A 57,671-nucleotide genomic window follows, 5' to 3' on the forward strand; every position below is an offset into this window, starting at 1 on the left:
AAGCGGTGGCAAAGTAGACAGAGCATTTTGGCTTGAGCAAAGCGAAAGCCAGCGCCTTGAGACGCCGGCTTTTATTATCGGCTTATAGCCGATGTGCAAACCACCCGTTTGACGGGTGGTTATGATTAGTAAACGTGATGACGCAGTCGCTCGCAAAATTCTATTTAAATTCAGAATATTGCAGTTGTTAGTCACTCTCATCCTAATCATATTAATGACTTTTATCAGAAAAGAAAAAGGCAATCCTCTCAGCCTGGAACTAAGATAATTGCCATTGCAGCGATACATCGCCTTCTCAGAACGATTTATCATCTTGTAAAATACAATCAAGCTTATAATTATCAACTAGCTAAAGCATAATTTAGGATTGATTCTTATCATCATTTTACAACCCATGAAAAATAAGTCTAGTTCATGAGCTTATTTGTTGTACTTTAAATTCCTTCATTAAGCTACTTTAACTATCTAAATAGTTTTTTCTTAAATTAAGTTCAAAGAAAAAGCTTAATATAATTGACTATTCGTAGAAAACAATGAAACTGGAAAGATTCTTCCGGTTTCTTTTTATTTTGGAAACATTTCTTTTCGTAGAGAAGCATAGATTGGCTGACCGCCAAGTAAATTGCTAGTGATGTAGGCAATAAACGTTAAAATTGTCATTGGCAAAATTTGGTCGACCGAGCCAACCATCTCTGTTAATAACGTGATTGCAGTAAAAGGTGCTTCTTCGATTGCTCCGAAGTAAGCTGCCATTGAGATAACTACAAAATTTAGGTAACACTGTGCAGGAATAATATTTTGATGAATCATAACTACGCCTGCAATAGCACCGATTAATGCTCCTAAAACGAGAATTGGCATAAAAATACCGCCGGGAACAGAAGCACCGTAACTAATCATTGAAAAACAAAAACGAATAATGAAGAAGGTTACGAAAAGCCCTAATAGACTGGTGAGATTACTATTTTGATCAAGACCAGCGACATAAGCGATGAAATCATGACTTCCACCTAAGATTCGGGCATTCCACAATCCGATTGGAATTACGAGTAGTAATGGAACCGCGCTATGGTAAATCTGTGGTAATTTAATTTTGCTGTACCACCATCGTAGGTTTAAGAGTGTGTATTGGTAGCCAAAAGAAAGAAATCCAATTAAAATACCAAGGAGAAGTAGCCAGCTATAACTATCTTTAGGCATGTTCGCGTGAACCGGAATATAGAGACAGGGCCGGACACCAAAGAATAGAATAGTTACAAAATCTGATGTAATTGCTGCGGCAAGAGCGGTGATGCAACCTTGGGGATGAAAATCAAAGGTGATCTCTTCTAGAAGAAAGATAACCCCAGCTAACGGAGCACTAAATGCGGCCGAAAGCCCTGCGGCAACACCGCATTCGAGAAGGAACCGTTTTTCTTTTTCACTTATATTAAGTTTTTCCCCAAACAATTGACCGATACAAGCACCCATCTGGATACAGGGACCTTCACGGCCGAGGAAAAGGCCTGGGCAAATTGCTAATAGACCCCCGACAAATTTACGCCATAAAACGCTCCAAGCATTCATTTTGTGTTCATTTAACAATATTGCTTCGATTTGCGGTACCCCAGAGCCAACTAAGTCTAGTAAAGATGATTTAAGAATTTTACTGAGAATAAAAATAATTAAGATTGTAGCTGCAATATAAGGAATGAGTAATTGGGGGTGGTGCGCCATTGTGGGATAAATGACCATCAACCCTTTTAGTGTATGATCAATAATCCAACGGAAGATACTTACGAGGAAGCCGGTCACAGCGCCGACAACGATTGCTTTTCCAATTAATGAAATGAAAGCCATGGACATCGGTGTTGATAATACATCGCGGGCACGCTTAATGTTAGACTGACTGGTTGGCATGGCAATTCCTCCTTTTAAAAATTTAAGAATTGTTTATCTTGTATTATACACGCCTCTCAATAATATTTCGTGTTGATATGGTAAAATCAAAACTATATATGCATTGCACAGTAAGTAAAAAATGGAGGAAAAGAAATGGAATTTATTGCAGTGTTGGCGGGGTTATTGCTTGCAACACAGATCGTAGCACACTTATGTCGTCGAATTGAGATTCCAGAAGTGATTGGACAAATCCTGGTTGGAATTATTGCGGGGCCCGCTATTTTAGATTGGGTTCATTTAAATTCAATGATGAATGAATTTCAGGAAATCGGGGTTATTATCTTGATGTTCATCGCTGGGCTGGAAAGTGATCTTTCTTTATTGAAAAAATATTTAAAACCAGCGGTTGTTGTAGCACTTTTGGGGGTAATTACTCCTATTGTAATTATGGGGCCAGTAAGTTATATGTTTGGCTTTACTAAACTTGAATCACTGTTTATCGGTGTTATTTTTGCAACAACATCTGTTAGTATTTCAGTTGCGGTATTACGTGAATTTAATCGCCTAAATAGCCGAGAAGGTGCAACAGTGCTTGGAGCAGCAGTTGCTGATGATATTATTGGTGTTATCTTATTAAGTGTGATGATTAGTGTAATTAATGGAAGCAACAATAGTGGCCACGGTAATGGGCAGTCTTTAGGAATTATTCTCTTGATGCAATTAGTATTCTTTGGTGGGACTTACCTTTTAATTCGTTGGTTAGCACCTTACTTGATTCATATGAGTGATCGTCTCTTAACAGTTGCTTCAACATCGGTAATGGCGATGATTATCTGTTTGGGTATGGCCGCAATTGCTGATTATGTTGGGTTAAGTGGGGCGGTAGGCTCATTCTTTGCCGGAATTGCAGTGGCTAATACAAAGCATAAAGAAGTTGTTGACCGGAGTTTTATTCCGATTGGGTACGCAATGTTTATTCCGCTATTCTTTGTCAGCGTAGGGTTGAACATGCGCTTTGACAATATTGGTGAATCGTTTGTCTTTGTTATTGTGATGACAATTCTTGCATGCTTAACAAAACTACTTGGATGTGGAGCGGGTGCTAAGTTATCTGGCTTTAGTATGCCAAGTTCTTATGTTGTTGGTAGCGGAATGATTGCCCGTGGTGAAATGGGATTGATTACAGCTCAAATTGGTTACGAAGCTCATCTTCTTTCACCAATGTATTATTCAGATGTAATCACCGTGATTATTATCGCAACTGTATTAGCGCCATTTATCTTAAAAAACGCATTAAAACGGTCAGCCAATAAAATTGAGTAAAGGGGACTTTTGATGGAAAATCATGAACGAGAAACGGAGCAAGCACGGGTCAATAATGTTGAGAAACAAATTGACCAACAAGTAGCTGCAACCACTAAAGCTGTTGAAGATGCCCATCGTGAAACACGAGCAGTTGAACGTAATTATAGTGAAAATGCGTCTATTAACCGTTATGAAGTTGATGATATTGCCGAATCTCGGTCAATGATTGAACAACAGCGACAACTAGTTTCACGAGCAGCAGAAAGCGAATCAATCTTAAAGCACCAGTTAAGAACTTTGAAAAACTTAAAAGGGTCACCGTACTTTGGACGGATTGATATTCAAGATCCTGGTGCAGATAAGAGCGAAACGCTATACATCGGTACTTCATCTTTAATGAATGAAGATAAAACAGACTTTTTAATTTACGACTGGCGAGCACCGATTTCTGGAGTTTACTATAATGGTACCCTTGGGAAAGTAAATTATGAAACGCCAGCTGGAATGCAAACTACAGAATTAAAAAAGAAACGGCAATTTACGATTAAGGATGGTAAGATCACTAACATGTTTGATACTAATGAAACTGTTGGTGATGAAGTCTTACAAGCGGCTCTTGGAAAACAAAATGACCAGTATATGCATAATATTGTGGCAACAATTCAAAAAGAGCAAAATGATATTATCCGGGATACGCATAGTGATCTTTTGTTAGTCCAAGGAGTAGCTGGCTCAGGAAAGACTTCAGCGATTCTTCAACGAATTGCATACTTGCTTTATCATAGTCGAACAGAATTGAATGCTGACCAGATTGTCCTTTTTAGTCCCAATAATTTATTCAGCCACTATATTTCTGAAGTTTTGCCAAGTCTTGGTGAAAGAAATATGCGGCAAGTAACATTAGAGGGATTTATCCGACGGCGTTTTGAAGGCCTGCAAGTAGAAACATTGTTTGACCGCTATGAAGAACGACAAAAACCTGAAAATGATTCGCATGTTGTTGCCGACTTTATTGAAAGTGAATCTTTTATGACATCGATTGCACGTTACGTTGAAAAAATGACAATTGATGATTTGCAATTTGCTGATATTCGCTTTAATGGTCAAGTTTTCTTTTCAGCTGACCACGTCAAAGATCTTTACAAAGAATTACCATTGACGATGGCTCCTGCTGATAAGTTAGTCCAATTAAAAAATAAGTTAATTCGTGAATTGCAGCGGCGGGTTAAAGATGAAGCTAAAAAGGACTGGGTAGCTAAAGAACTGGATTCACTTAATTTACAACAATTGCACAACCTTTATGGTAAGAAAACAATTGATGACTTTAAGGATGAAGATGAGCAATATGCTTACCTTTCGCAGCGCTTAGCTAAACGACGCTTACGTGTGATTGCAGATGCGATCTATAATAATTACTTTCTCGATTTTTATAATCAATATAATAAGTTTTTGCATCAAGTTGAGGTACCTAAGACAATTAGTCAGCGGGAATGGGCAACAATGATTCTTGCTTTTCAAGATGAGATTGAATATCATCGGCTGGAATTAATGCATGCTGCCCCTTTGATGTATCTGCGTGATTTGATTTCCGGGACAGGGCAAAATCGTTCTTTTCAATATGTATTTATTGATGAGATGCAAGATTATTCAATAGCGATGTTAATCTACTTAAAACACGCCTTCCCCCAAGCTAAGTTTACGGTCCTCGGTGATAGTGAACAGGCTCTTTTTAAGCCATTGCAGTTACCGGAGGAGTTATTGAACAAACTTAGTGAGGTATTAAAGGCTAAGCGACCTAATTTAATTGCTTTACGGCGGAGTTATCGTTCCACGACGGAGATTACTAATTTTGCGAAGGCCTTGTTGCCGGATGGAGATAGGATAATTTCTTTCACTCGCCATGGAAAGAAACCACGCTTGTTAGTCCGTTATTCTGATAAAGAGAGTCAGCAAAGCTTGTTAGATGAGACGCTTAAATTAGCTGACGAATATGAAACTGTAGCGATCTTAACCAAGAATCAAGAGCAAGCCGCTGTTATTTATCAATTACTTCGCCGGCAAAAGGTTGAAAATATTCATCTCTTAGATAAGGATGCAAGTGAATTGCCAAAGGGGATCTTAATTCTCCCAATTTACTTAGCAAAGGGGCTTGAATTCGATGCTGTCCTTGCTGCGGATGTCTCTGCTAAAAACCTAGCTAATACTGATGAAGTCGGTATGATCTATACAATGGCATCACGGGCAATGCATGAACTGGTCCTTTTAAGCAACGGTTCAGTTAGCGACGCAATTAACGAGAAAGCTGAGCGTCTTTTAACGATTGAATATCAATTGCCAAATAAAAATTAAATTTTCTTATTGGCTAAAAACGCTTTCAAGAAGTGTCGACTTATGATAATCTAATGGAGTAGATATAGAAAAAGGAGATGCTTCGCCATGGTTAAAGACGAATACACACTTGTACTAGTAAAGCCTGATGGGGTAAAGACTCGTCATATTGGAGATATTATTACCCGTATTGAACGGAAAGGATATAATATTGAAGCTCTTAAGATGATTGACCCATCAGAAGAAAAGCTTCGTCAGCATTATTTTGATAAAGTTGACAAACCATTCTTCCCTGAATTGTTAGAATACATGACAGAAGGACCAATTGTAGGAATTGTCGTCTCTGGTACTAATGTAATTCAAGCAATTCATAATATGGCAGGAGCTACTAACCCTGGTGAAGCTGAATGGGGAACAATTCGTGGTGACTACGGTCGTGAATGGCCTGATGGTAACTTGCGAAATATCATTCATACATCTGATAATGTTGATAGTGCTACTCGCGAGATTGGTATTTGGTTCCCAGAATTTGATATTAAAGATAAGCAGTAGAGTTAAAGAAGCTGAAAGAAAAAACAAAAATTTTCTTTCAGCTTCTTTAATTTATTCATCACTTGCCCTTTGTTGGCGTTTAATTTTTCGTTGTACTGCCAAGGTATTGCGTTCCCAAAAGACCCCGTCAGTGTAGCCTTGGATGCTAGGATCATCTTTTATTTGATTAAGTCGGTACTGTCCCCATGCACAATATAGAAGACTTTGCTCGATTCCAAGATAACGGCGGTTAAGTTTAGCGGCAGTCACTAAACTCGAACCGGAACCAGCAAAAGGATCAAAAATGAAGTCATTAGGATTAGAACTGGCAAGGATAATTTTTGCCAGCAATTTCTCGGGCTTTTGCGTAGGGTGACCAGTATTTTCTGGCATTGACCAATACGGAATTGAAATGTCATCCCAAAAATTAGAAGGCATCGTATCCCGAAAGTTACCATTTTTAGTAGCTTGCCAGTCTTTAGCTACCCCATCTTGACGATAAGGAGCTACCACCTGTCGTCGTTGCTTAACTTGGTCGACGTTAAAGGTATAGTCACTCGGGTTAGCAGTCAAGAACCAAATATCCTCCATCCCGTTTTTCCAATTTTTCTGTGAGCCGCGTCCTTTTTCCCGTTGCCAAGTAATCCGATTTTGAATTGTAAAATTTTTTTCGAGGATCGGCGCAAGTGCCATGCTAGTTGCCCAATCAGAAAAGACATAGATACTAGCATTTTCTTTTAGTAATGGCTTTAAGAGATCAATCCACTTTTGCGTGTAAGTCTGATATTGGCTCGTAGACATCTTTTTGAAGTTTAAACCATCATATTGTTTGTTAAGATTATAGGGAGGGTCAATAAGGGCAAGATCAACCTGGTGTGGTGCTAGTTGAGTCATTACTTTGAAGGAATCACCGTTGATAATCTTGTTGGATATTGTCTGGAGATTATCAGTTGGGTGAATAATCTGGCTGAGGAGCTCAGGTGAAGCCTCCTCAAGCGTGAAATCAATTGTTTTATTTCTTTTTGAGCGCATATTGACCACTCCTGTTCGACGTTTAGTATTATTATACTTGTCATATTCAGGATTGTCTTGCCTTTTTAGTAGGAGTTGGATTAAAATTAACTATATTAAGTAGCGCGAGTCTTAGCGAGGAACAGTTGGTGAAAAGGTTCCCAAAGTGCGAAATGGTCACAACAAAATACATAATGAGCGGCAATGATGATTGCAATTTAGGTGGTACCGCGCGAAAAGCGTCCTATTTAGTTTATATGGCTAAGTAGGGCGTTTTATAGTTTAGGAGGAATTTAAAATGGCAGAAGAAAAACACGTTATTTTAACTGGTGATCGACCAACAGGTAAGTTGCATATTGGACACTATGTAGGTTCATTAAAAAATAGGGTTGAATTACAAAATACGGGTAAATATGATACCTTTATCATGATTGCTGACCAACAAGCATTGACTGATAATGCTCGTGATCCTGAAAAAATCCGTCGTAGTCTCCATGAAGTTGCCCTTGATTATTTGGCGGTTGGAATTGATCCAAAGAAATCAACAATTTTGGTTCAATCACAAATTCCAGCATTGAGTGAATTAACAATGCACTATCTTAACTTAGTAACTGTTGCGCGTTTACGCCGAAACCCAACTGTTAAGACTGAGATTAAGCAAAAGAAGTTTGGTGAAAGTGTGCCAGCTGGATTCTTTACTTACCCAGTAAGCCAAGCAGCAGATATTACAGCATTTAAGGCTGATACAGTGCCAGTTGGTGATGACCAAGAACCAATGCTTGAACAAACTCGTGAAATTGTGCGGACATTCAACCGTATTTATCAACAAGATATTTTAGTTGAGCCTAAAGGGGTATTCCCACCAAAGGGTCAGGGACGGATTCCAGGACTCGATGGTAACGCAAAGATGAGTAAGTCCCTTGGCAATGCAATTTATCTTTCTGATGATGCTGATACAGTGCAAAAGAAAGTAATGTCGATGTATACTGATCCAACACATATCAAGGTTAGTGATCCTGGTCATGTTGAAGGCAATACTGTCTTTACTTACCTTGACATCTTTGATCCAGACAAAGAACAAGTTGCTAAACTGAAGGAGCAATACCAAGCTGGTGGTCTTGGGGATGTTAAGATCAAGCGCTACTTAAATGAAGTTCTTGAAGCTGAACTTGCACCAATTCGCAAGCGACGCGAAGAGTATGCTGCTAATCTTGATTATGTTGATCAAGTTCTTAAAGAAGGCTCAGCACAGGCAAATGAAGTTGCAAACCAGACACTTAAAGAAGTTCGTGATGCAATCGGAATTAACTACTTTGGCTAAAAATATAAATTGAGAAAGCGAGGCTGCTAGGAAAATAAGTTTTTCTGCAAGCCCCGTTTTTTTTCGTGTCTCCCATAGCAGAACATGGTAACATAAAAGAGATGTATTTATACGAAAAATAATTAATTAAAGCGGAGGTGAAAATGGTGGAAAACCTCGCGATTGTAGACCTCGGCTCAAACTCGGCCCGAATGGCAATAACAGAAATTGCTCCAGACGGACGATTTCGTGAAATTCGACGTGTAAAAGAAAATACACGTTTATCTGAGGGAATGGGACGAGAAAAAATGTTACAAGAGAGTGCAATTGAACGCACAATTGCGGCTCTAAAACGATTTAAAAAAATCTACCAAGAGATTCCCAATATTAAGGTTCGTGCGATCACGACTGCTGCAGTTCGGCAGGCACGAAATCGCCAAGAGTTTTTGAAGCGTGTCCAGCAAGAAGTTGGTATTCATCTACAAGTTTTATCTGGAAAAAAAGAAGCCTATTATGATTACTTAGGTGTCGTTCGAACATTGCGGCTTAACCACTGTTTAATTTTAGATGTTGGTGGAGCAAGCTGTGAATTGATATTGGTACAGCAGCGAAAAGCACGTAACTTGATTTCTATTCCGGTGGGTGCTGTTAATTTATCAGAGCAATACCATTTAAATGGCTATGTTCGTTCGGCTGACCTTTTTCGTGCGCAGGTAGCGATGAACGAACGATTGACCAAAATTCCGTGGTTACGTTATGCGACACGTGTTCCGATTGTTTTATTAGGTGGTGCTAACCGGACTTTGGCGCGTATGACCCAGTCTTACCATCACCATCACCGTCGAAATGGTTCAATTCATGGGTATCAGCTTTCCTCGCGAGTAGTATTTGCTACTTATCGTGAATTGCTAAATCGTAACTTGGCCCAGCGTAAACGAATGACTGGTCTAGAACCAGAACGAGCAGACATTATCATCGGCGGAATGCTGCCTCTTGTAACCCTCTTGCAACGCAATAGTGATGGTCGGGTTATTTTTTCAGAGAGTGGTGTTCGTGAAGGAATTATCACTGAATATGTAAATCAAAGGAAGCGACACCATGACTGATTGGCAACACGGTTTTTATAAATTATCTGCCCATGATCGACGTCAACAATTGACAAAAGCTCGTCAACTATCCCCGCTAGAAGAGCAAGTATTAGCAAATACAAGTTCAGATTTAGGGGATGAGTTAGTCGAAAATTATATTACAGATTATTCTTTGCCTGAAGGAGTAGCCTTAAATATAACTGTAAATAATCGTCAGTATGTTGTACCAATGGTGGTTGAAGAGCCATCAGTCATTGCCGCTGCTAGCAATGGCGCGCATCGGGTAAGTAGGTCAGGAGGATTTACTGCCCCTCAGCAAGACCGGCAATTAGTGGGCCAAGTTGTTTTAGACGACGTGACCGATAAAACAGCAGTTAAATCATGGCTCTTAGAACACCAAGATGAGATTTTAACAATCGCTAACCAGGCTCATCCCTCAATGCAGGCACGAGGCGGGGGTGCAAAGTCGATGAAAGTTCGCACTCCTGGGGACTTCATTAGCGTTGATTTAGGAATTGACGTTTGCCAGGCGATGGGCGCTAATAGCGTCAATACGATGGCAGAAGCGGTTGGAAAATGGTTAACGGACAAGGGTTTCCATGTTATTACCGCAATTTTAAGCAATCTTGCCACACAGAGTCTGCAAACGGCTACTTGCAAAGTTGCTTTTCGGTACTTAGCAACTACGGAGATGGATGGTAAAGAGGTTGCTCAACGAATTGCCCGCCTTAGTGACCTTGCGCAAGTTGATCCTTATCGGGCAGCTACCCATAATAAAGGAATAATGAACGGGATTGATGCGGTTATGATCGCCAGTGGAAATGATTGGCGGGCGATTGAAAGTGGAGCCCATGCCTACGCTGCTCGTGATGGACAATATCGTGGCTTAAGTACTTGGAAAATCCAGGACGGCTACTTGGTAGGAAAAATTGTTCTTCCTTTACCAGTCGGTGTAATTGGTGGTTCAATTGGATTAAATAAAATGACTAAGATAAACTATCATATTAGTCAAATTAAGAGTGCTGAAGAGTTGGCAGCCGTAACAGCAAGTGTCGGATTAGCACAAAATTTGGCTGCTTTACGCGCATTGACAACCACTGGGATTCAAGCTGGTCATATGAAACTCCAATACCGGTCATTAGCAGCAAGTGTCGGAGCAACGCCAGCAGAAGTACCATTAGTAGTAGCACAATTAAAGCAGCGATCACATGTTGACCAAGCACTTGCTAAAGAAATATTATCAACGATCAGAAAGGACCAAGTTAATGACTGAAGAGAGAATTACACTAAATAAAGAAAATCAGGCACTTCTTGATCAGGTTAATAGTCTATATCCTGAAGGTAGTGTCTTTGTTCAGTTTCATGGTGACAAGTCAGGATATGTTCGCCATGACCAAGCAACTCAACAAACTATTCCTGGTGCCTTGGTTATTATTGTGACTGACTTGACTGCGCCAAATTACACTGCTTCACACGAATTATTGCACCTTTTGATGTTACTAAAAGGTTTTCCACAAATCTTTTTCCAACTGTCTCTTGGGGATAAGGAACTCGATGAACAGATGATGATTATGTCAACGGACTTGTATAACATTGCCATGCATCGAGTAGTGGTTGCAGAACAACGTAAGCATGGTTTTATTACTGATGAGATTGAAGAGCAATATCTAAAGGGAATTGAGCATACATTAACTCCGGAAAAAGAGGAAGATGATGAACGGACGTTACGGTTATTAACCCTTTTGGATGCCTTGGTCTTTTATGGTGATCACCTCTCAAAGTATGAAAAAACTTTAGCAGAAAAGTACCCGCTTGCACTGGCCGCGGCAAAAAAGATGTATGCTGAGATTACAAAGAAGCCCATTAAGTCACCGTTCGATATGCGCCGGTCAATTGTTAAGGTTTATTCTTTATTTGATCAACAGATGCAGGAATGGGGTTTGCCAGCCTTACACAATAACGAATACACAACTCTTTCACCGGTATTAAGTGCTCGGCAATTGCGTTTAGAGATGCGCCAAGTTTTTGAAATCTATCACTCTGATATGAAAGAACGAGGGACGGATAAGCGCGCCTACGTTGGTCTTCGGCGGAGTGATGGTCAAAATTCATTTACTCTTCCGGCACCGACTCAAAATGCACCAGAAGCATTTAAAAAGATATATGATCAATCAGTGCAGGAATTTCTTGAACAGAATAGCATTCCATACATTGTAAGGAAGTGAGCTAGATGGATGCGACGATTCAAAAAACATTTGACGACGCAAAAAATATTGTCTTTCTAACGGGCGCTGGTGTCTCAACCGCTTCTGGTATTCCTGATTTTAGGTCAGCAAACGGTTTATATACGCAGAATCGGAATGCTGAATATTACTTAAGTCACCGTTATTTTGTTAGTGATCCAGAAGGCTTTTATGAATTTTGCAAGCAAAATTTGTATTTTCTAGATGCAGAGCCCAACGTAATTCATCAAAAACAGGCAGCTTTGACACAACAGGATCGTGCGACTGTGATAACGCAAAATATTGATAACTTATATGAAGAAGCTGGCACGAAACACTTGATTGATTTTCATGGGAATCTTTTCCACGTTTATTGCGAAAAGTGTCATGAAACAGTTCCGGTGAGTGAATATTTGAAGAGTCGCTTGCATCAAAAGGATAATGGTCCCTTGCGTCCAGATATTGTGTTATACGATGAAGGGATTAAGCAAGAAGATATTGTCAATTCTGTCAAGGCAATGCAACAAGCTGACTTAGTTGTGATTGTGGGAACTTCAATGAAAGTATACCCATTTGCGGGCTTGTTAGATTATCGCAATCCCAATACAAAGGTGATTGCGGTTAATCAGCAGTTATTGCAATTTCCTTTTGACTTTCAAATGGTTCAAGACGATGCAACAAAATTCTTTGACGAATTAAAAGTATAAAAAAGAAGCTGCAGTTGTCTAAGGACAATTTCCAGCTTCTTTTTGCTCCAGTGTCTATTCAAAGAAAACGACCTTCCCATCAACTTTGAATGGGAGTGCTACTAAACGAGAACCCTTCTTTTTAGTAGCATCCTTTTCTTGATAAAAAATGTGACGAATACCTTTGTTCTTTAGTAGCATTTCTGATCGCTCCTTTCATATTGTTCACTTGTAAAATAACATGTTTTGAACGCTTTTCCTAGAGAAATAATGAAGTATGAGAAACGCTTTCATTTTAAAATGTGAGAATAATGCATAATCCGTTCGTCTTTTACTATCAAAATGAATAAAAGTGATAAAAACGGGGATTGAGGTCCTTAGAAAATGAATATAGATTTATTTTGCAGTGTATAAGAATTTGCTAAGTAATTTGAGGTGGATTTTTAGGCATGAAAGGGAGGATTAAAGATGAAAATAACGATGGGGATGACAACTTGGACAGAGCATCCAGTACTTATTCATGATGAACAACGCCCAGTAAAGCTTGATGAGTATGCTCAACATTTTCCAGTGGTTGAGGTTGATACTTTTTTCTACGCTTTACCTCAGATATCAACAATTCAAAACTGGCTTGCTACTGTTCCACCAACTTTTCAGTTTATTGTTAAGGCTAATCAGAAAATGACATTACATCAGCGAAACCAAGAACGTGGCGAATTAGAACAGGTCTTTCAACAATATCGCCGAACAATCTCCCCCTTGGTAGCTGCTGGTCAATTAAAGACGATATTATTTCAGTTTCCTCCATATTTTGATGCAACTGTGCGTGACTTTTCCTACTTACGATTAATTCGAGAATGGTTAGGAAATCTGCCAATTGCAGTCGAATTTCGTAACCAAACTTGGTATAAGAAAGAAATTTTACCGTCAGTCTTAGATTTTTGTCGTGAACTCAATTTTACATTAGTGGCCGCTGATGAACCCCATAATACGCCGACGTCAGTACCATTTGTGCTTGCAACAACTAATCCCGACTTAGCCATGCTGCGCCTTCATGGCCGTAATCGCAAAGGTTGGGAAAATCAGGGAAAAGAATGGCGGAAAACGCGGACTTTATATCGATATTCGCCGGAAGAACTTCAATTCTTTAAAAAACAAATTGAGTCCTTACAGCCGCAACCTAAAGAACTCTGTGTTATCTTCAACAATAACTCAGCCAAGGATGCGGCACCAAACGCATTAAGTCTTCAAAAAATGATGAACATTGAATTCGAGGGGCTGGCACCTAAATCACCAGAACAGCTTGATCTGTTTTAGGATGGAGCAAGCCCTAATAAAATGCTATACTAAATGTTAAATCTTAATTAGTAATATCTTAGAAAGAGGGGCCTCATATGGCTGAACAAAAACCAACTTATTACATTACAACACCAATTTACTATCCATCTGGTAAACTCCATATTGGTAATTCATACACAACAATTGCATGTGATGCAGAAGCACGTTTTAAGCGTTTGATGGGCTATGACGTATTCTACTTAACAGGAACCGATGAACATGGCCTTAAGATTGAACAAAAGGCTGAAAAGCTCGGCATGAAGCCACAAAAATACGTTGATCAAATGGCTGCCCAAATTAAAGAGCTATGGAATAAACTTGAAATTACAAATGACAAGTTTATTCGGACAACCGATGACTACCATGAAAAAGCTGTCCAAAAGATTTTCCAACAATTGCTTGACCAAGGGGATATTTACAAGGGTAAGTATACTGGTTGGTACTCGGTTGATGATGAAGAATACTTCACAGAAAGTCAGTTAGCGGAAGTTTACCGTGATGAAGACGGTAATGTGATCGGTGGAAAAGCGCCATCAGGTCATGAAGTTCAATTAGTTGAGGAAGAATCATACTTCTTTAAGATGAGCAAGTATGCTGACTGGTTAATGAACTACTATAAGGAACATCCTGATTTTATCGAACCACAATCACGGATGAATGAAATGATTAATAACTTCTTAAAGCCAGGACTAGAAGATCTTGCAGTTACGCGAACATCATTTAGCTGGGGCGTTAAGGTACCTAGTGATCCTAAGCACGTGGTATACGTATGGATTGATGCATTATCAAACTATATTACTGCGCTGGGATATGGTAGTGATGATGATAGTCTTTTCAAAAAGTACTGGCCTGCTGATGTTCACATGGTAGGAAAAGAAATTGTTCGTTTCCATACGATTTACTGGCCAATCATGCTTCATGCGCTTGGCTTGCCATTGCCAAAACACATCATCGGTCATGGCTGGTTAACAATGCGTGACGGTAAGATGTCGAAATCAAAGGGAAACGTTATTTATCCTGAAACTCTTGTTGATCGTTACGGTCTTGATGCCACACGTTACTACTTATTGCGGGCAATGCCATTTGGTAATGATGGCGTCTTTAGTCCAGAAGACTTTGTTGATAAGGTAAACTATGACCTTGCTAACGATCTAGGAAACTTGCTCAATCGGACTGTTGCGATGATTAATAAGTATCAAAACGGCAAATTGCTTGGTACTAATGATGCAACTACTGATTTTGATGCTGATTTAGAACAAACTGCTAGTGATGTAATTGCTGAGTATAAAGAACTGATGGACAAAACACGATTTGCTGAAGCGTTGGCAGCTGTTTGGAAGTTGGTTAGTCGTGCTAACAAGTACATTGATGAAACCGAACCATGGGTATTAGCAAAAGATGATAGTAAGAAGGATGTATTATCAGATGTGATGACCCATCTAGCAAAGAGTTTGCGGATTATTGCGGCCTTAATTCAACCAATTATGCCGAATGCACCAAAACAAATTGTTGAACAACTTGGAATTGAAGGGACTGACTTATCATTAACCAATCTACAATTTAATGATTTCCCAGCAGAAGCTCAGGTTGTCGCCAAAGGAACTCCAATCTTCCCACGATTGGATGTAAAGGCCGAGGTTGAATTTATTAAGAGCAAGATGACAGCAAACGAAAAGAAGAAAGGAAGAAAGGCAATGGCTGAAGCAAAAGAAAAAGCCCAAGAAGCAGCACAAGAAGAGAAAACAGATGGCAAAAAGCCAATTCGGATTGATGTCTTTGACAAAGTTGAATTGAAAGTGGCTCAAATCACGGCTGCCGATCATGTAGAAGGTGCTGATAAGCTTCTAAAATTCCACATGGATGATGGAACAGAAGAAGGTCGTCAAATCCTTTCTGGAATTGCTAAATGGTATCCAGATCCTTCTGTTTTAGTAGGTAAGAAAGTTTTGATTGTTGCTAACTTGAAACCACGGAAAATGCGGGGCGAATTAAGCCAAGGAATGCTTTTGTCTGCTGAAAAAGGCGGTAATGTTCAAGTAGTAACTGTTCCTGACAATTTAGTACCTGGAATGGGCGTTGAATAAAGTGAGTAATCATCAACACCAGCAATTGGTTTATGATTCCCATACCCACTTAAATGACGATGCGTTTTATGATGATGTGCCTGCCTTTATTAACCGTGCTGCTCATTATGGCGTGACGGAGATGAATATTGTTGGCTCAAACCAACTATTGAATACCCGTGCTTTAAAGTTGGGACACCAGTTTGATAACCTTCATCCAATTATTGGTTGGCATCCAGAAGATATTGCTAATTGGAATAGCGAAACCAAAAAAGAGTTACGTCAACAATTAGCGGATCCCTTAGTCGTGGGGATTGGAGAGATTGGCTTAGATTATTATAATGATGAGCATTCTCCTCACAAGCGGCAACAAGAAATTTTTGCTGAACAGCTTGAGTGGGCGCGAGAACTTAAATTACCTGTCTCAATTCACTGCCGGGATGCATTAGCTGATACGTATGATATTTTGCATAATGCTCACATCGATGAATTTGGTGGCGTTATGCATAGTTTTAACGGGACACCAGAATGGGCAGAGAAATTTATGGATCTTGGGATGATGATTTCTTTTAGTGGTGTCGTAAGCTTCAAAAATGCGACAGAAGTTCATGAAGCCGCATTAGTTGTACCCTTGGAAAAGATGATGGTTGAAACAGACGCTCCTTACCTAACGCCACTCCCATATCGAGGAAAGCAAAATGAACCCGGTTTTACTAAATTTACGGTGGATGCAATTGCAGATTTAAAGCAAGTTGATGCTGGTAAAGTGGCATATAAAACATTTACGAACGCCCACCGCTTATTTTTGGAAAATGAAGAAAGAGGCCTATGATTAGAATAAAAGAAGTTATAGTTGTTGAAGGTAAAGATGATACTAAGCAAATTTTAAAAGCAGTTGATGCAGATACATACGAAACAAATGGATCCGCAATTTCAACAGCTGACTTGGCAAAGTTGAAAAAGTTACAAGCAAGCCGGGGCCTAATTGTTTTTACTGATCCGGACTTTAACGGCGAGCGGATTAGAAAAATAATCAGTGAAGCCATCCCTGGAGTTAAGCATGCTTTTATTAAACGTAAAGATGGTGTGCCAACTGAAGCTCACGGTAGCTTAGGGGTTGAGCATGCAATGCCCGCAGTTATAAAGTCAGCTTTAGAGCACCTTTATACCCAAACAGCGACACCCCAGCAAGTCTTTACGCGCGAAGATTTGCAAAAATGGGGATTAACAGGTCAAGCAGATTCACGAAAACGGCGTGAAAAGTTAGGGCAATTACTTGGAATCGGCTATGGAAATGGAAAGCAATTGATTCACCGTCTAAATATGTTTCAAGTTGACCGCGCAACATTTGAACAAGCAATTAAGCAAATAAATCAGGAGGAAGATCATGAGTAATTCACCAGAAATTGGTAGTCGAACACGTACCCGCGCGATAATGGAAAAGTACGGGATCCACACAAAGAAAAGTTTCGGTCAGAATTTCCTTACTGATTTGAATGTCTTAAAAAATATCGTTGAGGCGGCGGATATTACAGATAATGACAATGTAATTGAAATTGGTCCCGGTATTGGTGCTTTAACGGAGCAATTAGCACAAGCCGCAGGAGAAGTTTTAGCCTTAGAAATAGATCAGGATTTAATTCCGGTTCTAAAAGAAGTATTATCACCATATGATAATGTAAAGGTGATTAATCAAGATGTCCTTCAAGCTAATTTGCCAGAATTAATCAAAAAGGAATTTAAAGATCCTAGTCGACCGATTAAGGTGGTTGCTAATCTTCCTTATTACATTACGAGTCCCATTTTAATGAATTTACTGGCTAGTCCTGTTGAGTGGGCAACAATCTGTGTAATGATGCAAAAGGAAGTTGCTCAGCGACTCACAGCTAAACCAGGAACTAAACAATATGGTGCCTTGACATTAGCGATTGAATACCAAATGCAAGCTAAAATTGCTTTTGATGTTTCACGGAAGGTATTCGTGCCGTCACCTAATGTTGATTCAGCAATTGTTGTATTAACGCCACGGACAAATCCACTTCCAGTTCAGCCTTTTGATAAGCAAAAATTATTTGGCTTTATTCGGGGATGCTTTGCTCATCGTCGCAAGAGTCTTTGGAATAACTTGCAAAGTGTAATTGGTAAAGATCCAGCAGTAAAAGAGAAAATGACTGCTGTCTTGGCCCAGTTGGATATTTCACCGCAAATTCGTCCAGAAAAGCTAACCCTTGAACAATTTATTGAACTCGCGAATGCTCTTCATCAACAAAATCTCTTGTAAAAGATGGTTGACCGTTATAAAACATTATGGTACAATTTTGCTTTTTGTGTAAAAAAAGAGTATGCTAGTCTACAGTGAGGTGAAGGAGTCGTGCCTAATAGCATTGTAGAAATTAAGAAGAAGCTAGATGAACGGATTGGCGAGCATGTTTTAGTAAAAGCGCAAGCTGGACGTAAACGTATTACCACCCATCACGGTATTCTAAGTAAGACTTATCCTGCAGTATTTGTTATTCATTTGAATGATGAACAAGGAACATTGGATCGAGTTTCCTATAGTTATACTGATTTGTTAACACGAAATATTTCAATTGCCTTCGATGAAGCAGAATAAGCTGATAAAAATTAAAATTCATATTTATAAAATAATAGGAGTGAGTAAAAAATACCTTTCAACTGGAAGGCAGTTTTTACCCACTCCTTTTGCTTTAAGAATAGTTAGGAAACAGTAGTTGCATGGATTATAGTTCCGTTAGTATAATTTAACTAACTAAATTATTACAGATAAGGAGGGTTGCCGGATGATAGTTACAGAAAAAGCACCAGCAAAATTGAATTTGAGTTTAGATACGCCGATGCGATATTTTGATGGTTCTCCTCAATGGAATATGGTAATGGTTTCGGCAGACCTGGCTGATTATGTAACTGTTGAGACCCACCGACACCCGACAACAATTAGAGTTTATACAAATAGTGGCTTTTTGCCTAATGACCAACGTAATCTAGCATACCAAGCAGCTCATATTTTACGCAGTCGTTTTCATTGTAAAGATGGCGTTACAATTCGGATTAAGAAGCAAATTCCGGTTGCGGCCGGATTAGGTGGTGGCTCTTCGGATGCAGCGGCAGTTTTACGAGCATTAAATAGTATTTGGCGGTTGGACTTGAGTTTATCAGAGCTAGCAAAAATCGCATTAACAATTGATTCTGATGTACCATATTGTATATATAACAAATTAGCTCACGTTACTGGGCATGGTGAAAAGATTGAATTATTACCACCACAGCCTCACTATTGGGCCGTGATTGCAAAACAAAAGATCAGTGTTTCCACACCGCAAATTTTACGGCAAATTAATTATGAAAAGCTTCATCATCTTAACAATGAAGCTTTACTTGCAAATCTAAAGGAAGAGGATTGGCAAGAAGCGACAAAATATATGGGAAATGTTTTAGAGCCTTTAACGATGAAGTTTTATCCAGAAATCGGTCGTTTGAAGAATAAGATGAAAGAATTGGGGGCCGATGTTGCACAGATGAGTGGAACGGGACCAACTGTCTTCGCAATCTGTCATACAGAATCGCGAGCAAAGCGGATTCAAAATAGTATTCGCGGATTTTGTCGCGACGTTCATGTTGTAACTTTGCTTTGATTATATTTAAGGACAAGAGATAGGAAGTGGGAAATAATCTCCTCGACAAGGCGGTGGACTAAGCTAGAACGATGGGCACGGGCTGATTAGCGTTCGTACTTAGCCTCGAGCCTTGTGATTATTTTCCACGTTATCTTGCTATTGTTCGTGAAAACAGTTGAGGCTGAGAGAAAACTTTGTTTTCTCTCAGCCTCTTGTCCTTTTTATTTTTATAGTTGCAATCTAGCATAAAGTTCGATATTATATTCATTGCTCTAAATAGTAATGATTACGATTAAAAAAGAGGGAAAGAATGAAAAAATATATTATCGGTATTAGTAGTATTATTGCCTTGTTAGTTATAATTCTTGGTTTATCCTTTGTTCCGTGGAAATCGATGGGGAAAAGTCAAAAGCCAATTAGAGTGGTAACTGGGTTGAATTTCTATGGTGAAGTAGCACAAAAAGTAGCGGGTGATCATGGCCAAGTAATTTCGTTTATTGATAATGCGTCGGTTGATCCTCATGATTACCAACCCAATACTAAGCAAGCCCAGCAAGTTGCTAAAGCCAATGTAGTAATTGAGAATGGTCTCGGCTATGATAGCTGGGTAAACAAACTTGTTAAATCAAGTAGTAATCGTAACAAAATTAAGATAATTGATGTGGCATCTTTAACCGGCAAGAAAGATGGCGACAATGAGCATATTTGGTACGCACCTGAGACGGTCGAAAAGTTAGCAAATGATCTTGCAACTCAATATGGTAAAATTGATCCGCAACATGCTAAGGATTACCAAAGAAATGCACGCAAATATTTAGCTTCTCTTCAACCGCTTAATGAAGAAATTGCGAAAGTAAAGCGCCAGGTAAATCCTAATAATAATCGCGTTGCAGTCAGTGAACCAGTTTTTGATTATGCCTTAAAAAATGCTGGTTATCAAATTATGGACAAGCATTTTGAAAAAGCAGTTGAAGATGGGAATGATCCATCGCCAAAAGATATTGAAGAAATTCAACAAGCAATCATTAATCACCAAATTGCCTTCTTTGTTGATAATTCACAGACAAGTGATAAAGTTGTTGATAATTTAGTTAAACTTGCCCATGAACATGATGTGCCAGTATTAAAGGTAACGGAAACAAAGCCGAATGGGGATGACTATATGCAGTGGATGCTCAAGCAATACCAAGCATTGTCTCGCATTCAACAAAAGGAGAATTAAGAAGATAATGGCAGTTGTATCAGTTGATGATTTAACGATCGCTTACGGAAACCATACTGTAATCGATCATTTAAGCTTCTCCATTAATGAAGGGGATTTTCTCGTCGTAGTTGGTGAAAATGGGGTCGGAAAAACGACTCTTGTTCGCTCGATGCTTGGTTTTTTAAAACCGAAAAGCGGGACAATAACTATTCCGCAAAGTACACGCCTTGGCTACGTTCCTCAGTTTCGTAATATTGATGAGGAATACCCACTATCTATTCGCGATTTTGTTGCTTTAAATACTAAACCACGCCTTTTACCATGGCTAACTAAAAGCGAACGAAACCGCGTTGAACAGATGATTCGGGAAAATAACCTAACAAAGATTGCTGAGCGGCCCCTTGGTTTAGCATCAGGTGGTGAGAAACAACGAGCATATCTTGCTCAGGCATTATTACCTAATCCTAACCTCCTTATTCTGGATGAATCGACTGCGAGTCTGGATAATGAAATGAAGTATGAATTGCTAGATCTTGTAACCCGTTTTCAACAAAATGGTTTAAGCGTAATGTTTATTACTCATGATTGGGATTTAGCAGAACAATATGGGACCCGTTTCTTGTACCTTTCTCCCGGTTCTTATTCCACTGGGCCAATTAATGAGTTACCCAGTCCGATAAAGGGGGATAAAAAATAATGTTAACTTTAAGTTTTATGCGTCATGCATTTATCGCTAGTACGTTTATTGCGATTATTTGTGGGATTATTGGAGTCTTTGTCGTTGCACGAAATTTATCATTTTTAACACATACCTTGTCTGAAATTGGGTTTGCTGGTGGTGCTTTTGCCGTTTTTGCTGGATGGCCAGCACTAAATGGAATGATTTTGTTTACCATGTTAAGTTCAGTTATTGTTGGACAAATGAGTATAAAAGAATCACGACGAGAAGCCGTTATTAGTGCTGTTTCGGCACTATTCATTGGCTTAGGGATCCTTTTCTTATCTTTGAGCAGTCAGTCAGCTAGCTCAGCAACGAGTATTTTATTTGGTAGTGTAGTTGGAATTAGTTTGAATGAGGTCTGGCAGCTTGTCTACCTTTCCATTCTTGTTTTGATCATCTTGTTGTTGATGTATCGCCGCCTTAAATTTGACTCCTTTGATGCGATTGGTGCGCAAGTCAGTGGGATAAATCAAACAGTGATTTCTGTTGTTTTTCTTTTACTGCTTGCTCTAAGTGTTAGTGTCGCTGCTCAGATTGTCGGTTCTTTGCTAATTTTTATTCTCCTAACGTTACCTGCTGCTAGCGCTAAATACTTTACGCATGGCGTCGCGCGGATGATTATTTTAGCAATTTTATTTTCATTGTTAGGAACATGGCTCGGTCTCTTTCTTGGTTATTTGACAGACTGGCCAGTCAGCTTCTTTATCGCAGTAATTGAAGTTGTTATTTATGCTGTAGCTTTGATTTATAGTAAATTTATTGAATCAAATTGATTTTATTAAAGAGAGCTGTGGCATCTGGTAGGTTAAAACAGTATAGTAGAATAATGACCTTCATCGCCCGGTAAAGCCGAACGTTGGAGGTCTATTTTTATTTGCGGGAGCTCTTAGAGGTTAGTTTTGCGTCGAAAAATGAAGATGCGAGAGATTTCTCCCGTGCGCCATTTTTTTCTCAGTAAATGCTAAATTTTTGCCGAAAAGCCGAACATTTTATGTTAAAATCAATGTTAATTAATCCTTTTTGAAAGGCAGAGAAAGAACATGAAAATTAGACGGAGTAACCGATTGGTGGACATGACACGTTACTTGCTTGAACATCCGCGATCATTAGTATCGTTGAAGTTTTTCGGAGAACGTTACGACTCAGCTAAGTCATCAATCAGTGAAGATTTAGGGATTGTTAAACATACCTTCCAAACTTGGGGACAAGGACGATTAGAGACAATTCCTGGTGCAAGTGGTGGGGCAGTATTAACACCATTTTATTCTAAAGAAAATGCTCAAGCGGCCATTAATAACTTGGTTGACCGAGTTAATGATGATTCACGTTTGTTACCAGGTGGCTATGTTTACTTATCGGATTTAATCGGCCAACCGGAAATCTTACGGCAGATTGGTAAGTTAATCGCTACTCAATATGTTGATGCTGATGTTGATGTTATTATGACAGTTGAGACTAAAGGAATTCCGATTGCGCAAAGCGTTGCGATGTATATGAATAAACCATTCGTTATTGTTCGTAATAGTTCGCACATTACTGAAGGACCCACTGTAAGTGTTAATTATGTTTCTGGCTCCGTTCAACGGATAAAGAAGATGGAATTGTCCCGTCGTACATTATCAGCTGGGGCGAATGTCTTGGTTGTTGACGACTTTATGAAGGGCGGCGGCACAATTAACGGGATGAAATCTTTGATTAAAGAATTTGATGCTAACTTGGTTGGAATCACTGTCTTTGCAGAAGGGCGTCCAGTAAACGGACAACGGTTAGTCGATAACTGTACTTCACTAATCAAAGTGGAAACTAAAGATGGCACGGAGAAGAAAATTGCAGCACAAGCAGGAAGCTTCATGGAAAACGTGTTTGATAAGAAAGTAGAGAATTAGGAAATGACAAAACGTAATGCAATTATTTTAGCTGCTGGTAAAGGTACACGGATGCGCTCAAAGTTATACAAAGTTTTACACCAAGTTTGTGGTAAGACAATGGTTGAGCATGTTTTAACCCAATTGGAAAAGGCCAAGATTGATAATATTATTACGATTGTTGGTTTTGGGGCAGAGACAGTTGAACAACAATTGGGACACCGCACTAAGTATGCTCTTCAGGAACAACAACTTGGAACTGGGCATGCCGTAATGCAAACGAAAGACCTTCTTGCAAATGAAGATGGTGAAACTATTATTGTTAGCGGTGATACTCCATTATTTACCGCTGAGACTTTTGAAAAGCTCTTCGAATATCACGAACAACGGCATGCGGCAGCCACTATTTTAACTTCTATCGCTCCTGACCCAACTGGTTATGGTCGGATAGTTCGAAATGATGTTGGAATCGTTGAACGCATTGTCGAACAAAAAGATGCCACTGTTCAAGAACAGGCAATTAAGGAAATTAATACTGGGGTTTATTGTTTTGATAACAAGAAACTATTTGCAGCCCTTAGCAAGATTACGAATGATAATGCGCAGGGTGAGTATTATTTAACTGATGTTATTGGCATCTTAAAACAAGAAAATGAGATTGTAACAGCCTACAAGATGGATAACTTTGATGAATCAATGGGGGTAAATGACCGAGTTGCTCTTGCACGCGCAAACAAGGTAATGCGTAACCGGATTAATACTCATTGGATGCGTGAAGGGGTTTCAATGATTGATCCTGAAACAACTTATATTGATGCTGATGTTAAGATTGGTCGTGATACCGTTATTGAAGGCGGCGTTGTAATCAAGGGTCATACAGAAATTGGTAACGATTGTTATATCGGTGCTGGTTCACGGATCACTGATTCCAAGATTCATGATGGGGTTAAAATTATTTCTTCTACCCTTCAAGAAGCAGAAATGCACAATGGCAGTGATATTGGTCCTAATAGCCATCTCCGTCCAGAAGCCGAAATTGGCGAAAATGTTCACATTGGTAACTTCTGCGAGGTCAAAAAGGCTTACATTGGTGAAGGAACAAAGGTTGGGCACTTGACTTATATCGGTAACGCTACTTTAGGTAAGAATATTAATGTTGGCTGTGGTGTAGTCTTTGTTAACTACGATGGGACAAATAAGCACCATACCAATGTTGGTGACCATGCCTTTATCGGTAGTAACAGTAACTTAGTGGCTCCAGTTAATATTGCTAAAGATTCATTTGTGGCTGCAGGTTCGACCATCACAGATAGTACGGAACAATATGATATGGCAATTGCGCGGGCACGGCAGGTTAATAAAGAAAATTATGCTAAGAAGCTCCCGTGGTAACTTGCTTTTTGCCTCACTAATTTATATTATGTAAGTGGTAGTAGTATAACTTTTATTAATCAGCGGAGGACCTAATGACACAGCAATATTTTGATCAAAATTTAAAAATCTTTGCGTTAAATTCAAACCGTCCCTTAGCAGAAAAGATTGCTAAGCATGTCGGTGTTGATTTAGGAAAATTATCTGTTAATCGTTTTAGTGATGGTGAGATCCAAATTAATATTGAGGAAAGTGTGCGGGGAGACAATGTTTATGTCATCCAGTCGACTTCTGCCCCAGTTAATGACAACTTAATGGAGTTGTTAATTATGGTGGATGCGCTTCGCCGTGCTAGTGCCAAGACGATTAATGTGGTGATGCCATACTATGGTTATGCCCGTCAAGACCGGAAAGCACGGAGCCGTGAACCAATTACTGCTAAGTTAGTTGCTAATATGTTGCAGAATTCCGGTGTTGATCGGATTATTGCACTTGATCTTCATGCCGCACAAATTCAAGGGTTCTTTGATATCCCTGTCGATCATTTGATGGGTGCTCCTCTTTTAGCAGAGTATTTTATCAACCAGGGTGTTGCTGAAAATGCAGTTGTTATTTCTCCTGATCATGGTGGAGTAACACGGGCACGAGCACTTGCTGAGTTCTTAAAGTCGCCAATTGCGATTATTGATAAACGGCGTCCACGGGCGAACGTTGCTCAAATCATGAATATTATTGGGGACGTTAAGGGTAAGAAGTGTATTATGATTGATGACATGATTGATACTGCGGGAACTATTAGTTTAGGTTCGCAAGCATTGATAGATGCAGGAGCAGAAGAAGTCTACGCATCATGTACTCATGCGGTATTATCTGGCCCAGCAATTGAACGTTTACGTAATGCACCGCTTAAAGAAGTGGTTGTGACGGACTCAATCCAATTACCAAAGGAAAAACAAATCGATAAAATCAAGCAGGTATCAGTTGCGCCACTAATTGGGGATGCAATCAAACGGATTAACGAAAATCGTCCTGTTAGTCCATTATTTAAGCAAGTATTCCAAAGTGCACAATTGGAAAAGTAATAATACTTAAGTAAACTGAATTTAGTAAATAAAGTGAGGTCGGAAGGAAAATAGTTTCGTTTTCTTTCGGCTTTTCTTGTTTCCCATTTCTGTGTTTAAAAGAAGATAAAGATTTAGGAAAGACAAACAGTCATTATCAATTCATGTTATAATACGATGTGAAATAAGGAGGAGAAAAATGACAACAATTAAGTTTTTCAAAAAAGCAATGGTTGGAACAGCGGCAGTCGCTACTGTCTTTGCCCTAGCTGGTTGTGGTAAACAATCTGCGTCAAGTAGTGATACGAGTTCTTCCAGCACATCATCGTCTGTCCGTTCTTCCGAAAGTAAAGCTTCAAAGGCTTATCGTACAGCTAATAAGCTTATCCAAAATCATGATTATGAAGGAGCATATGAACAATTAAGCCAATTAAACGATCATAATGCTCAAACGGAAGCACTTGCTGATGATTTACAAAGCTATATGGATGCCCAAAAAGCATATGAAAATGGCGATTATGATGGTGCTAAGAACAATTTGAAATCACAAAAGTCTACTAGTCCGGCAATGCGCAATGCATACGCTGACTTACAAAGTAAAGTAAGTTCTGCACAAGGTTCTACTAGTTCTCAAACTTCATCATCTACTAATAGCAAGCAAACAATTAAGCAGTCCAGTTCTACAAGTGCAGCAACCCAACAATCATCCTCTGCTGCTAACCAGGCTGCATTCGATGCAACTAGTGATAATGTAGTACAACAATTTGCTAACAAGATGGGCTTTAGTGGCTCCCAAGGTTACCAAATTATGCCAACTGGTAAGACTGGTAATGTTTATAAATTTGAAGTACGTCAAAACAATAGCGATAACACTGTTGCTAACTTAATCGGTATTTACCAATACAATAGCCAAACTGGAGCGGTAACAAAGATCGCTTAATATATAAAAGATGACAAAAAATAAAAGCAGGAGGTGTAACTTTTTCGAAAGTACGCTTCTTGCTTTTTATCTCTGTTTTACTTAAGAACATATTCTTCAATCGCTTTGCCAACTCCATCATGATTATTATCAGCGGTTGTTACGTCAGCGATCTTTAAGGTGCCAGGAATTGAGTTTCCCATTGCTACTCCCAAGCCAGCAAATTCGATCATTGAATCATCGTTTTGCGCGTTACCGAGAGCCATTACTTCTTCTTTTTTAATTCCTAGTTCTTTACTAAGTAATTGAAGGGCATTTCCTTTACTTGCTTGTTTATTCATGAATTCCAAATAAAAGTCTTCGCTGCGGACAATTGAAAAGCGATCACGCATTTCTGCCGGAAGCTCTGTCCATGCTTTGTCAATTTGTTCTTTAGTATCAACCATCATTGCTTTGGCGATAACGTATTGATCTTGCATTTTGGAAAGTTCTTCAAAGGTGCGGTAACGGATTGGCATACTTACAAGATCTGACTCGTAGACGGTATATGGACTTAGATCTCGATTAATTGTGTAGATGTAATTTCGCGTTTCAATTTGGGATTTGACGCCTTCTTTAATACAATAAGTTTGCCAGTCGGCATAGTCATTGAAAGACATAGTGTAGTTTACCAAGACGTTGCCACTAGTTGATTGGGCCAGGGCACCGTTGAAACTAATAACAAATTCGTTATCTGAATCATTTAAGCCCAATTGGTCAAGGTATGCTTTTACGCCAGTCATTGGGCGGCCAGTGCATAAGACGATCTTTACTCCTTGTGCGCTGGCTTTTTTTATTGCGGCAACAGTTTGTGGTGTGATTTTACGCTGGTCATTGATTAATGTTCCGTCGATATCGATTGCGACTAATTTAATTGGCATTATTTTTGCTCCTTTGGGTTAATAATATGATTATTCTTGATATAGCTTTGGAATTCTTCATAGATTGGTTCGAAAATTTCAATATTGTTTCGCGTTTCAAGCATCTCTTTTGGGAAAAAGAACCGTTGATCTCCGGCTTCTCGTCCGGATACGCTAGCGACTAAGGTACTAACTTGGGATAACTCAATAAAATCGCCATTAGGTTGGAGAAGCTCGATTTGCGTTTGGGTATTAGAGTCTTGTGGATGATAAGTATCATATGGGAGTTTAAAGCTATCGTTAACTGCGGTGTAGTACTGGCTATTAAATCCAGCAGTTTGGATGAGTTTGCGCAAAGTTGGTAAAAGTTTTTGTGTATTTTGATCATAAATAACTGATTTAAATGGACGGCGGTTAAGAAAACGACTAGCAAGGTCACTTAAAATATCATCACGAGAATGGGTCCAATGAATAAAATAAGTGGTTAAAACACCATCGTCAAGCGCCAAATAGTCATCCAAGGTGAACTTACCATTAAAAAATGGCATCAGCATATGAGGGGTGAAGTCAGGTTCAAAGTCATTTGGGTGCTGGTAAATATGTTTTGCCCGCATCAAGAGGTGGTCCAAGATAACTTCCATTGAACGGGAAACGGGATGGAAGTAGACTTGCAGATACATCTGAAGTCGGCTGATAATGTAATCTTCTACCGCATGCATCCCCGAAATTTCAAAGGCAATCCCTCTCTTAACCGGTCGCATAACATGAAGAACACGATCAAGATCAAACTTTCCGTAGTTTGTTCCTGTGTAATACGCGTCTCGCTGTAAGTAGTCCATCCGGTCCGCATCAACCTGACTTGAAATTATTTGAACTACTTGAGGATTTTCATAAGTATGATCGATTACACTTGCAACTTGATGGGGGAAGTCAGGCGAAACCCGTTGTAATATCTTGTTGATATTAGTACTACTATCAGTGATCAACTGGCGTGTAATTTGCTCATGGTTTGTATGGAAAATATGTTCAAATGTGTGGGAATAAGGCCCATGCCCTAAATCATGGAGGAGGGCTGCACATAAAGCAACCGGTCGTTCATGATCATCCCATAGGCCATCGCCAGGTTGCTGACTAGGATAGTTTCGTTGAAAATAGTTACACATTTGGCGGGTAATTTCATAGACTCCTAAGCAATGGCCAAAGCGGGAATGCTCGGCACCATGAAAGGTAAATGAGGATGTTCCTAGTTGCTTGATTCGTCGTAATCGTTGAAACTCAGGAGTATTAATTAAGTCCATAATAATTTGATTATCGACAATAATTTGTCCGTGAATTGGATCCCGAAAAACCTTTTCACGGCGAAGTTTTTCATCATAAAAGTGATTCATATTAATCTTCTTTCTCTAAACGTTCTTGTAAACGTTCCATGCTGATTAGTTCTTTATTGAGGGTTGATATAAAATTAGGTGACCATATTAAGTTATTGAGGCTGTCAGGAGTAGTAATTTGAACGACTGATTGGATTCGCTGAATTGCATCGTGAACGCTTAATTGCGTATTAAGCACTTTAGAAACAGTCGTCATCGCCCCCGGCCAAACATCTGGAAAATGCCACTTGTTTTGATTTTGCTGCAATCCTGTATCGTAGAAGTCACGAATTAACTTACCCCGATCTTGTTGATTACCACCGACGCTTAAGTAAAGCATTACTGTAACGCCTAATTTGTTTCGGCGTTGAGAGATTCCGCCGATCTTTTGGCTGTTAACACTGATGTCAAAACTTCCTGGACAGTACGAATGAGTGATTTCCCCAGTAGCGATTGCTAGGTTAGGGAAAGCTGCCTGAATTAGGTCAACCATCCGCTGGTATGCTTCATCAATAGTTAATTCATGGTCTTCAAGGTGCCAGGGATAGAAAATTGACAGATTTAAAATACCGTCGTCGCTCACAACTGCCAATCCCCCTGAATTACGCATGAAATAGTGGAAACCATGGTGCGTAAGTGTAGTAAGGGCAGTTGATAAATGCGGCAAGCGTTGATCTTTTAATCCTAAAATAACCGTATCTTCTAATGTCCAAAAATGAAGAAGGGGGAATTTAAGGTCGTTGGTTGAACGTAACAAAGCGTTGGTATAGATGAAAGACGAAAGATTATCTGCGGGAGATAAGGGTTGAATAAACTGTTGAAAACATTGATTCTTAAAATTAGGCATCGTACTTCTTCTTTTCTGTGAAATAATATATCTATATTATACAAGAACTCGTGAGAACATGGACGTTTCACGGGGTATTTATTAGTAAAAAGAGTATAATAATGACGATGAAAAAAGTGAAAGGAGGAGGTTATTATCAAAAGTGTAATTCCTGTCCATGTGGATCTCTCAACGATCATTGATCAGAATGGACAGCAAGAAAAATTTACCTTTACTGAAGAAGGTACTTTTGTTGAAATGAATGGCAAGTATTATTTACGGTACATTGAACACCAAGATGGTCAAGAAACGCCGGTACAAATTAAATTTGAAGATGAACTGATTCGCTTAAGAAGGCGTGGAAATGTCGAAACAAACCTATTTTTAGACCCAACACAAGAAACCATCATGCGGTATCAAACAGAATACGGCATGATTAAAATTGATGTATTAACAGAAAGTTTGGAAAAAGACGTTGATGTAAAGACCCCGGCTGGTCACTTTTCTGTTAAGTATCAACTAAAACAAGCGGGACAATTAATAGGGAGTTACCAACTAGAATTGCAATTTGCTGCTTAATATTGTATGATGTAGTTTAGACTTTTTGAAGGGATGTGCACCAATTTGGATTTAAAGGTTTTTGACGGTCAGGACAAATCAGAACTTTCAATGATTGAAGTCGCACACGCTATTTTAGCTCACCATGGAGAAGCAATGGCGTTTGTTGATTTGACCAACGAGGTTCAGCAATATCTGGGTAAGAGTGATGAGGAAATTCGTGAACGTCTTGCACAGTTCTATACTGACTTAAATGTTGATGGCAGTTTTATTTCCCTTGGTGACAACACCTGGGGTCTGCGTGCTTGGTACCCATTCGAATCTATCGATGAAGCCACAGTTGGTGAAAACGAAGAAGATGAAGAGGATGATCGTCCAAAGAAGAAGCGGCGTAAAGTCAATGCCTTCCTCGCAGACACCGATGACGATGACGATGTAATTGACTATGACAATGATGATCCTGAAGATGAAGATCTTGATACTGATGATGATGCCGATTCTGAGGATGATTATGATGACGACACTGATGACTTCAGTGACGACGATGATGATCTTGATGATGGTATTGAAGGTCAGCTATCAGAATTACATGATGAAGAAGATGAAGACGAGGATGACGAATAATTTTCAACTTTGTGCTTGACTATTATTTGTTGACCCTGTATTATCTTTATTGGGCGCCTGTAAAGACAGGCCAATAAGTTCGTAGATAAATAAGCTCCCTGTTTCAGTGTTTTATTTGAAATAGGGAGTTTTTTCTATTATCACACCCGCAAATATAAAAAAGGAGTAGACAACAATGACGAAATACATTTTTGTAACCGGTGGAGTTGTATCATCATTAGGAAAGGGAATCGTTGCTGCCTCTTTAGGACGATTATTAAAAAATCGAGGCCTAAAGATTGCGATCCAAAAATTCGATCCTTACATCAATGTGGATCCCGGTACGATGAGTCCATACCAACACGGTGAAGTTTTTGTGACTGATGACGGCACAGAAACTGATTTGGACCTTGGTCATTATGAACGTTTTATCGATAATGATCTCAATAAATATTCAAATGTTACAACGGGTAAAATCTACTCTGAAGTTCTTCGTAAGGAACGCCGTGGGGATTACCTTGGTGGGACAGTCCAAGTTATTCCACATATCACTAATGCCATTAAGGATAAGATTAAGCGCGCTGGTGAAAGTACCGATGCTGAAGTTGTAATTACCGAAATTGGTGGTACAGTTGGGGATATTGAATCACAACCATTCATGGAAGCTATTCGCCAAATGAAAGAAGAGGTGGGCAGTGATAATGTATTGTACATCCACACTACCTTAGTACCATATCTTCGCGCTGCTGGTGAAATGAAGACTAAGCCAACTCAACACAGTGTTCGCGAATTACGTGGTTTAGGAATCCAACCTAACATTTTGGTGGTTCGAACAGAGCAACCAATTACTGATGATATGCGGAAGAAGATTGCCTTATTCTGTGATGTTGATCCTAAAGCCGTTGTTGAATCAATGGATGTTCATACTCTTTACGAAATTCCGTTAAACTTACAAAAGCAAGGTATGGATCAATTGGTTGTCGACCACTTTGGTTTAGATGTACCAGAAGCTGACATGACAGAATGGACAGAAATGGTAAATCATATCGAACATGACTTAACTAAGACCGTTAAGATTGCGATGGTTGGTAAGTATACTGACTTACAGGATGCTTATATTTCAGTTAATGAATCATTACGGCATGCTGGTTATCCTGTAAATGCGAAGGTAAAGATTGACCACTTTAATGCTGAAAACATTACTCCAGAAAATGTTGAAGAGACCTTGAAAGATTACGATGGGATTCTTGTTCCTGGTGGTTTTGGAAACCGGGGAGTAGAAGGAATGATCACTGCAATTAAGTATGCTCGGGAAAATGATGTTCCTTACCTCGGTATTTGCTTAGGGATGCAAACAGCATGTATTGAATTTGCACGAGATGTATTAGGTTACACTGATGCAAACTCAACTGAATTTGATCCAAATACTAAACACAATATTATTGACTTGATGGCAGACCAAGCAGACATTGAAGATATGGGAGGAACACAACGGCTTGGTGCATATCCATGTAAGCTTAAGCCAGGAACAGTTGCTGCAGCGGCTTACGGTAACCAATCAATGATCAGTGAACGTCACCGTCACCGTTATGAATTTAACAACGACTACCGTCAAGAAATGGAAAACCATGGCTTGGTTATCTCTGGGGTGAATCCAGATCGGAATTTAGTTGAAGTAGTTGAAATTCCTGATAAAAAGTTCTTCGTGGCTGCTCAGTACCACCCAGAATTTAAGTCACGTCCTAATCACCCAGAAGGATTATTTGCTGCATTTGTGAAAGCAGCCGCTGAGGACAAATAAAAATTTAAAGTGTATAATATATTTAATACAAGAGATGGGGGCAAGAATGTCACTTCTCTTGTTTTTTATATTAGTAAAATTGTTAAATTTTAAGTTAAAGATGCTAATTTTTGACCTGACCTTATGATTTTTTTTAAGATTGTTTATAAAAGGTTGTAATTCTCTTGATATTTCATTATCATTACAGTTGACTGTTTTGTAACTGAAATAATCATTAACTTAGCTTAAATGAAAAACAGACTAAAATTTTTAAGTGAGGAAACGCAGAAATGAAGAAAATGATCATTCAAGGAGGAAACCGTCTTTCTGGCGAAGTCACGATCGGTGGTGCCAAAAATAGTACAGTGGCATTAATTCCAGCTGCTATTCTTGCGGATACCCCTGTAGAGTTTGACACGGTTCCAGATATCTTGGATGTTCACAATCTGATGATTATTTTGGAGTCAATGAATGTAAAGTCCGAGTTTAGTCACGGAGTTTTAGATATTGATCCAACACAAATCGTAGAAGCTGAACTTCCAAGCAAGGCAATTAAAAGTCTTCGGGCTTCCTATTATTTTATGGGTGCATTATTAGGTCGTTTCCATCGCGCGACATTAACATTTCCGGGAGGCGATAATATCGGCCCCCGCCCAATTGACCAACACTTAAAAGCATTTAAAGCACTTGGAGCAACCGTTAGCGAAGAAAAAGGTACTGTTCATTTAGATGCGCCGAATGGCTTACATGGGTCTCGGATCTTTTTAGATATGGTATCAGTTGGTGCAACGATTAATGCTATCTTAGCAGCTGTTCGCGCTGAAGGAACAACGATTATTGAAAATGCAGCTCGTGAGCCAGAAATTATCGACTTGGCAACATTCTTAAATAATATGGGCGCCAAAATTCGCGGGACTGGAACCGATACGATCCGTATCACTGGAGTAAAGGCCCTTCAGTCAATGAATACTCATACAATTATTGCTGATCGGATTGAAGCAGGAACATACCTATCATTGGCCGCAACGCTTGGTGATGGCGTTATGATCCATAATGTTATTCCTGAACACTTAGAATCATTTACAAGTAAAATGATTGAAATGGGTGTTGACCTACAAATTGATAGCGATAAGATTTATGTACCAAAATCCAGCAATTTACATCCAGTTACGGTTAAGACGATGCCATTCCCTGGCTTTGCTACTGACTTACAACAACCGCTTACCCCGTTGATGTCGCTTGCTGATGGTGATAGTACGATTGTTGATACTATTTATCCAAAGCGTGTAAAACATATTTCCCAATTACAAAAAATGGGGATGAAGATTGAAGCGCATGATGGGATGATCGTCGTTAAACATACAGAAAAGCTTCATGGCGCAGAGGTCTCGGCAGGTGAGATTCGTGCCGGAGCAGCTTTAACAATTGCTGGTTTAATGGCAGATGGACAGACTGTAATTAATAATGCCGGAAATATTTTACGGGGTTACGATCGGATTGTCTGGAAGCTTAATCGCCTTCACGCCAATGTTTCTATTGAGGACGATTCTTCAGTAAAAATCGGTTAGAAGTTGCGTACTTCTTTAAATCGTGGTATCCTGTTAAAGTTGATTATCTATGTTTCAGGCAATGATTCATGGCAAAAGGAGCGTAATAAATTATGAAACAAGGAATTCATCCAGATTATCATCCAGTAGTTTTTGAAGATTCATCTACTGGTTACAAGTTTCTCTCTGGCTCAACAGCCACTTCAAGTGAAACTGTTAAGTGGGAAGACGGTAATGAATACCCATTAATCCGGGTTGAAGTTACTTCAGACTCACACCCATTCTACACTGGTAAGCAAAAGTTTACTCAAGCCGACGGTGCTGTCGACAAGTTCAACAAGAAGTACGGTCTCAAGTAATCGAACTTCTTATTATTCAAAAAAAGCCGGGAAAAGCGAAAGTTTTTCCCGGCTTTTTTGAATTAAGGCCAATAAATCATTATTAATGTTATTTTGCGTCTTTAAGTATTGATCTTTCTCTGCGTATAATATTGATAATTGAGAAAGTGGGGCTACCTATGCATGAAAAAATTATTAATCGAATAATTGCCTTGCATCGTTATTCTTTTGTTAGGATAACCCGGCAGACATTAATTATGATTTTTCCCATTGTTTTTATTGGAACGATGGCAAAGATGATGTTGAAAACTATTTTTAAACCAGATGGATTTATTTATAATATTGCTTTTCTTGATGTAATACCACAGAACGTGTTGCGGATTATTCAATTTATGTTAACTAGCATTAGTCAATTAACCTTAGGGATTCTAGGAATTTATACTGTTTATATGGCAGCAAAATTTACGGCGAAAAGGTATCGGCGAGACGGTAAATTTGCCGGAATAACCGCTATTTTGACCCTTTTACTAATGTCTTATCGTTATGGCAAGTCGTCCCCGCAATTTTCTCTTAGCTTTTATCAACGGCTCCTTAGTGGCAATAGTTTGTTAATTGTTTTAATTCTTGGATATGGAGTCGGCCAGCTTTACCGGTGGTTAACTCCACCAAAAGACGGTGATAATACCAATGCGTTGCCGTTATTGCAAGAACGATCATTTAGTTCAATGCTGCCAATGACAATTAGTCTGATTTTTGGGGTAACGGTTGCTCTTTTTTTAAATTCCAACACAATTTATCATGCTTGGTCAACAAGTTATTCCACGTTAGTTACGACTGCCCAAGAACATCGGCAATTATGGCTGACGTTATTAGCTACGATGGGGCTAACAATATTTGATTGGTTAGGATTAGGTGTTCCATACACTTCGATGGCGTTAACTTCTGGAGATTCATTTACTGCTAACTTGAACTATGCGCTTACTCATGGAACTCCGTGGAATGTGCCGTATGAGTTTTTAGGCAGTTCTCTTTATAATTCATTTGCTAACTTTGGGGGTGACGGCTTGATTCTTGCTTTGATAGTTGCCATTCTGTTAACCTCTAATGGCTCTTATATGCATCGTGTTGCGCGGTGGACGGCCTTACCAACATTATTTAATTTTAATTATGCAACAATGATTGGTTTACCGGTTGTATTTAATCCGTTATTTCTTATTCCGTTTGTCTTCTTACCGATTGTAAATATTCTCCTTGCCAGTTTAGCGATTACGATTCACTTAATACCTTCAACGCCTTACCCGGTTTTGCAGGGGACACCAGGACCGCTTATTAGTTTTTTGGGAACAAATGGTAATTGGGGAATCTTGATTTTTACCTTGGTATTGCTTTTAATCGATATCGCTACCTATATCCCCTTTGTAAAAATGGCCTTAGTCGTTGAAAATCGCTTAACATTAGCAGAACAGGACGTGATCAGTCATGAAAAAAATGACTAAATCAATTCTCCACACTCGTTTAGTATTGATTGGCCTAATATTGATCTTAGTCCTAATGGCAATTCCAGCATATTTTTGGATGAAAGATACAAATAAATATTTAGCTGCCAAACATAATTCAAGAATGTCGCCGATAATTATGGTTCCTGGAAGCTCAGCAACACAAAACCGCTTTAATCCGCTTATTCGTAAACTTAACGAAGATAGCCCTAAAAAACATAGTGTGTTGCGATTAGAAGTAATGAACAGCGGTAAAATCGTTTCGCAAGGATGGATAAATCGCGGCGATAACGAGCCGATTATCGTGATTGGCTTTGAGAATAATCACGATGGTTATCAAAATATAAAGAAACAAGCACAAATGGTTAACCAGGCTTTTGAACGATTGACGGAAGAGTATAACTTTAATAACTTTAAGGCGTTTGGTCATTCCAATGGGGGTCTAGTATGGACTTATTGGTTGGAACATTACTACTCTGAGTATAAAGATGCGATTACAATTAAAAGGCTAATGACATTGGGAACGCCATACAACTTTGCGGAATCTTCTGTTAGCCATCCGACGCAAATGTTTTCTGATTTTGTAAAGTATCGGAGTCGGATTCCTAAAAACCTATTAGTTTATTCGGTCGCGGGGACAGAAACTTATACATCCGATGGCCTCGTCCCAGAAGGAAGCGTGGATGCTGGTAAGTACATTTACCAAAAACAAGTTGCCCATTATACGAGTATGACGGTTACGGGAAAAGATGCTCAGCACTCTAGCTTGCCGCAAAATAAGCAGATTGTACGGTTGATTGAAGAGTATCTGCTTGATCCAAATGATAACGGTAATCCTAATTCGCAAAATAAGCAGGGGGCTACTCAAAATTAATTAAGCAGGTTATACTAAGTTCATAATAAAAAGTAAGGAGTTCAATATCGTGAAAAAAGATAAAAAGCGATCATTTGAATGGTTACGGTGGACAGCGGTTGTTATACTGTTATTGGTATCAGTTGTCCTAATTTTTAACCAGCAGATTAAGTCTTACTTAGTAGGGAGTTATAAACCTGAGATTACTCGGCAAACGGTTCAAAGCAACCAAAAGAAAAAAGCGACCTATGATTTTCAAAGTGTCAAAGATCTTAACTTGCAAACGGCTGCTAAGGCTCGTGCAAATAAGCAATCGATTAATACCATTGGGGCAATTACGGTTCCGGCTATTAATATGACGATTCCAATTGCTAATGGGGTTGATAATACAACTCTTGCGTTAGCAGCAGGAACCCTTCGTCCAGACATGGAGATGGGGGAAGGTAACTATGCGTTAGCTGGTCATAATATGGCTCATGGGAGTAAAATCCTCTTTTCCCCATTGTATTATCATGCTAAGATGGGGCAGATGATTTATATCACCAACATGGATCGCGTTTATGAATATAAGATTTATCAACGTGAATTCATTGCGGCGACCCGGGTTGATGTGGTAGACAATACGCCGGAAAAGATTATTACTTTGATTACTTGTGATGCTACCGGGGCTAATCGGTTGATGATTCGCGGTAAATTTGTTAAATCAGAACCATTTACGCAAGCACCACAAAATGTGCAAAAGAATTTTAGCGAAAAATATACGACAGGTCGTTAAAGGGAAGTGGGAAATAATCTCCTCGACAAGGCGGTGGGCTAAGCTAGAGCGGTGATTAGCACGGCACGGGCTGATTATCGTTCGTACTTAGACTCGAGCCTTGTGGTTATTTTCCACGTTATCTTTCTATTGTTCATAAAAGTAGTTGAGGCTGAGAGAAAAAGTTTTCTTCCAGCCTCCTTTTTTGTTTGCAAATTTTTAGCGATATTTGTAATCCATTCCAAATTAAGAAAAACACAATGACGATAAAAAATAGCCAAATTAAAATAAATTTTAAGTAAACAGATGAGCGAACGGACAAGAATGCCACCGTTTGCTCATTTTTTTGCCGTGAATAAATTTCTTGACTCTTTTTCAGGAACCGCATAAGAAAGAGATACATTGAATTTAAGGAGATGCAGTAATGGAAAAACGCGAACAAAAGAATGTTTTATGGTTTGATGAATTGCATCGCTCTGACGTTAATCTCGTTGGTGGGAAGTCCTCTTCATTAGGTGAAATGACTTCTGCAATGAAAATTCCAGTTCCATATGGCTTTGCGACGACAACTCACGCTTATCGTCAATTTATGGCAGAAACGGGATTAAACAACCAAATTAATAAATTATTAGCTGAAATTAATGACTATGAAAATGCTGATGAACTTCATCGGGTTTGCTCACGTATTCGGCAGATGATTGTCGAAGCACCGATGCCAAGTGAGATCGCTATGACAATCAAAAAAGCTTATGCAGCCTTATCAGAAAAAATGGGTGAAACTGAACCATTTGTAGCAATTAGGTCAAGTGCTACCGCTGAAGATTTACCAAATGCTTCTTTTGCGGGGCAGCAAGAATCGTATTTGAACGTGCGTGGTGCTGAAATGGTATTAGCAAAGGTTCAAGAATGTTATGCTTCCTTGTTTACCGATCGGGCAACCTATTACCGGCATAAGCAACATTTTCCTCATGAAAAAGTGGCTTTATCGGCGGCCGTTCAGATGATGGTTTTCTCAAAAGCTTCCGGAGTTATGTTTTCAGTTAACGTGGCGAACGGAAATGACGCTCAAATTGTTATTGATACGATTTGGGGATTAGGTGAATACATTGTTTTAGGAAAAGTAACACCGGATCATTTTGTGATTAATAAAAATAACCTTCAAGTAGTAGAACGTTCGGTAGTTCCGAAGGCAATTGAATTGTGTCAAACCCCTGGTGGCGGAGTGCATGAAGAACCAGTGCCAGCAGACCGGGCAATCCGGCCAGCGCTAACTGAAGACCAAATTTATGAATTAGCAGGATACGCAAAGGAAATTGAAAAGCACTATGGCTGTTACATGGATATGGAATTTGCGTTAGACGCACGAACAGATCGATTATGGCTAGTGCAAGCGCGTCCCGAAACAGTTTGGTCAAATAAAAATAATAAGCAAGCAACAAAGGAGTCCACTGTCTCAATGAACAAAACCGAAAAAATATTGATCAAAGGGTTACCAGCAAGTCCAGGCGTTTCCACTGGAAAGGTGCACGTAATTGCGGATCCTAAAGATATTGATGAATTTGAAGAAGGAGAAATATTAGTAACGTTGATGACTTCGCCTGACTGGGTTCCGGCAATGAAGAAAGCAGCAGCAATCATCACCGATAATGGTGGAATGACCTGCCATGCCGCAATTGTTTCTCGTGAAATGCAGATCCCATGTATCGTTGGCACCAAGAGCTGTGGGCAAGCAGTTACTGAAATGTTGCAAGATGGCGCACAAGTAACTGTTGATGCTAAAAATGGGGTCGTTTATCAAGGCGATCTCGCAGAACAATTTAACAGCGAAAAAGAGACAACGGAATGTCACCATGTAGAATATTATGCGCCGACTGCAACCAGGGTCATGATGAATTTAGGCGATCCAGAACTAGCAGAAAAATATGCAGAACTTCCTGTTGATGGCATCGGCTTAATGCGAGAAGAATTTCTTTGGACGACTTATATTCATGACCATCCCCTCTACTTAATTGAAACTGGTCATCCTGAAAAAGTTGTTGATATGTTAGCAGATGGGATTGCTAAAGTGGCCCGGGCGATTGCTCCACGGCCGATGGTTTTACGTTTTTCTGATTTTAAGTCGGGAGAATACCGTAATTTAACAGGCGGCGATAAATATGAGCCCCATGAACCTGCCGACTTATTGGGATGGCGCGGCGCTTCTCGGTACTATGATCCTAAATATATCGAAGCTTTTAAGTTAGAACTTGCGGCGGTAAAAAAGGTGCGTCAAGAATTCCGGTTAAAGAACCTCAATGTAATGATTCCGTTTGTCCGCACCGTTGCCGAAGCTGATAAAGTTACAAAATTAATGGCAGCTGCCGGGTTACACCGTGGTCCAGATTTTAAGGTATACATGATGGCTGAGATTCCAAGTAATATCATCTTGGCGGATCAGTTTAATAAATATGTTGATGGTTATTCGATTGGGTCCAATGATTTAGCAATGCTTATTTTAGGTTGTGATCGGAATAATGATACAGTGGCCCACCTCTTTGATGAGCGTAATCTTGCAGTAAAGCGGGCAATTAGCCACCTTATTAAGACTGCTCACCAAGATAACAAGACGGTTTCAATATGTGGGCAAGCACCATCTGAATATCCTGAATTAGCATCTTTCTTAATTCAACAAGGGATTGATTATATTTCAGTTAATCCAGATATGGTTAAAGAAACAAAACAGAACGTGGCAAGGATTGAACAGCGCATAATCCTGGATAACGCGACTGGTAAGAGACGACAAGCTGTGGAAAGTTATGCATGGTAGAAAGGATTGAATAAAATGCAAATTTTTGTTGATATTAATGCTTCTGAAAATGGTAATGGTTCACAAGAGTTTCCGTTTAAGTACATCCAGCAAGCGGCAGATATCGCTCAACCAGGGGATTATGTCCAAGTGATGCCGGGTGAATATCATGAAGAAGTTCATCCGCAATATTCCGGTACTAGTGATAAGCCGATTATTTATGCGTCTGCTGAGCAAAATCAGGCAATCATTACAGGTGCTGACCGTGTTACTAGCTGGCAGCATGTTGCTGGTCCGGTATGGCAATTAAAACTCCCTAATGCCGAATTTGGTGACTATAATCCATACAACGTTTTAGTTGATCAAACCTTTAATCATGCCGGTGAAATCTTCCTGAATAATAAAGCAATGTATGAGGTTGATCAGTTAGCAAAAGTTGAAACACCAAGCGAAAATAAACTTTCACGTGACCGGAAATTTACCTGTTATACCTGGTATACCGAACAGTTGCCAGCAGAAGATTCAACGGTAATCTATGCGAACTTTCAAGTGCAAAATCCTAATGATGAACATGTTGAACTGACTTTCCGGGAGACGTGTTTCTACCCAGAAAAAGCAGGACTCAATCACCTTATTCTATCGGGCTTTACAATGACGAAGGCTGCTTGTCGGTGGGCATCTTCGCAATATAATAAGGGGATTATTGGTACTAATCGTGGTCAAGGATGGAAGATTGCCAAGTGTGACATTTCTCACGCTAAGTGTTCCGGGATATCCCTTGGTCGAAATATTGTTCCAACCATTGACGATGATAAGGTTTATCCACATCGGATTAAGAACAACACGATTCATGATTGCGGGCAGACCGGAATTATCGGTGTTGAAGGTAACCCATCGCCGATTATTGAACACAATAGTATTTACAACATTAACGTCCGCCAAAACCTTGTCAGTGATGATGTCAGTGCGATCAATCTTTCGCCAGCGATTGGGGCTAAGATTTTACGCAACTGCATTCATGATTGCACACGCGGAATATGGCTTGGTGGCAAGGTTGAAGATACCCAAATTTCACGGAATGTGTTCTACAACAATTCACTGCCAGATTCATTTGAAGTCACGAACGAGAATCGGGAGGACTTAGTAGCGGCTCTAGGTGAAGATATTGAAATTAAGGATTCGATGGGTGTGACCTTGATTGATAACAATTTCTTATTGTCAGATTGTGCACTTAAGCTCGAATCTAAGGGCGTCCTTCTCGTTCATAACTTAATTAATGGCAGTGTGGAATGGTTAAGCAATACGAATGTTGCTGAAAATGATCCTTACTACCACCGCCTTTACCAACAAAATGCGCCAGAAAGTGCTCCTTACGATTCTTCCTGTTTCTATAACAATGTCTTTATCCGGAAGAACCTCCGGAGTGAAATGGCAAAATTAATTGCATTTGCCCACGAACAGGCAAGTGAACAACCAATTGATAATCATATTAGCGATGATAATGCTGCTTATGTTGGCCTAGCCAGTGGACAACGAAGCTATATTCCAGCTAATAAAGCCGGAAATATCTTTATGAATGATGAGCAAGAAGACGTTAAGGTCGGCATCGATTCAAATGAAGATGGAGTATTTCTTGATAGTAATATTTGCGACTACTTGAACGAAGATACCAGTCGGGTGATCGCAGTTGGTGCTACTCCCGAGACCGCCCGTGATTTTGATACAGATTTCTTGGGGAACCATCGTGAAGGAATTAGTGTAACAGCTGGACCTTTTGATGCAAAAGAAGAATATAGTCGACGCTTATTTAGACTACTGTTTTAAGGAGGCAAAGAAATGCGCAAACCGTTTATTATTGCGAACTGGAAAATGAATAAAAACGTTCATGAATCTGTTGCGTTTGTTAAAGCAATTAAAGGAAAGCTCCCAGCAGATAAAGAAATTGGGATCGCCGCGCAAGCAGTTTCGCTATATAACATGAAAAAAGTGGCGGCCTCTTCCAACTTACAAATTATTGCTCAAAATGCATCTGCTGAGTTAGAAGGACCGTATACTGGAGAAATTAGCATGCGAAGTTTAGCAGATGCGGGCGTGACATATGTGATGCTAGGCCATTTAGAGCGCCGGCGCCTGTTCAATGAAAGTAATGATTCAATCAATCAAAAAGTTTTAGCAGCCCTCAATGCCGGCATTATTCCAATCATTTGTACGGATGAAGAGATGGTTCAAACAGAAGTTAACGGACAAATTCATTATGTATTTCGCCAACTAAAAAGTGTCCTTAAAGGGGTACCAGCTAACAAACTATCACAGATTGTTATTTCATATGAACCAAGTTGGGCCGTTGGGAGCACGCATCAAGCAAATCCAGACATTGCGGAAGAGGGGTGTCTGGCAATTCGTCAAAACCTGGTTGAAATGTATGGTAATGAGATTGGCGAGCAAGTTCGAATACTCTATGGTGGAAGCGTTAATCCCGAGAACATTGGCCAAATTATGAGTAAACCAAATGTTGATGGGGCACTAATCGGTCGTGCAAGTCTCGAGATTGAAAGCTTTTTACAAATGATCAATTATATCGAATTAGCGAGCAAGCAAAAGTTACAGGTAATTTAGGAGGAAGAATGATGGCTTACTTTGATAACGGAAACAAACTTTTTGATGACGCACGGAAGAATCAATATGCAATTGGAGCATATAATATTAATAATCTTGAATGGACCCGGGCAATCTTGCGGGCGGCAGCAGAGACTAATACCCCAGTACTGATCCAAGTTTCAATGGGAGCGGCCAAGTATATGGGTGGTTATAAATTTGTTAAAGATATGGTTGAGGACCAGATGGATGCAATGGGAATTAAAGTTCCAGTTATCCTGAATCTTGACCATGGTGACTATGATGCAGCAATTGAATGCATTAACTTAGGATATTCGTCAGTCATGTTTGACGGACATAAGTTACCAATTGAAGAAAATTACGCCAAAACCAAAGAGATTGTCCAATTAGCGCATTCACGCGGCATTGCGGTTGAAGCTGAAATCGGTAAAGTAGGCGAAAACCAAGATACTAGCAGTGGGGAACTTGCTGATGTTGAAGATGCAATGGCGTTTGCAGCGATGGGGGTTGACCGTCTTGCTTGTGGGATTGGTAATATTCACGGCATTTATCCTGCTAACTGGCCAGGGTTAGACTTTGATCGCCTTCAAGAAATTGCGAATGCGATTGATATTCCGCTCGTGCTTCATGGTGGTTCAGGGATTCCTAGAGAACAGGTTCAAAAGGCAATTTCAATGGGGATTGCAAAGGTAAATATCAATACTGAATTCCAGTTAGCGTTCCAAGATGCAACCCGGAAGTATATTGAAAATGAATTAGACCTCAATAAAGAACAAAAAGGATATGATCCACGGAAATTATTACTTCCCGGAACAGATGCAATAACTGCTAAAATGAAAGATATGATTGAATGGTTAGGCACGCCAGCAGTCGCCTAATTATAATGGAGGTTATGGAATGGCAATCACAGTTTACTTTGTCCGGCATGGTGAGACCTACTTTAATCGGTTTGCCCGCCTGCAAGGATGGTCAGATACCCCACTTACAGAAAAGGGCAAGATGAATGCTAAAAAGATCGGCCAAGTTTTAGCGGACTTAAGGATCGATTACCTTTTCTCCAGTGATTTAAAACGAGCAGTTGATACTGCACGGCTTTTAATTGTGGACCACCCAACTGCGACGATGAAGGAACCAATTCAAAAGGAATTCTTCCGTGAGGTATTTTATGGGTCTTTTGAAGGCCATAGTAATGAGGAAGGGGCCATCTGGGCAAGCTATCTTGAAGGCAAGCGATTTAGGCGTATCGGTGAATTAGTTGATGAATTTGGCGTTGAAAAAGCGCATGACCTGCTGAAAGCTGCCGATCCAGCCCACCTTGCAGAAGATAGTAATGAGTTAAATACTCGTATAGAGCAGGCAATTGCCTTTTTACAAAGCTTACCTGACGGAAGTAATGTGGTCGTAGTAGCTCATGGATCGATCATCCAATATATTGCGGGGATGTATGGCGAATCTGGATATAAGTATGAAAACTTACATAACGGCGCGCTGATGAAGGTCAAGCTAACCGCTAAGGATGTTGAAATTACCGGATACAATCAATTTAAACTATAAAAAGAGGCAAGGAATTATTTTCCAAACCTCTTTTATTATGATAATTCTTTAGTAATTTTATCCAGCCATAATGGCAATGTCTCATTTAGGCTATTGTAAGTATCTTCAAAGCGGTGAGTATACCAAGGATCGGGAATTTCTTGATCCTCTTTGCCGGGAATTACTTCATATGCTAAATGGACTTTATCACGATCTTGTGCTGGTGCAATGCGTTGCAAGTTGTACTTGTTCATATTATCCATGCAGATGATGTAATCAGCCCAATCGAAGTCTTGTCGTGTAATTGGGCGGGAGATTAAGTCGTCCGTTGATAGCCCGTGTGCGTGCATTGTCTTTGCGGCACCTGGATGGGGACCATTTCCTTCTTCTTCGTTGCTTGTTCCAGCAGAATCAACATTGATTTTGCCATTTAATCCTGCGTCATCAACCATTTGCTTGAACATTGCCTCGGCCATTGGTGACCGACAAATGTTTCCTAAGCAGACAAATAAAACGTTCATGTAATCACCTCATTTATACTTCTATCATACCGAAAAAGATAATATTTTGCTAAAATATTCGGTAATTCTAACACTATCCTTAAGTTTTTGGTAAAATTAAGGACAAATATTTTTAGAGGAGGAACAAAAATGACCCTTATTATTGTAATTGTTGTCATTGTCTTGTTGATTGCTATTTATGCAGGACTTTACAACAGTTTGATTCAATTGCGGACACACGCACAAGAATCATGGAGTCAAATTGATGTTCAATTACAACGACGTAACGACTTGATCCCTAACTTAATTTCAACAGTTAAGGGCTATAGCAAGTATGAAGCGGGAACCTTGGAAAAGGTAACAAAGCTGCGGACAGAATTAAACAGTATTCCAGACAGCGATCATGCTAAAAAAATGGAAGTTTCCAATGAATTAACGGGAACTTTACGGACATTATTTGCCGTCGCTGAAAATTATCCAGACTTAAAAGCAAGTGCTGAATACCAAAAATTAATGGAAGAATTAACTAATACTGAAAATAAGATTGCCTACTCCCGGCAGCTTTACAACAGTACTGTGGCTGCTTTAGATGCTAAGATTCAATCTTTCCCAAGCAATATTGTAGCTAAAATTCATCATTTCCAACAAATGGATTACTTACAAGTGCCAGAAGAAGCTAAGGCTGTGCCAAAAGTTTCATTTGATGATTTAGGTGATTAAGCATGTTATATCAGCAAATTGCCCGTAATAAACGAAAAACAATTTTGGTGATGTTTGGGTTCTTTGTATTGCTTGCTTTAATTGGCGCGGCGATTGGCTATTTATTTGCGCGGACAGCGATTGGCGGCATGATCATTGCGGCGATTATTGCGGTGATCTATATGTCCGTGATCATTGGTCAATCGACTGATGTAGTGATGCGGATGAATAACGCGACAGAGGTACGATCAGCGAGTGATGCGCCAGAACTTTGGCATATTGTTGAAGATATGGCCTTAGTTGCCCGGGTACCGATGCCGAAAGTCTATATCATCCATGACCCAAGTCCCAATGCTTTTGCGACTGGTAATGATCCTGAGCATGCTGCTGTGGCCGCTACTACTGGCTTGATGGAAAAAATGAATCGTGAAGAACTAGAAGGGGTAATGGCCCATGAAATGACTCACGTTCGTAACTATGACATCCGTTTGCAAACAATTGCGTTAGCCTTAGCATCCGCAATCGCAATGCTTGTCAATTTTGCGGGAAATTTCTGGTGGATTAGTGGTCGGAGCAGCAGTGATGATCGAGATAATCCATCAAGTGTTTTCGCAATCCTTGGTTCGATTCTCTTGATTATCTTAGCGCCATTAGCAGCAACTATTGCGCAGATGGCCCTTTCACGTAATCGGGAATACTTAGCCGATGCAGGTGCTGTTGAATTAACACGTAATCCACAAGGGATGATCAGTGCATTAGAAAAGCTAAAAACTGCCGTGCCAATGAAACATGTGGACCCAAGCAGTTCAGCTTTATATATTAGTGATCCAGAAAAGAACGCTAAGCACCATCCTTTTTCAAATCTATTTGACACCCACCCACCGCTAGATAAGCGAATTGAACGGTTGCGTCAAATGTAATAGAATTATAAATGAGGTGAGACTGAGAAAAAACTTTTGCTTTTTCTCAGTCTCTGCTATTTTTACTCACGACTCATCGTTTTTAATCGCCTTATACTAGTGAGGGTGATATAATTAAAAAGCTAGACCAAAGTATCAAAAGAAGAGGTATCTTTTTCATGAAAATGAAATTAGCGGAAATTGCCAAGGCGATCAACGCACAAAATGACATTGAACAATGGAAGGACGTAGAAGTAACTAGTGTGTCATTTGACAGTCGACACTTAGATCAAGGGAGCTTATTTGTTCCGTTGCAAGGTGCCCAAGACGGCCACCAATACGTACTGAGTGCTTTTACCAATGGTGCAGTAGCTAGTTTATGGGCTAGTGACCATGAGATAACAGATCAGACGCACCCATTATTAGTTGTTAACGATCCATTAGCGGCTCTTCAACAACTAGGTAAGTACTACTTGCATAAGATTAATCCGATTGTCGTTGCGGTTACGGGCAGCAATGGTAAGACGACGACTAAAGATATGATTGCGTCAATCTTAAGTACACAGTTTAATGTCACAAAGACATATGCTAATTTTAATAATGAGATTGGGGTTCCAGTAACGCTTCTTAACATGGAGTCTAATACCGAAGCAGTGGTAGTTGAGATGGGCATGGACCGTTTTGACCAGCTTGACTTCTTGAGTAAACTTGTAAATCCTGACATTGCCGTTATTACAATGATCGGGGAAGCACATATCGAATTCTTCGGGACTCGTGATAAGATTGCTGATGCAAAGATGGAAATTACCCATGGCCTAAAGGAAGATGGAACGCTAGTATTTAATGGGGATGAGCCATTATTAGAGGAACGGGTAAAAGATCTTACCCAACGACAGATGCGCTTTGGTCGGCAACTAAGCAATAATTTGTATGCAACAAGTGTTCACGATGAACCACGGCAGCTATCATTTACCGTCAACGAATGGCCAGATGAAGAATTCACTATTCCAATGGTTGGTGAATACAATATTAATAATGCGTTAGCGGCTATGGAAGTGGGTAAGATTCTGCATATTACTCCCGCCCATATGAAGCAAGCGTTGGCAAACGTTGAATTAACGGAAAATCGTGCTGAATGGGTTAAAGGAAAGAATGGTGAACAGATCTTAAGTGATGTTTACAATTCAAACCCAACCGCTGCCAAAGAAGTCCTTAAAACAATCGCGGAAACGCCAGTGGATGGTCGCCGAATTGCCGTATTAGGGGACATGCTGGAATTAGGGGATGCTGCGCCAAAGTTGCATGCTAGCTTAGCAGAAGAGATTGACCACCAAAAGATTGCTAGTGTTTACCTTGTAGGCGAACAAATGAAAAATCTTAAAGATAAGTTGATCCAAGAAGGTTATCCAGCTGAAGATATCCATCATTATGCTGCCAGTGACCTTCAACAATTAATTGCTGATCTTACGGCTACTTTGACGGGTGAAGATATTGTTCTATTAAAAGCAAGTCATGGCATTCACCTAGAAGAAGTCTTGACGGCATTAAAAGCAGAATAGTTAATATATTTGCCAGTCGATTACTGATGCTTATATCATGAATCGACTGGTCATTTTTAGGAGGAAAATTTTTGAAGTTTAGTGAATTAGGCTTATCCGAGAGCCTATTAAAAGCAATCAAACGGAGCGGATACGAAGAAGCAACACCAATCCAAGAACAAACGATTCCAATGGTTCTTGAAGGTAAGGATGTTATTGGCCAGGCACAAACTGGGACTGGTAAGACGGCCGCTTTTGGCTTGCCAATTATTGAAAACGTTGATACTGAAAATCCCAATATTCAAGCAATTATCATTTCACCAACACGTGAATTAGCAATCCAGACCCAAGAAGAACTTTATCGTCTTGGTAAAGATAAACATGTTCGCGTGCAGGTAGTCTATGGTGGGGCAGATATTCGGCGCCAAATTAAGAGCTTGAAACAACACCCCCAAATTCTCGTTGGGACCCCTGGACGGTTACGGGACCATATTAACCGTCATACAGTTAAACTTGACCACATTAAGACCCTGGTTCTCGATGAGGCAGATGAAATGCTAAACATGGGATTCTTAGAGGATATTGAATCAATCATCAAGGAAACACCAGATGATCGGCAAACATTGCTCTTCTCAGCAACCATGCCACCAGAAATCAAGCGGATTGGGGTTCAATTTATGTCTGATCCGGAAACTGTGCGGATCAAGGCCAAGGAATTGACTACTGACTTAGTTGATCAGTACTATGTTCGCGCGCGTGACTATGAAAAGTTTGACATCATGACCCGCTTAATTGATGTTCAAGATCCCGACTTAACAATTGTCTTTGGTCGGACAAAGCGGCGGGTAGATGAATTGTCGAAGGGCTTGATTGCGCGTGGCTACAATGCAGCTGGTATTCATGGTGACCTTACTCAGGATAAGCGTTCTAAGATCATGTGGAAGTTTAAGAACAATGAACTTGATATCTTAGTTGCAACAGATGTGGCTGCCCGGGGCTTAGACATTTCGGGGGTTACGCATGTTTATAATTATGATATTCCATCTGATCCAGACAGCTATGTTCACCGGATTGGCCGAACAGGACGGGCCGGCCATCACGGGGTATCTTTAACCTTTGTGACCCCAAATGAGATGGATTACCTTCATGAGATTGAAAAATTAACCCGAGTACGGATGCTGCCGCTTAAGCCACCAACAGCTGAAGAAGCATTTAAGGGTCAAGTTGCCTCAGCCTTTAATGATATCGATGAATTAATCGCGCAGGATTCAACTGATCGTTATGAAGAAGCCGCTGAAAAGCTATTAGAAACGCATAATGCAACTGACCTAGTAGCAGCATTGTTAAATAACATGACGAAGGAAGCAGCGAGTGAGGTTCCTGTCAAGATAACCCCTGAACGTCCTCTTCCACGGCGCAACAAGCGAAATAACCGTAATGGCAACCGAAATAACTCGCATGGTGGCAACCACTACCGGCGTAAGAATTTCCGTCGTCACCAACATGGTGGTCACCGGAACGATAACCATGGCAAGAGCCATTCTAGTCGTCATTCATTTAACATCCGACATCGGAAAGAAAATTAAATTAGCTAAGAAGTCTTTGGTTGAGATTTGACCAAGGACTTTTTTGATTTGATTGCTTATTGATTGTAATTCAGTTATACTTATCATGTATTTATATTTAAACGGATTCTTTGAATTTCGTTATCAGCGGAATCTGTTATTAGATGCTACAAAAATAAGGATAATTAGGTTGCTTTTTCCTAATGTATTAGACACTTTTTGCAATAGTTGTTAATAAGCTGATTAATTATTGTCTTAGTTGGATACATTAATAAAGGGCAACCTATTTTAATAACACAAGGGGGAAGCTAGAATGGTATCAAAAAATAATAAAAAATTAATTGCGGAAAAGAATCGGCGCAATGAAAAGCAACGATTTGCAATTCGTAAGTTAAATATTGGTGTCGCATCAGTCTTGCTTGGAATTACTTTTAGTATTTACGGTGGTGGACAAGCAGTAGCACACGCTGATACTGCCAATGCTAGTGACCAAGTTGCCCCAAGTGATACGGGTGATAACAGTTTAGCTGATAAGTCAGAAGTCGCTTTAAGCAATACTGCTTTGAATGCTAGTCAATCGTCCACATCAGCAACTAGTGCTAATGGTGCAGTCCAAAGTCAATCGTCAGCTAATAGTCAAACAGCAGTAACTGCTAACACTCCTGCTAATGATAATGCTGTTGCTTCAAATGCAGCTGTAGAAGCAACTAAGAATCAATCTACGGCAGAAAATCAACCAAGTGCTGGTCAAGAAGTGCAAACCCCAGCACAAGCACAACCAGTAGCACAAGAAAATGGTTCTGGGAATACAAGCCTTGATGCAACTCGGCAAGTCCTTAATGCAGTTGCTCGGCGGAATTCAAATTCTGCTGGAGCAATTCATTTGACGTCATTTGCTGCGGTTCCTGCTTCTACTCCTGCTGTCGCTACATCAGATGCAACAGCAGAAGATACTAATGCAGTAACAGTTACGGATGCTCAAGAATTAATCGATGCAATTCAAAAAGGGTCTGCTACAACTATTAATGTAGCTAACGATATTAATCTTGCTAAAGTTCCTGATTCTAACTATAAATATATTCGAAAAATTAACACTAGAGACTTTACAATTAAATCTGCAACAAATGGCGTAAAACATACTATTGATTTCTCTGGTTATGTTTTTAACATGAGTACCCCAAACACAGTAACTTTCAAGGATTTAGATATCTATGCACGTAGTTACTGGGGGGTAGTTTATAATGCTGGTGGTTATGTATATGATAATGTAAACTTCACCGGATCACAGCTTATTTATACGGCTTCCAATACTGATGCAACCGTTACATTTAAAAACAAAGTTACAGCTACTACAGTAGGATCATACACTAGTCCAATTGATGGTAAATCACGTTCCAGTCAAGGTGGGGACACCCAACAAATTCTTCAATTTGAGGGTGGAACAAATCATATTATTTTTGATGGAAACAGTAATGTGACCTTAGGGACAACCAACTCAAATGTACTTGAAATTGATCGTGGTACAGCTACAATTGACGTTAAAAATGGTGCTAATGTAACTATTAACCCACATTCTAAGGGAAATCCAGAAAATCGTAATGGTATTGGAACTGGAACAATTGCCCGGGCGATTGCTTCAAACGCCAATACTACAATTAACGTTGATAAAGGTGCTAACTTAACTATTAATACTGAAAAAGCTAGCGGTGATAGCGATGTAGCTGGTGCTTTATATTTAAATTCTGATGCCACTCTTAATGTAAATGGTGATTTGAATATCAATTCAACTGGTACTCCAAGTACTAGAGATAATGGTTACCCCGTATACATTGCAGGTAATGCAGCAATTAATGTTGGTAATGGTGGTAAGTTTAATTTAAGTGCTACTAATACTGGAAGTTACAACGATAATTTGATGTCAATTTCGGGTAAGGGAACAGTTAAACTTGCACCTCACTCTAACTTTAAGATGAGTGCAGATGGTACAGGCGCTTTAACTGCTATTAGTTTGTCATCTGGTAGTACATTCACTTCAGATCAACCAGATTCATTTGCTATCGATCTTTCCGCAAATACCAGTACTGGTAAGTCACTAATTAAAAATGGTACTATCAATTTCACCCGTGTTAAGACGGTTACTGATGGAAACGAATCACAGCCTTTGGGCAAAATTGATGTAACTTATGATAGAAATGGTAATGCTACTTCTTACACTATTACGGCACAAGATGAAAATACTGTTAAGCAAGTTGGAGAAGGTCTTGCTAACAAGAACTTGATTGATCTTGTTAAGGCTGGTGAAGACGTTACTCTATCTAACCTTCATTTAAGTAAGAATAATGTATTGACTGGTACTGTTGCTTCAAGTGGTAGCAACAACCCAATTTATGTAACTGTTACTGTTGGTGGAGTAAGCACTAATGTGCCAGTAGTCGGAAATTACACTGTGTACACCAACACTAACGGCACAGTAACTTCAGACAATGTTGATTACGCTGCACAAACTGCTTCAACTGGTGGTAACTTCTCTATTGATTTATCAAAACTTGCAAGTAGCTTGACTGATGATGCACAAGTTGCAGTTACTGCTACAAAAGATTTCGTTGAATCCTCTCAAACTGAAAGTGTGGCAGCATTACGTGCACTTAATACCACTACTCTTCAAGAATTAGTAGATGCTGCTCCGGAAGAAGAAAAGAAAGCAAGTTACTACAATGCTACTGAAGAAGCTCAAAAGGCATATACTGATGCAATTTCAACTGGTAAAGACATTCTTGCCAATCCAAATAATTACGATCAAGTTGACGTTAATGATGCCGTAACCGCCATTCAAAATGCTCAGAAGGCTTTAACTGGTCAACCTACCAACAAGACAGAACTTCAAGATGCTATTGACCAAGCATCAACAGTAGAATCAAGTGATAACTATACTAATGCAGATTCTGATTTACAAAAGGCCTACACTGATGCAATCAGTGACGGTCAAACAGTTTTAAGTAATGCTAATGCTACTCAAACTGAGGTAGATAAGGCATTAACCACCATTAATAACGCAAAAGATGCTTTAAATGGTGATGCTAAGAAAGCAGCAAGTAAGGAAGCCCTTCAAAAAGCAGTTGATGAAGCACCTACTGTAAAATCAGATGATGCTGCATACTACAATGGCTCTGATGAAGCTAAAACTGCTTATGATAAGGCAGTCAGTGCTGGTCAAACAGTTTTAGCTGATCCAGACGCAACTGCTACTCAAATTACAGATGCTTTAAATGCCATTAATACTGCTAAGGGTAATCTTAAGGGTGAAGCAACTGATAAATCAGCGCTTCAAACAGCAGTTGACAATTCTGCAACTGTAAAAGGAAGCAATAACTATACTAATGCAGACGAAACTCAAAAGACTGCATATGATAATGCAGTTACAGCTGCGCAAACAGTTTTGGATAAAACTAATGCAACTCAAGCAGAAGTAAACCAAGCTCTTCAAGATCTTGAAACTGCAAATAATAACTTAAATGGGGATGTTAAGACTGAAGCTGCAAACAAGGCTGCCTTAGAAGCCGCTGTTAAGGATGCGCCAAATGTAAGAAATACGCCGGCATACTACAACGGTAGTGAAGAAGCCCAAACTGCATACAATAATGCAATTAATGCTGGGCAAGCAGTTTTGAATCAAGCAAATCCATCTGCAAGTGACGTTAAGAATGCTTTAGATGCAATTAATGCAGCAAAAGATAACCTTAAAGGTGAGGCTACTAATACTGAAGCCTTGGAAACAGCTTTAACCAATGCTAATAATGCTAAGGAAAGTGGTAACTATACTAACGCTGACCAAGCAAATCAAGAAGCTCTTAACAATGCAATTACTGCTGGTCAAGAGATTTTAAAGAATGCTAATGCAACTCAGGCAGAAGTAGACAATGCAGCAAAGGCTATTACTGATGCAATCAATGGCTTGAATGGTGATACTAACCTTGCAAATGCAAAGAATGCTGCTACTGAAGATATTCAAAAGGCTTTAGATACTAAGACTATCGAAATCACTAACGCTACTAATATTGATCAAGCTACTAAGGATCAATTAATTGCCGATGCTAAGAAGGTAGCAGAAGATGCTAATACTGCGATTAATCAAGCAACTAATGCCGAGGCAGTTAATACTGCTAAAACTGAAGGAATTACTAAGATTAACAATGTAAAAATTCCAAGTTTAGATGGAGCAAAGCAAGCCGCAAACCAAGCAATTGACCAAGCTCTTGATACTAAGACTAAGGAAATTAATGCTGCTAACAATATTGACCAAGCAACAAAAGATCAGTTAATTAAAGCAGCAACTGATGCAGCAACTACCGCAAAGGATGCTATTGAAAAAGCTACAACTAATGATGCAGCAACTAAAGCGGGCCAAGATGGTGTTGATGCAATTAACAACGTAAAGATACCAAGCGTTACTGATAGTCAAAATGCTGCAAAAGAAGCAATTGATAATGCCCTTAACGCTAAGACTAAGGAAATCAACGATGCTAACAATATTGATCAAACAACAAAAGATCAATTAATTAAAGAAGCGACCGATGCAGCTAATAATGCTAAGGAAGCTATTGATAAAGCAACCACAGCTGATGCAATTAAGACTGCACAAGATGAAGGAACAACTAATATTAATAATGTTACTGTTCCAAGCTTAGAGGATGCCAAGAAGGCAGCTAATAAAGCAGTAGATGATGCTCTTACTGCTCAAACTGAGGTAATTAATAAAGCTAATAATCTTAGTGATGCAGAAAAGAAAGATCTAATTGATCAAGCAACTGCTGAAGCCAATAAGGCTAAAGAAAATATTGAAACTGCTACAACAAACAATGAGGCAGCTCAAGCAGGCCAAGATGGTGTGGATGCAATTAAGAAGATTGTTCCAACAAGCTTAGATACTGTCAAATCTGATGCAAATAAAGCAATTGACGATGCTTTGACTAAGAAATTAGAAGAGATCAATTCCGCTAATGATTTAACTACTGATGAAAAAAAAGCATTAACACAAGAAGCTAATACGGTTGCAGATAAGGCAAAAGAAGAAATTACTAAGGCAACGACTAATGCTGCTGTAATTGAAGCACAAAATACTGGTGTTACTGTAATTAATGACATCAAAATTCCAACTGAATCAACAGTCAAAGAAACAGCTAAAAAGGCGGTAGCTGACGCAGCAACTGCAAAGAACAATGCAATTGATTCTTCAAACTTAACAGCTGAAGAAAAAGCTGCGTTGAAGCAAGCAGTAACTGAAGCTCAAAATGTTGCAGATCAAGCCATTGATAATGCAACAACTAACGCAACAGTAACTGAAGCTCAAACCAATGGCGTGAATGCAATTAATGGCATTAAAGTTCCAACTGAATCAACAGCTAAAGAAGCAGCTAAGAAGGCAGTAGCAGAAGCTGCAGAAGCAAAGAACAATGCAATTGATTCTTCAAACTTAACAGCTGAAGAAAAAGCTGCGTTGAAGCAAGCAGTAACTGATGCACAAACAGCTGCAGATCAAGCAATTGATAAAGCAACTACCAACGCTGCAGTTACTAAAGCTCAAACTAATGGCGTGAATGCAATTAATGGCATTAAAGTTCCAACTGAATCAGCAGTCAAAGAAGCAGCTAAGAAGGCAGTAGTCGACGCAGCAACTGCAAAGAACAATGCAATTGATTCTTCAAACTTAACAGCTGAAGAAAAAGCTGCCTTGAAGCAAAAAGTTACTGAAGCACAAACAGCTGCAGATCAAGCCATTGATAATGCAACTACAAATGCAGCAGTGACTGAAGCAGAAGACAAGGGTATTAAGGCAATTAATGGTATTGATGTACCAGCTAAATCAGATGCTAAGGAAAAGGCAATCACTGATCTTAACAACGAAGTTGAAAATGCTAAGAAAGCAATTGATCAAGATAGCAACTTAACTGATGAAGAGAAGCAAGCAGCTAAAGACCAAATTGACTCTGATGCCAAGACTGCTCAAGATGTTATTAACAATGCAAAGACTAATGATGATGTTAAGAAGGCAGCTGCTGCTGGTACATTAGCAATAGATAAAGATGTTGCCAATGCAGCCATTGATAATGCAGCCGCTGGTAAGAAATCAGAAATTTCTAACTTACCATTAACAGACGAAGAAAAGACTGCTTTGAATAATGAAGTAGATCAAAAGGCTCAAGATGCTAAAGAAGCAATTAACACTGCCACTACTCCAGAAGCTGTAGCTACTGCGCAAGAAAATGGTATTAAGAATATCAATGATATTGACGTACCAACTGAATCAGCAGCAAAACAAGCAGCTAAGGAAGCTGTAGCTAATGCAGCTAACGAAAAGAATGCTGCAATTGATTCTTCAAACTTAACAGCAGAAGAAAAAGCGGCATTGAAGCAAGAAGTAACTGAAGCTCAAAACGCTGCAAATACTGCAATTGACAATGCAACTACAAACGCAGACGTAACTGAAGCTAAAGACAATGGTATTAGTGCAATTGACGGCATTAAAGTTCCAACAACATCAGCAAATAAGGAAAAGGCAATTACTGATCTTAACAACGAAGTTGAAAATGCTAAGAAAGCAATTGATCAGGATAGCAACTTAACTGATGAAGAGAAGCAAGCAGCTAAAGATCAAATTGATTCGGATGCTAAGACTGCTCAAGATGCCATCGATAATGCGAAGACTGACGATGAGGTTAAGACTGCCGTTGACAATGGTCAGCTTTCAATTGATAAAGATGTTGCTAATGCCGCAATTGATAATGCAGTCGCTGGTAAGAAAGCAGAAATTTCTAATTCACCATTAACAGATGAAGAAAAGACTGCTTTAAACAATGAGGTAGATCAAAAAGCTCAAGATGCTAAAGAAGCAATCAATAATGCCACTACCCCAGAAGCTGTAACCACTGCACAAGAAAATGGCATTAAGAATATCAATGAAACTTCCGTACCAACTCAATCAGCAGCTAAAGAAGCAGCTAAGAAAGCAGTAGCCGACGCAGCAACAGCAAAGAACAATGCAATCGACGCTTCAAACTTAACTGACGAAGAAAAAGCTGCCTTGAAGCAAAAAGTTACTGAAGCACAAGACTCTGCAAATCAAGCAATTGATAATGCAACAACAAATGCAGCAGTAACTGAAGCAGAGAACAAGGGCGTTAATGCAATTAATGGTATTGACGTGCCAGGCAAATCAGCTGCTAAAGAGCAAGCAACAACTGATCTTAACACTGCTGTTGAAAATGCTAAGAAAGCAATTGATCAGGATAGCAACTTAACTGATGAAGAGAAGCAAGCAGCTAAAGATCAAATTGACTCTGATGCTAAGAACGCTCAAGATGCCATTAACAATGCTAAGACCAATGATGATGTCAAGAAGGCCGTTGACGCTGGTACATTAACCATTGATAAGGATGTAGCTAATGCAGCCATTGATAATGCAGTAGCTGGTAAGAAGAACGAAATTTCTAATTCACCATTAACAGATGAAGAAAAGACTGCTTTAAACAATGAGGTAGATCAAAAAGCTCAAGATGCTAAAGAAGCAATTAACACTTCAACTACTCCAGAAGCTGTAGCTACTGCGCAAGAAAATGGTATTAAGAATATCAATGATATTGACGTACCAACTGAATCAGCAGCAAAACAAGCAGCCAAGGAAGCTGTAGCTAATGCAGCTAATGAAAAGAATGCTGCAATTGATTCTTCAAACTTAACAGCTGAAGAAAAAGCTGCATTGAAGCAAGAAGTAACTGAAGCTCAAAACGCTGCCGATCAAGCCATTGATAATGCAACTACTAACGCAGCAGTAACTGAAGCTAAAGACAATGGTGTTACGACAATTGAGAATATTGAAGTCCCAGCAACATCAGCAAATAAGGAAAAAGCAATCACCGACCTTAATAATGAAGTTGAAAAAGCTAAGCAAGCAATTGATCAAGACAGCAACTTGACTGATGAAGAAAAACA

At 39.5% G+C, this 57,671-nt stretch carries 47 protein-coding genes (1 of these 47 running past the window's edge); 40 read left to right on the forward strand and 7 right to left on the reverse strand.

Features of this window, described 5'->3' with window-relative positions:
* Window positions 1-564: 564 nt before the first annotated feature.
* Window positions 565-1,899, reverse strand: a complete 1,335-nt coding sequence (locus CBG10_RS09070) for a ClC family H(+)/Cl(-) exchange transporter (protein ID WP_065867751.1) — start codon at window positions 1,897-1,899, stop codon at window positions 565-567.
* 135 nt (window positions 1,900-2,034) lie between these two features.
* Between CBG10_RS09070 and CBG10_RS09075 the strand changes: the two genes are divergently transcribed.
* The 3 genes from CBG10_RS09075 to ndk all read left to right on the forward strand — a co-directional run bounded on the left by CBG10_RS09075 (window position 2,035) and on the right by ndk (window position 6,066).
* The gene (locus tag CBG10_RS09075) at window positions 2,035-3,204 is read left to right on the forward strand and encodes a cation:proton antiporter (RefSeq protein ID WP_065867752.1); all 1,170 of its coding nucleotides are present in this window, start codon (window positions 2,035-2,037) and stop codon (window positions 3,202-3,204) included.
* 12 nt (window positions 3,205-3,216) lie between these two features.
* Window positions 3,217-5,535: an RNA polymerase recycling motor HelD gene (gene helD, locus CBG10_RS09080; protein WP_094512407.1), complete on the forward strand. Its 2,319-nt coding sequence runs from the start codon at window positions 3,217-3,219 to the stop codon at window positions 5,533-5,535.
* Window positions 5,536-5,622: 87 nt separating this feature from the next.
* Complete coding sequence (ndk, locus tag CBG10_RS09085) at window positions 5,623-6,066, forward strand: nucleoside-diphosphate kinase (protein WP_019252303.1); 444 nt, start codon at window positions 5,623-5,625, stop codon at window positions 6,064-6,066.
* A 51-nt stretch (window positions 6,067-6,117) separates the two neighbouring features.
* Here the strand turns inward: ndk and CBG10_RS09090 are convergent, their stop codons facing one another.
* Window positions 6,118-7,077: a DNA-methyltransferase gene (locus CBG10_RS09090; protein ID WP_003674562.1), complete on the reverse strand. Its 960-nt coding sequence runs from the start codon at window positions 7,075-7,077 to the stop codon at window positions 6,118-6,120.
* Between the two features lie 277 nt (window positions 7,078-7,354).
* Here CBG10_RS09090 and trpS point away from each other — a divergent pair, with 277 nt between their 5' ends.
* The 5 genes from trpS to CBG10_RS09115 all read left to right on the forward strand — a co-directional run bounded on the left by trpS (window position 7,355) and on the right by CBG10_RS09115 (window position 12,373).
* Entirely contained in the window at window positions 7,355-8,377 is a 1,023-nt protein-coding gene (trpS, locus tag CBG10_RS09095) for a tryptophan--tRNA ligase (RefSeq protein WP_094512409.1), read from the forward strand.
* 143 nt (window positions 8,378-8,520) lie between these two features.
* The gene (locus tag CBG10_RS09100; RefSeq protein WP_003667177.1) at window positions 8,521-9,462 is read left to right on the forward strand and encodes a Ppx/GppA family phosphatase; all 942 of its coding nucleotides are present in this window, start codon (window positions 8,521-8,523) and stop codon (window positions 9,460-9,462) included.
* Entirely contained in the window at window positions 9,455-10,717 is a 1,263-nt protein-coding gene (locus CBG10_RS09105; protein WP_094501071.1) for a hydroxymethylglutaryl-CoA reductase, degradative, read from the forward strand. The genes CBG10_RS09100 and CBG10_RS09105 overlap by 8 nt, the downstream gene beginning before the upstream one ends.
* Window positions 10,710-11,669, forward strand: coding sequence for an IpaB/EvcA family protein (locus tag CBG10_RS09110; RefSeq protein ID WP_094501073.1), 960 nt, complete (start codon window positions 10,710-10,712; stop codon window positions 11,667-11,669). Before CBG10_RS09105 ends, CBG10_RS09110 begins: the two co-directional genes overlap by 8 nt.
* A 5-nt stretch (window positions 11,670-11,674) precedes the next feature.
* Window positions 11,675-12,373: an NAD-dependent protein deacylase gene (locus CBG10_RS09115; protein ID WP_094501075.1), complete on the forward strand. Its 699-nt coding sequence runs from the start codon at window positions 11,675-11,677 to the stop codon at window positions 12,371-12,373.
* A gap of 54 nt (window positions 12,374-12,427) precedes the next feature.
* On the opposite strand, the gene CBG10_RS11745 is transcribed toward CBG10_RS09115, so the two are convergent.
* The gene (locus tag CBG10_RS11745) at window positions 12,428-12,553 is read right to left on the reverse strand and encodes a hypothetical protein (RefSeq protein WP_003674574.1); all 126 of its coding nucleotides are present in this window, start codon (window positions 12,551-12,553) and stop codon (window positions 12,428-12,430) included.
* A gap of 267 nt (window positions 12,554-12,820) precedes the next feature.
* Here CBG10_RS11745 and CBG10_RS09120 point away from each other — a divergent pair, with 267 nt between their 5' ends.
* The 14 genes from CBG10_RS09120 (at window position 12,821) to CBG10_RS09185 (ending at window position 26,550) form a co-directional block, all read left to right on the forward strand.
* Complete coding sequence (locus CBG10_RS09120) at window positions 12,821-13,669, forward strand: DUF72 domain-containing protein (RefSeq protein ID WP_094512410.1); 849 nt, start codon at window positions 12,821-12,823, stop codon at window positions 13,667-13,669.
* Window positions 13,670-13,746: 77 nt separating this feature from the next.
* A complete protein-coding gene (gene metG / locus CBG10_RS09125) occupies window positions 13,747-15,774 on the forward strand; it encodes a methionine--tRNA ligase (protein WP_094501079.1) in 2,028 nt (675 codons plus the stop codon).
* A complete protein-coding gene (locus CBG10_RS09130) occupies window positions 15,767-16,585 on the forward strand; it encodes a TatD family hydrolase (protein WP_094501081.1) in 819 nt (272 codons plus the stop codon). Before metG ends, CBG10_RS09130 begins: the two co-directional genes overlap by 8 nt.
* Window positions 16,582-17,148 (forward strand): ribonuclease M5, encoded by a 567-nt coding sequence (gene rnmV / locus CBG10_RS09135; RefSeq protein WP_094501083.1) that lies wholly within the window; start codon window positions 16,582-16,584, stop codon window positions 17,146-17,148. The genes CBG10_RS09130 and rnmV overlap by 4 nt, the downstream gene beginning before the upstream one ends.
* Window positions 17,141-18,034 carry a 16S rRNA (adenine(1518)-N(6)/adenine(1519)-N(6))-dimethyltransferase RsmA gene (gene rsmA, locus CBG10_RS09140; protein WP_003665578.1) on the forward strand — a complete coding sequence of 298 codons (894 nt, stop codon included), beginning with the start codon at window positions 17,141-17,143 and terminating at the stop codon, window positions 18,032-18,034. The genes rnmV and rsmA overlap by 8 nt, the downstream gene beginning before the upstream one ends.
* Window positions 18,035-18,124: 90 nt before the next feature.
* A complete protein-coding gene (locus tag CBG10_RS09145; protein WP_003665581.1) occupies window positions 18,125-18,367 on the forward strand; it encodes a Veg family protein in 243 nt (80 codons plus the stop codon).
* 187 nt (window positions 18,368-18,554) lie between these two features.
* Window positions 18,555-19,406: a 4-(cytidine 5'-diphospho)-2-C-methyl-D-erythritol kinase gene (gene ispE / locus CBG10_RS09150; protein WP_094501085.1), complete on the forward strand. Its 852-nt coding sequence runs from the start codon at window positions 18,555-18,557 to the stop codon at window positions 19,404-19,406.
* 292 nt (window positions 19,407-19,698) lie between these two features.
* Window positions 19,699-20,610 carry a metal ABC transporter solute-binding protein, Zn/Mn family gene (locus CBG10_RS09155; protein WP_094501087.1) on the forward strand — a complete coding sequence of 304 codons (912 nt, stop codon included), beginning with the start codon at window positions 19,699-19,701 and terminating at the stop codon, window positions 20,608-20,610.
* 7 nt (window positions 20,611-20,617) lie between these two features.
* A complete protein-coding gene (locus CBG10_RS09160) occupies window positions 20,618-21,289 on the forward strand; it encodes a metal ABC transporter ATP-binding protein (protein WP_094501089.1) in 672 nt (223 codons plus the stop codon).
* A complete protein-coding gene (locus tag CBG10_RS09165) occupies window positions 21,289-22,086 on the forward strand; it encodes a metal ABC transporter permease (RefSeq protein ID WP_019252319.1) in 798 nt (265 codons plus the stop codon). Before CBG10_RS09160 ends, CBG10_RS09165 begins: the two co-directional genes overlap by 1 nt.
* Window positions 22,087-22,353: 267 nt before the next feature.
* Entirely contained in the window at window positions 22,354-23,199 is an 846-nt protein-coding gene (gene purR / locus CBG10_RS09170) for a pur operon repressor (RefSeq protein WP_003674595.1), read from the forward strand.
* A gap of 3 nt (window positions 23,200-23,202) precedes the next feature.
* Window positions 23,203-24,570: a bifunctional UDP-N-acetylglucosamine diphosphorylase/glucosamine-1-phosphate N-acetyltransferase GlmU gene (glmU, locus tag CBG10_RS09175; protein ID WP_003665587.1), complete on the forward strand. Its 1,368-nt coding sequence runs from the start codon at window positions 23,203-23,205 to the stop codon at window positions 24,568-24,570.
* A gap of 74 nt (window positions 24,571-24,644) precedes the next feature.
* Window positions 24,645-25,631, forward strand: coding sequence for a ribose-phosphate diphosphokinase (locus CBG10_RS09180; RefSeq protein ID WP_003665588.1), 987 nt, complete (start codon window positions 24,645-24,647; stop codon window positions 25,629-25,631).
* Window positions 25,632-25,809: 178 nt separating this feature from the next.
* Window positions 25,810-26,550, forward strand: a complete 741-nt coding sequence (locus CBG10_RS09185; RefSeq protein WP_094501091.1) for a hypothetical protein — start codon at window positions 25,810-25,812, stop codon at window positions 26,548-26,550.
* Between the two features lie 77 nt (window positions 26,551-26,627).
* Here CBG10_RS09185 and yidA read toward each other — a convergent pair whose 3' ends face one another.
* From yidA to CBG10_RS09200, 3 genes are read right to left on the reverse strand one after another with little or no spacing between them, the layout of a single operon-like run.
* Entirely contained in the window at window positions 26,628-27,449 is an 822-nt protein-coding gene (yidA, locus tag CBG10_RS09190; protein WP_019252321.1) for a sugar-phosphatase, read from the reverse strand.
* On the reverse strand, window positions 27,449-28,816 hold the full coding sequence (locus CBG10_RS09195) for an HD domain-containing protein (protein WP_094501093.1): 1,368 nt from the start codon (window positions 28,814-28,816) through the stop codon (window positions 27,449-27,451). Before CBG10_RS09195 ends, yidA begins: the two co-directional genes overlap by 1 nt.
* Before the next feature lies 1 nt (window position 28,817).
* On the reverse strand, window positions 28,818-29,642 hold the full coding sequence (locus CBG10_RS09200) for a lipoate--protein ligase family protein (protein WP_094512411.1): 825 nt from the start codon (window positions 29,640-29,642) through the stop codon (window positions 28,818-28,820).
* Window positions 29,643-29,801: 159 nt separating this feature from the next.
* On the opposite strand from CBG10_RS09200, the gene CBG10_RS09205 reads away from it, so the two are divergent.
* The 13 genes from CBG10_RS09205 (at window position 29,802) to CBG10_RS09270 (ending at window position 44,505) form a co-directional block, all read left to right on the forward strand.
* Entirely contained in the window at window positions 29,802-30,200 is a 399-nt protein-coding gene (locus tag CBG10_RS09205) for a YwiB family protein (RefSeq protein ID WP_003674607.1), read from the forward strand.
* 45 nt (window positions 30,201-30,245) lie between these two features.
* On the forward strand, window positions 30,246-30,803 hold the full coding sequence (gene rpoE / locus CBG10_RS09210; protein ID WP_003674609.1) for a DNA-directed RNA polymerase subunit delta: 558 nt from the start codon (window positions 30,246-30,248) through the stop codon (window positions 30,801-30,803).
* Between the two features lie 175 nt (window positions 30,804-30,978).
* A complete protein-coding gene (locus CBG10_RS09215; RefSeq protein WP_094501097.1) occupies window positions 30,979-32,583 on the forward strand; it encodes a CTP synthase in 1,605 nt (534 codons plus the stop codon).
* Window positions 32,584-32,852: 269 nt separating this feature from the next.
* On the forward strand, window positions 32,853-34,130 hold the full coding sequence (locus CBG10_RS09220; RefSeq protein ID WP_094512413.1) for a UDP-N-acetylglucosamine 1-carboxyvinyltransferase: 1,278 nt from the start codon (window positions 32,853-32,855) through the stop codon (window positions 34,128-34,130).
* Window positions 34,131-34,222: 92 nt separating this feature from the next.
* On the forward strand, window positions 34,223-34,468 hold the full coding sequence (locus tag CBG10_RS09225) for a type B 50S ribosomal protein L31 (protein ID WP_003665599.1): 246 nt from the start codon (window positions 34,223-34,225) through the stop codon (window positions 34,466-34,468).
* A 158-nt stretch (window positions 34,469-34,626) separates the two neighbouring features.
* Window positions 34,627-35,943: a PTS transporter subunit EIIC gene (locus tag CBG10_RS09230; protein ID WP_094512414.1), complete on the forward strand. Its 1,317-nt coding sequence runs from the start codon at window positions 34,627-34,629 to the stop codon at window positions 35,941-35,943.
* On the forward strand, window positions 35,927-36,817 hold the full coding sequence (locus CBG10_RS09235) for an alpha/beta hydrolase (protein ID WP_094501103.1): 891 nt from the start codon (window positions 35,927-35,929) through the stop codon (window positions 36,815-36,817). Before CBG10_RS09230 ends, CBG10_RS09235 begins: the two co-directional genes overlap by 17 nt.
* Window positions 36,818-36,866: 49 nt before the next feature.
* The gene (locus CBG10_RS09240) at window positions 36,867-37,571 is read left to right on the forward strand and encodes a class A sortase (protein ID WP_094512416.1); all 705 of its coding nucleotides are present in this window, start codon (window positions 36,867-36,869) and stop codon (window positions 37,569-37,571) included.
* Between the two features lie 403 nt (window positions 37,572-37,974).
* A complete protein-coding gene (gene ppsA / locus CBG10_RS09250; protein ID WP_094512418.1) occupies window positions 37,975-40,356 on the forward strand; it encodes a phosphoenolpyruvate synthase in 2,382 nt (793 codons plus the stop codon).
* 15 nt (window positions 40,357-40,371) lie between these two features.
* Complete coding sequence (locus CBG10_RS09255; RefSeq protein ID WP_094512420.1) at window positions 40,372-42,159, forward strand: right-handed parallel beta-helix repeat-containing protein; 1,788 nt, start codon at window positions 40,372-40,374, stop codon at window positions 42,157-42,159.
* A 12-nt stretch (window positions 42,160-42,171) separates the two neighbouring features.
* Window positions 42,172-42,951: a triose-phosphate isomerase gene (tpiA, locus tag CBG10_RS09260; RefSeq protein ID WP_094512421.1), complete on the forward strand. Its 780-nt coding sequence runs from the start codon at window positions 42,172-42,174 to the stop codon at window positions 42,949-42,951.
* Between the two features lie 11 nt (window positions 42,952-42,962).
* The gene (gene fba, locus CBG10_RS09265) at window positions 42,963-43,829 is read left to right on the forward strand and encodes a class II fructose-1,6-bisphosphate aldolase (protein ID WP_003667230.1); all 867 of its coding nucleotides are present in this window, start codon (window positions 42,963-42,965) and stop codon (window positions 43,827-43,829) included.
* Between the two features lie 19 nt (window positions 43,830-43,848).
* Window positions 43,849-44,505, forward strand: coding sequence for a histidine phosphatase family protein (locus tag CBG10_RS09270; RefSeq protein ID WP_094512422.1), 657 nt, complete (start codon window positions 43,849-43,851; stop codon window positions 44,503-44,505).
* Between the two features lie 35 nt (window positions 44,506-44,540).
* Here CBG10_RS09270 and CBG10_RS09275 read toward each other — a convergent pair whose 3' ends face one another.
* Window positions 44,541-45,005: a low molecular weight protein-tyrosine-phosphatase gene (locus CBG10_RS09275; RefSeq protein WP_019252333.1), complete on the reverse strand. Its 465-nt coding sequence runs from the start codon at window positions 45,003-45,005 to the stop codon at window positions 44,541-44,543.
* Window positions 45,006-45,134: 129 nt separating this feature from the next.
* On the opposite strand from CBG10_RS09275, the gene CBG10_RS09280 reads away from it, so the two are divergent.
* The 5 genes from CBG10_RS09280 to CBG10_RS09300 form a co-directional block, all read left to right on the forward strand.
* Window positions 45,135-45,704 (forward strand): LemA family protein, encoded by a 570-nt coding sequence (locus CBG10_RS09280; RefSeq protein ID WP_003667234.1) that lies wholly within the window; start codon window positions 45,135-45,137, stop codon window positions 45,702-45,704.
* Window positions 45,705-45,706: 2 nt separating this feature from the next.
* Complete coding sequence (gene htpX, locus CBG10_RS09285) at window positions 45,707-46,603, forward strand: zinc metalloprotease HtpX (RefSeq protein ID WP_094512424.1); 897 nt, start codon at window positions 45,707-45,709, stop codon at window positions 46,601-46,603.
* 158 nt (window positions 46,604-46,761) lie between these two features.
* On the forward strand, window positions 46,762-48,141 hold the full coding sequence (locus CBG10_RS09290; protein WP_094512425.1) for a UDP-N-acetylmuramoyl-tripeptide--D-alanyl-D-alanine ligase: 1,380 nt from the start codon (window positions 46,762-46,764) through the stop codon (window positions 48,139-48,141).
* Window positions 48,142-48,212: 71 nt separating this feature from the next.
* Window positions 48,213-49,706 carry a DEAD/DEAH box helicase gene (locus tag CBG10_RS09295; RefSeq protein WP_019252337.1) on the forward strand — a complete coding sequence of 498 codons (1,494 nt, stop codon included), beginning with the start codon at window positions 48,213-48,215 and terminating at the stop codon, window positions 49,704-49,706.
* A 292-nt stretch (window positions 49,707-49,998) separates the two neighbouring features.
* A protein-coding gene (locus tag CBG10_RS09300) for a DUF1542 domain-containing protein (protein WP_094512426.1) crosses the window boundary here: on the forward strand, window positions 49,999-57,671 show its 5' portion. It continues 6,751 nt past the right edge of the window; the window shows 7,673 of its 14,424 coding nt (coding positions 1-7,673); its start codon is at window positions 49,999-50,001; its stop codon lies off the right edge, out of view.

This window comes from Limosilactobacillus reuteri (genome assembly GCF_002254085.1).
In the GTDB taxonomy this organism is placed as follows: Bacteria; Bacillota; Bacilli; order Lactobacillales; family Lactobacillaceae; genus Limosilactobacillus; species Limosilactobacillus reuteri_K.

Coding starts and splice junctions, on each gene's coding strand:
- CBG10_RS09070 (WP_065867751.1), bottom strand. CDS start 1,899: ATGCCAACCAGTCAGTCTAACATTAAGCGTGCCCGCGATGTATTATCA.
- CBG10_RS09075 (WP_065867752.1), top strand. CDS start 2,035: ATGGAATTTATTGCAGTGTTGGCGGGGTTATTGCTTGCAACACAGATC.
- helD (WP_094512407.1), top strand. CDS start 3,217: ATGGAAAATCATGAACGAGAAACGGAGCAAGCACGGGTCAATAATGTT.
- ndk (WP_019252303.1), top strand. CDS start 5,623: ATGGTTAAAGACGAATACACACTTGTACTAGTAAAGCCTGATGGGGTA.
- CBG10_RS09090 (WP_003674562.1), bottom strand. CDS start 7,077: ATGCGCTCAAAAAGAAATAAAACAATTGATTTCACGCTTGAGGAGGCT.
- trpS (WP_094512409.1), top strand. CDS start 7,355: ATGGCAGAAGAAAAACACGTTATTTTAACTGGTGATCGACCAACAGGT.
- CBG10_RS09100 (WP_003667177.1), top strand. CDS start 8,521: ATGGTGGAAAACCTCGCGATTGTAGACCTCGGCTCAAACTCGGCCCGA.
- CBG10_RS09105 (WP_094501071.1), top strand. CDS start 9,455: ATGACTGATTGGCAACACGGTTTTTATAAATTATCTGCCCATGATCGA.
- CBG10_RS09110 (WP_094501073.1), top strand. CDS start 10,710: ATGACTGAAGAGAGAATTACACTAAATAAAGAAAATCAGGCACTTCTT.
- CBG10_RS09115 (WP_094501075.1), top strand. CDS start 11,675: ATGGATGCGACGATTCAAAAAACATTTGACGACGCAAAAAATATTGTC.
- CBG10_RS11745 (WP_003674574.1), bottom strand. CDS start 12,553: ATGCTACTAAAGAACAAAGGTATTCGTCACATTTTTTATCAAGAAAAG.
- CBG10_RS09120 (WP_094512410.1), top strand. CDS start 12,821: ATGAAAATAACGATGGGGATGACAACTTGGACAGAGCATCCAGTACTT.
- metG (WP_094501079.1), top strand. CDS start 13,747: ATGGCTGAACAAAAACCAACTTATTACATTACAACACCAATTTACTAT.
- rnmV (WP_094501083.1), top strand. CDS start 16,582: ATGATTAGAATAAAAGAAGTTATAGTTGTTGAAGGTAAAGATGATACT.
- rsmA (WP_003665578.1), top strand. CDS start 17,141: ATGAGTAATTCACCAGAAATTGGTAGTCGAACACGTACCCGCGCGATA.
- ispE (WP_094501085.1), top strand. CDS start 18,555: ATGATAGTTACAGAAAAAGCACCAGCAAAATTGAATTTGAGTTTAGAT.
- CBG10_RS09155 (WP_094501087.1), top strand. CDS start 19,699: ATGAAAAAATATATTATCGGTATTAGTAGTATTATTGCCTTGTTAGTT.
- CBG10_RS09160 (WP_094501089.1), top strand. CDS start 20,618: ATGGCAGTTGTATCAGTTGATGATTTAACGATCGCTTACGGAAACCAT.
- CBG10_RS09165 (WP_019252319.1), top strand. CDS start 21,289: ATGTTAACTTTAAGTTTTATGCGTCATGCATTTATCGCTAGTACGTTT.
- purR (WP_003674595.1), top strand. CDS start 22,354: ATGAAAATTAGACGGAGTAACCGATTGGTGGACATGACACGTTACTTG.
- glmU (WP_003665587.1), top strand. CDS start 23,203: ATGACAAAACGTAATGCAATTATTTTAGCTGCTGGTAAAGGTACACGG.
- CBG10_RS09180 (WP_003665588.1), top strand. CDS start 24,645: ATGACACAGCAATATTTTGATCAAAATTTAAAAATCTTTGCGTTAAAT.
- CBG10_RS09185 (WP_094501091.1), top strand. CDS start 25,810: ATGACAACAATTAAGTTTTTCAAAAAAGCAATGGTTGGAACAGCGGCA.
- yidA (WP_019252321.1), bottom strand. CDS start 27,449: ATGCCAATTAAATTAGTCGCAATCGATATCGACGGAACATTAATCAAT.
- CBG10_RS09195 (WP_094501093.1), bottom strand. CDS start 28,816: ATGAATCACTTTTATGATGAAAAACTTCGCCGTGAAAAGGTTTTTCGG.
- CBG10_RS09200 (WP_094512411.1), bottom strand. CDS start 29,642: ATGCCTAATTTTAAGAATCAATGTTTTCAACAGTTTATTCAACCCTTA.
- CBG10_RS09215 (WP_094501097.1), top strand. CDS start 30,979: ATGACGAAATACATTTTTGTAACCGGTGGAGTTGTATCATCATTAGGA.
- CBG10_RS09220 (WP_094512413.1), top strand. CDS start 32,853: ATGAAGAAAATGATCATTCAAGGAGGAAACCGTCTTTCTGGCGAAGTC.
- CBG10_RS09225 (WP_003665599.1), top strand. CDS start 34,223: ATGAAACAAGGAATTCATCCAGATTATCATCCAGTAGTTTTTGAAGAT.
- CBG10_RS09230 (WP_094512414.1), top strand. CDS start 34,627: ATGCATGAAAAAATTATTAATCGAATAATTGCCTTGCATCGTTATTCT.
- CBG10_RS09235 (WP_094501103.1), top strand. CDS start 35,927: ATGAAAAAAATGACTAAATCAATTCTCCACACTCGTTTAGTATTGATT.
- ppsA (WP_094512418.1), top strand. CDS start 37,975: ATGGAAAAACGCGAACAAAAGAATGTTTTATGGTTTGATGAATTGCAT.
- CBG10_RS09255 (WP_094512420.1), top strand. CDS start 40,372: ATGCAAATTTTTGTTGATATTAATGCTTCTGAAAATGGTAATGGTTCA.
- tpiA (WP_094512421.1), top strand. CDS start 42,172: ATGCGCAAACCGTTTATTATTGCGAACTGGAAAATGAATAAAAACGTT.
- fba (WP_003667230.1), top strand. CDS start 42,963: ATGGCTTACTTTGATAACGGAAACAAACTTTTTGATGACGCACGGAAG.
- CBG10_RS09270 (WP_094512422.1), top strand. CDS start 43,849: ATGGCAATCACAGTTTACTTTGTCCGGCATGGTGAGACCTACTTTAAT.
- CBG10_RS09275 (WP_019252333.1), bottom strand. CDS start 45,005: ATGAACGTTTTATTTGTCTGCTTAGGAAACATTTGTCGGTCACCAATG.
- CBG10_RS09280 (WP_003667234.1), top strand. CDS start 45,135: ATGACCCTTATTATTGTAATTGTTGTCATTGTCTTGTTGATTGCTATT.
- htpX (WP_094512424.1), top strand. CDS start 45,707: ATGTTATATCAGCAAATTGCCCGTAATAAACGAAAAACAATTTTGGTG.
- CBG10_RS09290 (WP_094512425.1), top strand. CDS start 46,762: ATGAAAATGAAATTAGCGGAAATTGCCAAGGCGATCAACGCACAAAAT.